This window comes from Bacillus proteolyticus (assembly GCF_001884065.1).
Taxonomy (GTDB): Bacteria; Bacillota; Bacilli; order Bacillales; family Bacillaceae_G; genus Bacillus_A; species Bacillus_A proteolyticus.
This window is the reverse complement of the sequence record NZ_MACH01000133.1, coordinates 1-41,110: the sequence shown is the minus strand read 5'-3', so window position 1 is coordinate 41,110 and position 41,110 is coordinate 1. Positions and strand designations below refer to the sequence as shown.

Here is a 41,110-nt window from a genome sequence, read left to right as displayed (position 1 = left end):
TTACCGAACTTATTGTTGTAGTCTTCCCAGACTTTCTTACCACTCAGTTCTGTTGTTTCTGTATTTTTGTAAATGTTTGTAATCGTTGTTCCTTCTACTTTTGTTTCGTAGCCATCAACTTTTACTTCATTTACTGTGTACGTGTACGCATTTCCTTGTTCATCGTACTTTGGTAGATCTTTAAAGCTGAAAGTCCAGTTGCCTTCTTTATCAGCTTTCACTTCTTCTGTTTTGAACTCTTTACCATTTTGAAGCAATTGAACTGTGATGCTTTCTGGACGTGTGTTGAACTTGTTGTTGTTGTCATTCCACATCTTCGTTCCTGAAACAGATATAGTTTTCACTTTATTTGGAATATCCAGTTCGACTCCATTTTCATCATCTGATTTTATTTCAAACTCTACTTTTTTCTGCGGATCGAAATCAATATAGTCTGGAGCTGAAACCTCTTGCACATAATATTTGCCTGGTGATAATTGAGGAGTTTCAACTATCCCTTTTTCATTTGTTTTATATTCGCCCCCAACTTGTTCACCAGACTCTTTATACAACTTAAACGAAACATTCGGGATTACTTTTTCTTTATTTCCTTCAATATGCTTAACAATTTTCAGCTTTCCTTTTGGAACCTTGTTACCAGTAGCACCACCACCAGCTGTCATATTTTCGACTGGATGAGTACCCGACTCAGTAACTGGTTCTTTGTTTAGAACTTGGTAATCAATCGTATAATCATTCTTAAAAAACTCTTGCTTCTTTCCGGCTTCCGTTATAGTAGATGTATAACCAATCGAAAAGGCGGCAAGACGTGCTTTATCCTTATTAAGCATAACTTTAAATGATCTGTCACCAGTAAAGGTAATCGTTCCGTAACCTTGCTTTTCAAACTCTTGTAGCGTTAAATATCGATTACCTAGATAATTATCTACACTTATATAGAAACTATCCTTATTAAGTGTTTGACCTTCCTGTAAATTATCAGTCACAACAATATCACGACTTAACTCTTCTTTATTTAAATTTATATTCAAGAACCAACGTACTTCATTGTCCTTACCTGAGTTCATATCACCAGTTTTATAAAAAAACGGTGGCTTTCCAGGATCTGTGCCACCACCACTACTTGGACCGGTAATTGTTACAGACTGCTTATCTACAGTTGTACCGAAATTAGTTTCAATCTCTTTCTTTTGATCCGTTCCTACATTAGTAGCTTCCACGAAAAAGTTTAAATACCCTTGAATATTTTCATATGTATCCACTTTATCATTAAATGTACATACCACAGTACCTGCTGTAACTTTACAAGTGCCATAGTCATTTAATGGAAACTCTCTATCTAATCCTTTTAATTCTGGAGGCAGTGTTAATGTTAGTGTGTCTCCAGGCTTCAGCCTAAGTCCATCTTTTTCACTGAAGTTTACAGTTACTTTAGTCCGTTCTGTGGTACTTAGATTTGTTTTACCAATCTGAAAACTATCCACAAGTCCTGCTGTATTTAACTCTTGTGCATTTGCTATTATAGGTAAAAGACTTTGACCTATAGTAAACATAAAAATCATTATAATCGAAAAAATCGAAGTTATTCTTTTTAAATACATACGTTACCCTCCCTATAAAATTCAATGTTTCTAGGTTCTGGTACAAACATACTATGAAAAAAGTTCTACTCTTCAATGCCATTAAACTATTTTACTTACATATACTTGATAGCTATTACTATCTTTTTCTATTTTTTCAACCTTTCTATTGCATAAAATAAGCTTTGCGGCCTATCCTTTCGAATAGTGTGCTAAAAATATTTTCTAGTCTTTTTTGTTTTTCTTTTTCCATTTGCACCAAATGTTACTATACCGTCTGGACGGTTATAATTCAACACTCCATACTATTGTTCTATTATTCTGTCAAAAAAAATCACCACTGGATTAAATAGACCAATGGTGATTTTTTTCATTCTATAGTTTATATATTCTATTTATAGGAAGCATTAATAAGAGCTTGAATCACTTTTTCTCTTAATTCAGAACTTAGTCTTCCGATCCCTAAATATTCCGAATACCATAATCCATCAGCTGCTAATCTAATAATTGTGGCACAAACAGAATCCATTTCATCATTTTCTATTTTAGTTTGCAATTGCTGAAATGATTGTTGTAATGGCTCAAGTAATTCAGGTTTTAGCATTAATGCAGCCATCATACTACTACACAACTCTTCTGTTCTTTTCTCATTCTTTAATCTTTCCTCTACAAAAGAACGAACCCACCTTCCTTTTTTCTCTAAGTCTTCCGCTACTTTATTGTGAATAGCACCTTGATACTCCTCCGTTCTTTTGAGTATCATACCCTCTATTAAAGCTTCTTTATTTGAAAAGTGATATAACAATCCACCTTTACTTATACCTGCCTCTTTTGCTACTGCTTCTAAAGTTAGTTTAGCAACCCCTTTATATTGCACAATTTGAGAAGCGGCAGCTAAAATTTTTTGCCGTGTTATGCCCGTGTTCATTCCTTTTTAAAACCCCTTTTCTACTAAATTTATATAAATACGAATCTTATTTTTAATATTGTTGAGTACTACTAAGTATTTCCTTTATACAACAAAGGCTTCATTACCTTTGAATTGTTAGTTGATTCTTCTATTAAAAATTTCCATATCATTCAATATGATAACATCAAACATACAACGTTGACTATACATCTATACTTTCATATTCATTCCTAATATATCCATTAATAAAATTTACCGATTTAGTCTTTCTTATTACTTTATAAGACGGCAGTAATTCTTTCAGCACTAAATTAAAAATGTTATTCCTCCTGTTGAACTGAGGAATAACATTTTACTTAACAAATTTGCTTCCAACTAGCATCCTTCACATCTTCACTAGTCGGCTTTCTAACTGATTTCACAAAACATTCCTCGCAAGCACCAAATGCAATGAAATTTTTCTGTGCTTTTCTTAGCGAAGCTTCATTTGCCCCGCCTTCAAAGTCAGGATCGTTAAATTGAACTTCATCATCTTCCCAATAACATATATTACAAATTTCATATGTACCTGGTGGCTCTTCTTCTAATGTTCTATATCCGCAACATGGACATGTATATTTCATTTTATCACTCCATTATTAACTTGTTTTTTCTCCCATATATTCCGACCCACAAAGAATGTAACAGCGCAAATCATAGTTATCCCTATGAAATACATCATTTCAAGAGTACGAACTTCTTCATATGCAGCTGGAACTCCTACTATTACAGACAAAAAGATAAAAACAATACTAAAAGCTAAAAGTAGATATAATAATAAAGATATAATATAGCTTAATTTAAATCGTAAAATGATACCTCTAAATAATAACTCTCCAAGAAGACATCCACCTAAAATAATAGGTACTCCGAAATACAATGTAAGGACTCCCATTTGCGAAGTAGATTGAATTACCTTTCCAAGTATGTTCGGCGAAGTCATCTCATCATTTTTTCCTATCCTATCATATAAATCAAGTGCCGTTGCTGAAATAAAGAAACTTAATATAGAAAATGAGTACGGAATTAAAAATTTGCTCACTCTCATTCACCTCACTTTTTTCTTTACCTATATTATTCATTATTTCCTATCATTTTCATATAAGAAAATGATAGGAAATAATGAAATATAGATGGAAGAATTTCTATATAAAAAAACCTAAACCATCCGCTCCCTATGTTCTTTAGGAGAGATGGTTTAGGTTTTTTATTAGAAAGTAGTACCTTCTTTTTTATAATATTCTTTTGAAATCTCTTCATAAAATGCTGCCGATGTTGCGTAGAAATAAGGCGCCAACCATAAGAAACCGATTCCTATAGTAAGAATACTTAAAATGAACCAGCCAATGAAGCTTAAGCATAGTAAAAAGTAATCCATTTTATGCCCATCCATCATACGGCGACTTTCAGTAATTGCTTGATTCGCTGTGTATTCTGGGTGATCATTCAAAATAAAGTACGTCATAGCATAAGAAAATGATTTAATAATTCCCGGAATAATAAGAAGTAATGTCCATAGAATCAAGTATACATACATTAGTAAATATGTTAAAAATGCCTTCATAAATTTACTTCCGTCGCTAAACCATCTAAATAAATGACCAATGCGAGCACTATTCCCACGGATTGCATTTAAAACAAGATAATAGGCACCTATTGTTAACGGACCGATAACAAGCATTGCAATAATACTTACTGTAAGCGAATCACTTGCTTCTTCCCAACCCCAAAACATCGAAAAAACACCTGTGACTAGAAGTTCCACAGCTCCAATAAGAATTCCAAGTAATAGTGTTGCACCTACCGCTAATCCCCATTTTCCTTTTAATGCATCAAGTGCTTCTCTTTTCAACTGACTTATCATATATAACCTCCTAATATTATTTCTATATTAGTATACCATTTATATCAAAAATTCCACAGATTTTCCTGAAATAGAAGTATACTACTTTTTTTGATATGTATTGATATATGTGCGCTGTAGCTGTACTAATATATGGATGAAGTCACTCATTTTCCTATAACAAAAAAGCTTACCTTTCATAATAGGCAAGCCTTTTCAAATTAATTCTCACTTATTCTCTTCTTATACCAATCCTGCATTCTCTCCGCATCTTCTACTCTCGTATGCTCTAGTTTATAATTCGATGATGCACTAGAAAACGTATACGTACATAAATCCGCCCGGCGCTGGAAATATGATTGTGTTTTTTCAATTGATTGGACGTGTCTTCTTCTTACAAGTCCTGTATGTTTCCCAATACTACGATGTATAATCGTAATTTGCTCTCCGTTTACACTGTAACCATTTGTTTTAAATGTTGCATATCCAAGTGTAAAGATGAGGATCGCGAGCGGAATTAACGCCCACATGATGAAATACTTTTCAAAGTATATACTTATTCCAGTAAGCGGGATTGCAAGCATGGCAAAGAAGATGAAACTATCAATAAGATAGCGGCGCAATGCTGCTTTTGGTAATGAAATAATATTTGCGTTCAATTCGTATGGTAATTGTAAATGGGCGAGTAACTGTTGCACGCGATCTTTTCGAATGATAGGATGCAGTGTAACTTTTTCCTCTTTTCCCTCACTTTGAATGACTTCTACTTGCACAGCACAATAACCGAATGGTTGGCGTAAAATACTTTCTTTTATCGTAATACCTTGAATACGATGTAACTTTAGTACGAGTTCTTTTTTCTCAAGTAATCCTTGCGAAATGCGGACTTCATCATTTCTTCGATTCACTGTGAAATCTCCATGTTTTAACGCATAACCAATTGTCGATATAATCCAAGAAATAACTAGTAAAATAGCTACCATGTAAATCCATCCATATATATCGTGGTCCATTACATATGACTCTACGCTATTTTTGATCCATTTCGGAATATACTCATCCACTTGGTTATAAACGAAAAATATTAAAGAGAATAATAATCCAAATTGACCAGATGTAATAGACGCTAATAAAATTTCTTTCCAAGTTAACTTGTATTCTGTCGCTTGTGTTTCCTCTGTCATGATTTCTTTTTCTACTGCATGTTCTGCAGATTCATCTAACGTTGCTTCTACTTTCACTTCTGGAGTCGGCTCATTTAGTAAGGAAATAAGCTCCTTTGCCTCATCTTCCGTAATACCAGCTAAGCTCACTTCTGCGTCGTCGTCTCCGCCAGCTGTTTCGATTTGAATTTTCTTTAAACCGAGCATTTGATATAGTACGTTAGAACTTGTATTAATTGTTTGGACACGCTCTTTATTTAAGTAGCTCTCCTTCTTCACAAAAAGCCCTTGTTTCACATGTAATACGTTATTTTCAACCCAGTATGTTGTGTAATACCATTTTTCAAACGCTGAAAAAACGGTGAGTAAACCGAATCCAGCGGGAATTAAATACCAAAATGGGAACTTTCCGTTTAAGCTAAACATGAAAATAATGAGTGGTATAAAATCTGTTATTTTTAATTCTAATAACATCGTAATGGGATGCTGCCTCTTATACATCCTCATCACTCACTTTCGCTAATTCTGCGATTCTCGTTTTTAACATTTCCGCTTCATACATCGTTAAGCCTGGAATGCTATGAGAAGTTGCTGCTGTTGAAATGTGTAATTCTGCTAGGCCATATTTTCTCATAATCGGACCTTGTTCAATCGTAACATGCTGCACACGAATCATCGGCACTAATACACGTTTTACAACGAATAGACCGTGCTGAATTTCAAGCTCTTCTTCGTTTAGTTGATAGCTGTAATAACGCTGACGTAGTTTCGGGAATAAGAAGTACTCAAATGGTGCTAGCGCAACCGTTAATCCGATTAACACGTACAAAATCCATGCCCACCAATCAAACTTTATCATGAGGAAAAGGTAAGCTAAAATGACGAGAATACCGATTCCTTCTTCAATTACAGCACGAACTTTCCACACCTTGACCATATCAGGGTGAATTTCATTTTTCAATGGATCCATGTAACCACTCCAAATCTATTAATCTAATATATGAATTCTCTCAAACTATATTTTACATAACTTTACATAAAATTGAAATTTTATTATTTATCCGCTTTTTTTTCAGGAATAAAATATCCGAACCAAAGTAACCACACGAAACCGATTAATACAAACCAACCTTTATCCGCTTGAAAAGCCTCAATCATACCTGGAATTTTATAAATCCCAATGAATCCAAGAAAACCGAGCCACCAGTTTTTTTGCATTTTCACCTTTATTCCTCCTTCATAACGTTTTTCACATTTTGAATCCAAATTTCTTTATACTTTAAATCGAATCCTATTAATATGTAATTACTCATATTATCAATAACGAGCGCTAACGTATGCGCGTTTTCTTCTGTTGCATGTTGTGACACAACACCAAGTCTCGCGCCTTGCTTCAATAAATCGTGGAATCCATTTAAGAAATCTTCTTGTATTTCAAATAAGCGTTTCTGATACTTTTCATTTCGCGTCGCAGTTACGATGAATTCATTTATAATGCGTAATATACCTTCTTGACCTCTATACTCCGACAACATATGTAAACCATCTGCAATTAACTTTTCTTCAAAGTTTTCTTTCGTATATTGGTCTTTATCGAAGTAACTCACGAAATGATATCCAGAAAAAATCTCTTCAAATAAAAAATCCACTAACGCTTCTTTAGACGGAAAATGATAATAAATAGCTGGCTTTGATATACCTACTTCTTTCGCAATCATGGAGAGACTCATCTTTTCAATACCATGCTCTGCCATTAGTTTAAATGATGCCTCTACAATGTGCTTCGATGTTTGTAAATTTTTTGTCATACTGTACCTCACTTGTTTTTACTTACCGGTCGGTAAGTGAATTGTAAAATGAAACGGAATGATTTGCAAGGAACTTCTTGATAAATCTAGAAAAGTATAAAGTAAAACAACATATAACAATAAGGAGGACATTTATATGGGACTTGGTGGTAAAGGCGGTAGCGGCGGAACTGGTGGCGGTGAAGCTGGACAAGCTGGTAAGAGCGTTAGTAGCGGCTACATATTACTCATTGTGCTCTTTATCATATTAATCGTAGCTGGAGTCAGCTATAGTGGACTTGGTCTTTAACTTTCACCAGTAATGTTCGCAAAATAGAAAGCACTGGCTATATTAACGGCCAGTGCTTTCTATTTTCAGCATTCTTCTACATCATGTGTGTTTCATTATTGATCATCCACAATAATATAAGCTGTTCTAATTGGCCCATGCACACCTACGACAAGGTTCATTTCAATATCTGCGCTATTTGACGGACCAGAAACGAAGTTCACACAAGCCGGCAGGTTTTCTCCCGCTTTACTTTGATCATGAATCAGTTTTGTAGCTTGGGTTAACCTTGGTACGATCGTACTTTTAGGAACGATTGCAATATATGACTCTGGAAGCAAACTAACATGCCTTCCTTTTAACCCGTCATTAAAAAGCACAACGGTTCCTGATTCCGCTAGAGTCATATCACTGAACGTAATGCCAAGGTCAGCAGCTTTCGCAAATTTTATGTCCTCTTCTTTATCATCTAATCCCCATGCACGAAAATGTGTTGTACCTTCATTTTTGAAAAATGGAGTAAGACCATACTCATTAAAGCGCTCATCATTCGCATACATAGCAGATTTGATATTCCAATCTTTTATAAAAGACCCCAATGTTTCAACAAGATTTTCCTTTGTTGTTCGCTTTACTTCTGTATGAATGACTTCACAGTGTTCTATTAACTGTAATACAAGTTCTTCTTGCGAAAGTCCGCTAAAAACATTCCACTGCGGGGCAAAAGACCATTTCGGCTTTTCCACTGTCTCTGGACGTTTCCTACCAAGCTTTTCTGATAATTGGAGTAAAAATTCCTCACGATTTTGGATGGCCATCATCGTTCTCCTTTACGTGTTTTTCAAACCACTCTCGAAACGGTTGTTTTTTCGGGACTGGAAAATCTCTCGCGTCCGTCCAATCTTTTAACGGCCCAATGCCGCGCTCGATTTTATCTCCTTTTGCGAGAGGTTTTAATGCATACGGAGCGCTCTTCGCAGCAAAAGAAAATAATCTAGGACTCTTCACCACTTTTTCAAAACCTTTCATAGCTACGTTCCAAGCTACAGGCGATTGTTTTTCTTCTACGATGCGGCTGCGATGTTTAATTAATAAGTCGTGTAACGGGATTTTCACTGGACACGCTTCTGTACAAGCTCCACAAAGGCTAGATGCATAAGGTAAATCCTTATATTCATCATATCCCCCTAAAAGCGGTGTCAACACAGCTCCAATCGGTCCTGGATAAATAGAGCCGTATGCATGTCCACCAATATGCCTGTATACAGGACACACATTAATACATGCCGCGCAACGAATGCACTGAAGGACACTTTGGAATTCTGTTCCTACAATATCGGAACGACCATTATCAACAATGACTAAATGGAATTCCTCAGGTCCATCTGTTCCGCCGGGCTCTGTTAACCCTGTAATATAACTTGTTAACTTTTGTCCTACAGAACTTCGGCATAGAAGTGTGACTAAAACATCAAGCTCTTCCCATGTCGGAACAATACGTTCCATCCCCATAACTGTAATCAACGTTTTTGGAAGTGTCGTAGTAAGTCTTGCATTTCCTTCGTTCGCTACGATAGAAATCGATCCAGACTCTGCAACAGCAAAGTTACATCCAGTCACCCCTATATCCGCTGCAAAAAAATCATCACGTAAATAATCTCTTACAAACCTCGCCATTTCCGTAGGATCAGATGTTCCAGTGTAATTTAACTTTGTTTTAAATATTTCACAAATGTGTTCTTTATCCTTGTGAAGACACGGGACAACAATATGCGAGGGAGGATCATGGTCATTCACTTGTAGAATAAATTCAGCAAGATCTGTTTCTAAAACTTCCGCCCCAGTTTCTTCAATCGCTTCATTTAAACTAATCTCTTCTGTTACCATCGATTTTGATTTCACAATTTTTTTCGCATTTTTCTTTTTTACAATCTCTTTTACATATTCCCTTGCGTCTTCTGCAGTCTTTGCGAAATAAACAAAACCACCGTTTTTCTCAATATTTTCACTTAGCTGATGTAAATAATAATCAAGGTTTTCTAATGTATGCTTTCGAATTTCTTCTCCTAAAGCTCGCCATTCCTCCCAGTTCCCAAGACTCTCAGTCGCTTTTAATTTCTTGACTCTAAGACCATCTTGCGCTTTCCTGACAGCCTGTCGCATAAATTTATCCCCAATGCCTGTTTCAGTACGCTTATGAAAGGGATCGTTCCCAATTTTCATTCCCATCTCTTTATCCCCCTCTTATTTTCGATCTTCATTTAATACTTGAGCAATATGTTTTACATCAATTGGATAACCATTACGTGTTAAACGTCCTTTTATATTCATTAAGCAGCTACAATCCATCCCAATTAATAAGTCCGCACCGGTTTCCATAATATGCTTTACTTTTTCCTCAACCATTTGCTCAGAGATTTCTGGCATTTTCACCGAGAATGTCCCTCCAAATCCGCAGCAATCATAATTATGCGGCAGTGAAACAACTTCCAATCCCTTTACACATTTTAATAATTTTTGCGGCGGTTCTTTAATCCCCATTAATCGGCTCATATGACAAGATGTATGAACTGTTGCTTTTTTATGAAGCACCGCACCTAAGTCTTCTTTCCCTAATACTTCAACGAGAAATTGTGTAAATTCATACGTTTTATTCGCAAGTTCAGTCGCTTTTTTCTTCCATTCAGCTTCACTTTCAGAAAACAAGCTAGAAAACTCGTGAACCATCATAGCGCAAGATCCCGACGGCGCCACAACATATTCTGAACTAGCAAAGGCTTCAATCATATGTTTTGCAGCTGTTTTTGTTTCTTTCACATACCCGCTATTATAAGCAGGTTGTCCGCAGCAAGTTTGAGTTTTCGGAAAATCGACTTCACACCCTAAATCTTCAAGAATTTCCACAACATCTCTCCCTACTTCTGGATAAAAAATATCTGCAACACAAGTGATAAAAATTGATACTTTCATATTTTGCACCCCTAAATACAGTAAAGTAAGCTCAAGTAACTTTATTTGTATATTATTGGTAAAAAAATAAAAAATATGAATAAAAATATAAAAAAAGTGATTGAGGACTATCTCAATCACTAAATGCCAAAGTCGGAACAAACAAAGCTCTTGCTTCTGCAAGTGTGTCAACGAGCGAACTTTGATACTGTCTCTTCTTTGAGATGTGTATGAGCCAATCCCGAAATATCGTATATTGATATATCTTAGTGTGAAGAAGGGATATGTGTCAGGGCGTGGAATATAGAAGTATCTATGCGATGAAGGGAGTTTTGCATCTTGAAGAAACAAATCGGCATGATTGTATCTGCATTCACTTGCGTATCCATCCTTTTAAGCGGTTGTGGAACAACAAAAACCAACGAAACCCCGAAAACAGAAACGGTACAAACGACAAAGGATGTAAGGGAATTGGTTTGGAACTCGTTATCGCAAGCAGAGAAAGATGAAGTAGATGGCAGTTGGAAAGATGCCAAAGTCAGCAAGGTAATAGCGGATGCAACCAAATATCAACTCGATGATGCGTCATTCAAAGGAAAAGAAGTAACACTCGTTACCATTCCGGCTAAACAGCGAGAGTTGTTAGGCGATATAAATAGACTCGTGGACGAACCATCAGGTAAGGTCATAGGAAGTTCGATGAGGAAGTAGGAACGAAGAGGGGTAAAGCCCCTCTTCGTTTTTGCATCAAAAGCAACACTATCTACGAAAACAGCCAAAATAATAAATAGAAAAGCCTCCTAAATTACACATTTAAGAGGCTTTCTTTTTTGATAAAACAAATTAATTTCTATTAAGCAATCGCATACGATAACAATTCATCGTCACTTCCCCAAGCCTTTGCAGTAATTGATAGTTCGCATACGCGCCGACCGGGGCACCGATTACTGGTACGAGCTGCAGCATCTTCGCTAAATCGATATAGTCTCGGTACTCTGTTTGGAACTTTTCCCAGTCCATATGATTTTCTTCTTCTGTATCCCACGTTTCAATTGCTTTCCATACTTCTTTTCGGTGGTCGTCACTTGAAAAAGCAAGTTGGAACACGTGAAGGATAAAGAGGCGTTCTTCTTTGTTACTCGTATCAAATCCATACAATGTTGCTGCATCGAATAAAAATTTTATTTTAATCGTAAGTAAAAGCGGGAAATCAGCAAGACCAAGAAGAATACCACCAGCTCCCGTACCTGCTCCTTCTGCTGCTGCTATTTTTTTGTACTCATCCATTTTTTTACGGACTTCATCATCACGTCTTTGCAGTGACCAGTTCGTCTCTTTTAATTTCGGCTTTATAAAATTTGATCCGGCACTAATCGTTTGCACCATCATCCGAATCGTTTCTGTTAATACTTTTTGTACTTTCGCCGGAATGAGCTGTTGTACTTTCGTCTGCACTTTTTTTGAGAACCGTGTCATCATAGAAGAATCTTTCATGAATGTAGCTTTCCACTGCTCCAATTCTTTTATAACCTTCTCTTCATACGTAATCATAGGTTCATTCCTTTCAGTTTAAACGCTCAATGCGCTTCGCACTGTATCGATAAACGAAACCAATACTAAATAATATGCTTACTACAGATAAAATGCCGGTCATAATGAAATCTTTCGTCGCAAGTGCAAATAAAATTGTAAATACAGCACTGCCGATAATAAGAATCGCATTTAATAAAGTAAGAAAATCTTCCTTCTTCTCGTCTTCCTCTACTGGATACAAATCAAGCCAAACTTTCATACGGTGATGTTTCCAAAGGGTTAAGAGCTGGTAACCGATTAAGTATAAGAAAACAAGGCTTACGATAAATCGTCCATATAAAAATGGAGTAAAGTAAAGAATAACTCCTCCAAGAGCGAGCAGGCGCACATATAAGCCAAAATAGTTACCAGATCTTAAAAATGTTCTCGTATATAAGTATAAATATGTACGCTTCTCACCGATCATCGAAAGAATAAAATCAAGCCATTTCCTACGTGATACTCTCTCTTTTAACTCCGGTACATCAACAAACATATTCGCAATGCGGTACAGCAGCATCATTTTTTTACCTTCTTCAGAAATTAAATACTCCCAGTTCAACGGCTTTCCCTTCACCTTTTGATGCATAACAGCAAGGTATAGCACCATTAAAAAGACAATTACACCAGTAAAAATGACTGAAGTACGTTCTACAAGGAAATACACAAATAATCCATTTAAGATAAAACGAATGAACCAATCTGTTTTTTGAACGCTTTGATCTGTTAAAAATGATTTTTCCCACGCAACGAATAAATTCCACGCTTTTACAATGACGAATGCGAGTACAATCCATATGTAAGCCGCTCCTGTTTGTTTCATTTGCTGGAAATATAACGGGGCAAGCGCAGCCGCTACGATTGCGATTATGTATAACTGAATCATAAACGTAAAGAGAAATGCCTTTGTAAAGTAAGGCTTTAACTTTTCTTCAACTGACAGCAAATACACGAGGTCCGCTTCTTTTAATAACGTTTGGATGGATCCAGCTGTTAATACGAGGCCAAGTAAGACTGCCATAACGAGCGCTGTCGGAAACGAAGATGTTAACGTTTGTAACCATTGCTGGTAATAATACGCTCCTGCGCCGATGATAAATATGAAAATAAATTTCAAATGATCATTAAATACGTATTTACTATATGTACGAACTTCTTTTAGAAAGTGCCGAAATCGTTCTTTCCATAATGCTGTGCTATTCATAATCTTCTTCCTTTGTTAATGCAATATAAATATCATCTAACGTTGCACCAGGCATGTTAAACCCGGATTGAAGTTCTGATAATGTTCCCATCGCTCTCACTTCACCTTGATGCAAAATAATGAATGAATCACAATAGCGCTCTGCTGTCGCTAAAATATGTGTACTCATTAAAATACCTGCACCACTCTTTTTCATTTGATCCATCATTTGAAGAAGCGATTGAATCGCTAACGGATCAAGCCCAACGAAAGGTTCGTCCACAATGTAAAGGGATGGCTCAACTAAAAATGCACTCATAATCATTACTTTTTGTTTCATCCCTTTTGAGAAATGAGATGGAAACCACTTTAAACGATTTTTCATACGAAATTCTTGTAATAGTTGTCCTACGCGTTCTTCATATTGTTTTTCATCTACACCGTACGCCATCGCTGTTAATTTCAAATGCTCTTCTAACGTTAACTCATCATATAATACTGGCGTTTCTGGAATGAAAGAGAAACTAGAACGGTACGCTGTCATATCATCACGAATTGTTTTCCCGTTAATTGTGACAGTTCCTTTTTTTGGTTCCATTAAACCGATGATATGTTTAATTGTCGTACTTTTACCAGCTCCATTTAAACCGATTAAGCCGACAAGCTCGCCTTTATTAACAGAGAACGAAACATTTTGCAGTACAGGTCGTTTCGTATATCCTCCTGTAACATTTTCTACACGCAATAACTCGCTCATACGACACCACTTTCTTCATTAGTATTCATTCTATATTCATCTTACCAAAAATGGCGCTGTACTACATAGTATCGATGCCTCCAAAAAAAATTTAAATTTATTAGCATATATTTTTACGAAAGCGGACATCATAATTAGTGAGGAAGGAACACATTGAAAAAGCAACCACCAATTGATGAGTATAACAACACAGTGAAGTCATCATGAAATGGGGTGTCCAAGTTGGACAATGAAATTTACACATAACCAGATAATTTGTTTCATTTTCGAAACGGGGTGTCTCCGAAAGAGCATATACTGTTTTAAAAAATAAACAATTTCATTTTAAAAAAAGATTGCAATTCATTTCACTTGAAAATGGGGTGTCTACGGCAGAAACTTTAGCCGATTTACCGTGCATTTCTTAAATAAATGAGGTGTCTGCGAACCGTAAATTATAAAAAATGCTTTTTCAATCCCTCTTCAGAAAACAGGAAGCTGAGTCAGCTTCCTGTTTTTCGTGTTTGTTCTACTATGTAATTATGGTAAAATACGGCTAAGGCTATTTGAAAGGATGAGATCGATGAATCATACAGCGGACAATTGTATTTTTTGTAAAATTATTGACGGGCAAATCCCTTGTTCAAAAGTATACGAAGATGAACATGTGCTTGCATTTTTAGATATTAGTCAAGTAACAAAAGGACATACCCTTGTTATTCCAAAAGTTCACAAACAAGACATTTTTGCGTTAACGCCAGAAATCGCATCACACATTTTTGCTGTCGTTCCAAAAATCGCAAATGCAATGAAAGCAGAATTTAATCCAGTTGGCTTCAACTTGCTTAACAATAACGGCGAGAAAGCTGGACAAACTGTATTCCACTTCCACCTTCATTTAATTCCACGCTACGGTGAAAACGATGGTTTCGGTGCTGTTTGGAAATCACACCAAAATGAATACACTATGGAAAATTTACAAAACATCGCAAGTACAATTGCAAATAGTGTGAAATAGTGCCACTATAATAAGAAGTAATACATAACAAGCCTATCCCTTTGGCATATATACCCTATGGCTTGTTTCTTCACAAAAAATGCCGAGGATATGATTTTTTGTGCATAGCACGTACAAGAGAGAAAAGTTCACTTTTCTTCCTCATGTCTTAAAGATATGCACAGTTTTATACATCATGAATACGAACGAAAAATAAGGAGGTTTCCTTTTATGTCAAAAGCTAAATCCTTTATTACAGGTGTAATTTGCGGCGGAGCAGTTGCTGGACTAGCCGTTCTTTTCTCAACTCCTTCTTCTGGTAAAGCTATGCGCGGTAAGCTGAAAGAAAAAGGAACTGATATTAAAAAGACATTAGCTGATATTACAGCTGATACGAAGTTGTTAAAGCGCCAAATCGTTGAAACTGCTTCAGAAGGTAAAGAAGTATTTCAAGAACTAAAAGACGATATGCAAGACACGCTTTCTAACTGGAAACAAGATATTTCTCAAAACAAACGACATATCGAAAAAGAAATTTTAGACATTCAAAAGTCAATTGAGAAACTACAAGAAGCCGTTCCCGAAAAAGCGTAAACATATTCCTGCTTAGTTTTTTGCATATAACAAATATTTTTTATACGAATTGACCTTGACACGGCATATCACATAGATATGCCGTGTTTTTATGCATTTACAATATCTGTTATCCCTTAACATGTAAAGACAACACATGTATTCTTGACTCATAAAACGCTTCCATAGTTATGCATGATTTGTATAGATTGTCATTTTTCCAAAAAATTTTCACAATTCTCACAAAAAGACTTTATTAATTTTTATTTTACTGGCATAATAGATAGTAATGAAAAAGAATGTTAAAGTGGGTGAGTAAATGAAAAGTGGAGAAAAAGATTACTCGGTAAAAGAAGCGATGATTTTCAGCCAACGCATTGCTCAATTATCGAAAGCGTTATGGAAATGCGTAGAGAAAGATTGGCAACAGTGGATTAAACCTTACGATTTAAACATTAACGAGCATCACATTTTATCAATCGCTTATCATTTAAAAGGGGCTTCTATTTCTGAGATTGCTAAGTTTGGAGTTATGCACGTATCAACGGCGTTTAACTTCTCTAAAAAGCTAGAAGAACGCGGCTATCTTGTATTCTCGAAAAAAGAAGATGATAAACGAAATACGTACATTGAAATTACAGACAAAGGGGAAGAATTACTACTTCGCTTAATGGAGGAGTATGATCCTGAAAATAATTCTGTGTTTAATGGGGCTCTTGCACTTCGTAATTTTTACGGTAAGTTCCCAGAAAATATCGAACTTATCGCAATCCTGCGTAATATTTACGGACAAGACTTCATCGATATTTTTGAGAAATCATTAGAGAATATTGAGGAGAACTTTACGGAGACTGATCAAAAATTAGTTAAAAAATAATCTTTTTATCTTTTCGCAATCATGCGTAAAAATTCATTCATAAGTGGCACAAATAAGCCTTGCTTTACTAGCGCTTCCGCAGTTTCGTTTACTTCGAGCTGATGTGGAAGCGCTTTTTCAAATTGATCTAACAGCGCATCGAACAATAGAAAGCCTTCTGCTTTCTCCTTTACGTATTGTTCGTTCAGCTTTTCACAAAGATTTAGTATACGTTCAATATCTTTTTTACGAGCTTTTTTCTTTATGATTAAAGAATAAAATGGACACTTTTCTTCATCAATCATTTTAAATAGTAGGTCTACGTAATATTCAGCTTGTTCTAGTCTTCTTACAACGTCCATTTTCTCCCTCGCTTCCTAACACAAAGTCTTCTATTTCTGAATTTTGTAACACGAACAAAATATCGTATGATACAATATATAAAGTATATGTATTTTAGCCAAAAGGAGGTCTCGCCTCATGACTCTTATAACCGTTGTTTTTGTCGCATTCGCACTTCTTGTTATATTTTACACGAATTTCATGACACATACACTGTGTGAGCGAAAACAAATATCTGCGAGCCGCCAGCCAGGTGTCTTTCGAGTTATTAATGTATGTATTACCATTCTATTAATTTCTAGTTATATAGAAATTATATTTCATGGAAAGTGAGGAAGGAAAGCCCCTTCCTCATTTTTTTCCTCTATAAGCAAATTATACCTACTATAACCAATAAAATAAACAGTACAAGTAATAAAATAAGTTGAGAATTCATCCCCCATCCCCTCCTCTTTTCTGTATATGCAACATGCGCCCAATATGGTACCCCTTCAAAATCTGACACAAACTGGTTAAAATTTCTTTATCAATAGGAAAACGAGTCGAAATATGATATATTAAATTTTGTACATATTGCTTATACTATGAAATAAACGACACGCATCTAAACTTTATCCTAAAGCCTCGCTAAGCCCTGTTAAGCGTGCTTTTACATATAAAAAAGCAAAGACATCAGTGAGACTTAATCGGGTTCTTATGAACGAAAATAACCTATCATAAGGCGTTTCTTCATTTGTATGGGATAAATTAAAAATACATAATAGTAGGAGTGTTTATTGAATGAAGAAAGCTATGCTTGCCTTAGCCGCAACAAGTGTAATCGCATTATCAGCATGTGGAACATCATCATCATCATCAGACAAAATTGTTACATCTAAAGCTGGTGACATCACTAAAGAAGAGTTCTACAATCAAATGAAGACACAAGCTGGTAAACAAGTACTAAATAACATGGTTATGGAAAAAGTACTTATCAAAAACTACAAAGTCGATGACAAAGAAGTAGACAAAAAGTACGATGAAATGAAAAAGCAAGTCGGTGACCAATTCGATACACTATTGAAACAACAAGGTCTTAAAGAAGAAACAGTTAAAAATGGTGTTCGCGCTTCATTAGCTCAAGAACAAGCGATTGAAAAATCAATTACTGATAAAGATTTAAAAGCAAAATATGAGGACTATAAGCAAGAAATTAAAGCAAGCCATATTCTTGTAAAAGATGAAGAGACTGCTAAAAAAGTGAAAGCAGAACTTGCACAAGGTAAATCTTTCGAAGAGTTAGCGAAACAATACTCTGAAGATCCAGGTTCAAAAGAAAAAGGTGGCGACTTAGGATTCTTCGGACCAGGTAAAATGGTAAAAGAATTCGATGAAGCAGCTCATAAGCTGAAAAAAGATGAAATAAGTGAACCTGTAAAAACACAATACGGTTACCATATCATTAAACTAACAGATACTCATGCTGACAAAACTTTCGATCAAGCAAAAGCTGACATCAAAAAAGAAGTAGTTCAAGAAAAAACACAAGACGCTCAATTTATGAACGATCTTATGATGAAAGAAATCAAAAAAGCTGACGTAAAAGTTGACGATAAAGATTTGAAAGATCTTTTCGAAGAGCCTAAAGCTGACGCTAAAAAAGACGAAAAGAAATAATGAAAAACTCGGGCTAAGCCCGAGTTTTTTTGTATGTTCTCTCTTCGTGATACGTTACATCCGGATTCGGTAAATGAAATTATACAATTGGTTCTTCAAATCGATCAACTATAGATCTATTTATATCAGCGATTTTTCAATTATATCGACTTACCGACAAAAACTGACAATGCTTGCAGTCCCCTCTTAAAGAAAAACAAAAAAACCTCGATTCGCGCATGCGGAACCAAGGTTTATCTTATTATCATTGATTAAATTAAAAAACTATGTTAAATTAGTACAGAAACGCATTCGTTAATAACATCAGAATGTATTTATCCGTATCTTAATTGTACACCAAAACACATCTTCAGTCAACCTCTATTTTTCACTTTTAAAGGAGCGCTTACGTATGAACAAAAAACTTGATCAAGAGCAAAAACGATTGGATAGCGTAATAGAAACTATTACGGAGCAAATTGATAAACTGGAAAGCGAAACCGGCAGACGCCGGGCAGAAGTAATCAACATTCGTAAACACTTCTGGGATGATGTTAAAGTTAACACTGATACTTTTGATGATTATCTTGAAACAGTTATCAACTTAAGACAACAAGCTCAGTCACTAGCCGTAACACAAATCACCCATAAGCACACCTTTAATCGACTTGCCGCACTACGACGTATGCATAAAGCACCTTACTTCGGACGAATCGATTTTAAAGAAGAAGGAGAATCTGATGCAGAGAAAATTTATATCGGCGTCGCTACCCTTACCGATGCAAGCGGAGAAAACTTTCTTATATACGATTGGCGCGCACCTATTTCGAGTGTCTACTACGATTATCCACCAGGACCGGCTGAATACAGTACACCAGGGGGCGTAATCCACGGTAATGTGGAAAAGAAATTGCAATACATTATTCAAAATGGCGAGATTGATTCTATGTTCGATACGAGCCTTACAATTGGCGATGAAATCCTGCAACAAGCGCTCGGAAAAGGTACAAACAAACATATGCAAAGTATCGTTGCTACTATTCAGCGCGAGCAAAATGAAATTATTCGTCACGATGAAGGGCGACTACTTATCGTTCAAGGAGCTGCTGGTAGTGGTAAAACGTCGGCTGCCTTGCAGCGAATTGCCTATTTACTATATAAATATCGCGAATGGTTAAAAGCAGATCAAATCATCCTCTTCTCCCCTAACTCCATGTTCAACAGCTACGTATCTAACGTATTGCCAGAACTCGGTGAAGAGAATATGCAGCAAGTGACATTCCAGGAATATTTAAACCATAGACTCAGTAAGTCATTTGACGTTGAAGATCCTTATGAACAACTAGAATATATGCTGACTGAAACGAATAGCCCTGCCTATAAAACTAGAAATGCGAGCATTCGCTTTAAAGCATCCACTCAATTTTTCGAAATGATTAGAACGTATAGACAGTCCCTTGAATCTTCAGGCATGTTATTTAGAGGAATGAAATTTAGAGGAAAACTGATTGCCTCTGCTAAAGAAATCGCAGAGCAATTTTATAATACTGATTCCTCCCTCCGCTTCCATAATAGAATCGAGAAATTAACGGAGTGGCTAAACAAACAAATAGATGCAATCGAAAAGGCAGAACTAAAAAAACCTTGGGTAGAAGAAGAAATTGAACTACTTAGTAAAGATGAATATCAAAAAGCTTATAAATACTTACAGAAAAAAGGAGAGTTTGAAGACAACTCCTTTAATGATTATGAGAAAGAAACGAAAGTACTCGGACGTATGATTGTCCGTAAAAAATTGAAGCCACTTCGTAAAGGCGTCCAAACATTGCGTTTCATCAATTTCACTGGAATATATAAACAACTCTTCACAGATGCATCATGGGTTACTGGAGAAAAACCGAAAGAATGGGACGACATTTGCTCGCTAACGGTGAACATGCTCGATGAAGGAAAGCTACATTACGAGGATGCGACTCCATTTTTACTTTTAAAAGAATTAATTGAAGGCTTCCAAACGAACAGATCAATTAAACACGTACTCGTAGACGAAGCGCAAGATTATTCTCCGTTTCAGTTCGAGTTTTTAAAACGTCTCTTCCCTGCAGCAAAAATGACTGTACTCGGAGACTTTAACCAAGCAATATTCGCTCACGCAAGTGAAACAGTGAATTTCAATACACTTACTAGCTTATATGGACCAGATGAAACAAACGGCATCAACTTAACTCGTAGCTATCGCTCAACAAAACCGATTATTGAATTTACACGATATCTCGTACCGGAAGGCAAGAACATTCACGCATTTGAACGTGACGGCGAGAAACCTACAGTGACTAAAGTTTCTGATTACAGCGAACTGCATAATTGTATTACTTCCAAAGTTGCTGAACTACAAGAACAACAGTACAATACGATCGCAATTATATGTAAATCTGCAGCTGAAAGCGCCGCTGCATATGAAGCACTTAGTAGCATTGACGATATTAAACTTGTGAAGAGCACCTCTGCTGAATATGAACAAGGTGTTGTTATCATCCCTGCTTATTTAGCAAAGGGTATCGAATTTGATGCTGTTATTATTTACGATGCTTCTAAAGATGTATACAGTGATGAGAGCGTTCGTAGATTGTTCTACACGGCTTGTACGCGCGCAATGCATGAGTTGCAACTTTATAGCGTTGGTGAGGTTAGTCCTTTTGTACTTGGGGCTGATTCGGAGAGTTTTGAACTTATAACAAAAACACCTTGATGATTCAAGGTGTTTCTTTTTTATGCAGGATTTACACCTTTAAAATAGAATATATCATTTTAGAAAAAGCTAAGGAGTGACAAGATGAACCATTATTTTATTGCTATTTATGACGGCGTGTTTCCTACCGAAAAATCACATACCATTTTACAATCTAATCCTACTTTTACCGACCTAAACATCCGCCCTCTCAAAATCTCATCACCAAGACCTTTCACATTATTAGTTGGCGAAGAACATGATGCACTCACAACTGGACTTACAGACAAATACCACTTATTAACGAAAGAGTTGCAAGCACTTGAGCAGCAAGAAAAGTACTACTATGTATACGATTATAAAATTAGAAAGACCATCGAGAATCCCATTCAAAAATGCTTTCCATTAGCACAAATCAATATAAGTGTTACGAAATTCCATGAGATGATTCAAAAAGTAAAAGACTTAAAACGACCTGTATTTGCAGGTTATAACATCACTTCTCATGACGCAGACATACTTACGATTGATGTACTTCTTTCCTCTCCTTTGTTGGATCCGAACACTTCTGAAAAAGATGCGGAAGAATACGCCTATTTACAACAACTAGCTGAAACAATCTCTCGTTCTGAATTATGCACTTCTATTAAAGCCAGTTCGCTTATTTAAACATAAAAAGAGGGTTATTTATCATAACCCTCTTCTACTATCTATTTACGTTTGTACTTGATCATGGTAATGATTTTTTTATATACAACTTATATAAGTATCAAGGTGTTTTTCTCATTCTAAACGAAATATCTTTACGTCGATATACACTCAGCACAATCCCCATTAAAAGCGCATGAAATACGGTTGGTGTTAATCCATAACTAATAAAAGGCAATGATATAGAAGCAATCGGCAATAAGCCTAATATCATTCCAACGTTATAAATGAACTGAACTACAAAAAGAGTCATGCCTCCAACTAAAAGCAATTTACCATACCGATCATTTATTTTATAAGATATGGCCACTAACCTTACTACGAAAAGAGAAAGGATCAAGATAAGAATTAACGCAAGCACATATCCATAATAGTAAGTCAAACTTGCAAATACAAAATCAGTATCCGCAGTAGGGATGAACTTTGTATCTCCATATGTTCCAAACCAACCAGCCGATGACATTACCTCTTTTAAACGTATATACATAAACCCTGCGCCACGTGCATCACGCTCTGGATTTATATATGCTAAAAAGGTAGGCCAGTGATAACTTTTCACTGAAGGCCAATAAGAGAATACCCCGAAAATAAATAAACAAATGGGCACAGCTGTAATAATTGTTGCCTTTTTCTTGCCTAACCTACTCCACCAAAGCATACCGAATACCATCACAATATAAATAAACATTGTTGAAAGAGCTGACCCAATTAAAAATAAATACAAAGAAAATAAATACAGAGCCACAAGATGTATTACTTTTATCCTACTATTATTGAAAAAAGAAGCCCAAGCTAGAAAGAAGAAAGGTACCGCCATTAAGCGACTAATTGCAACGGGACCAATTTTTATTAACGGTTCTCCAGCCACCCTAACGCTCGGAAAACAATTTAATATTAACAAGATAAGTACACCAATTGTATAAAACAGCCACCCTAATCTCTCTAATTTCCGGTAATCAAGTAGCATCATCACTACAACTGTTGCAATACCGAGAACAACAGATATCACCTTATTCATTAGTAAATCATTCATATACCCAAAAGCTATAACTGGCAAAAATCCTAGCCCCATCGCAGCCACTAATAACATAAGTAGGAACCAATCAACCTTTGGCTTATGCAGTTTGTTCAGTTCCCGGCCAAGTTTAATCGGACTCCCCATTTGCTCAACAGCCTTATCTTCAGCAATTTCCTCGCTTACCCCTTTATCCATCCACATATTCTTCGTCTGTTTTAAGTGAAAGTCTAGTTCAGTTGCCACCAAGTCCTTCGCTTCTTTTGATTTAATATGGTTCGTAACTTCTTTTAAAAAACGCTCCCCTTTTTTGTTCAATTTTTTCTCACTCCTGTACTAATCCTTTTAATATAATTCGTGCCTTCGTAGCATTCTTCTCTGCCTTTCGCAGCATCTTATTTCCTTTATCATTTAATTGATAATACTTAGCTCCTTCGTGATCCCAGCTAGATTGGATAAAGTGATTCTGCTCTAGACGATGTAATAAAGTGTATAAAAATCCTTCATTGCCTTCGAATTTTTGAATCCCTCTCCCCCGTAGTAACTGCATCAATTCATAACCTGTTTTTTCATTCATAAGAAGTTGCAACACTGCTAAAAGGATATCTTCTTCCTTTTCGGACGATTGATTGATTTTTTCACGCACCCGCTTTCGATGCTGATCAGAAAAACTCAAATGTTTAAAAGTTGTGTTCTCCATTGATTTTCGCAAGCCTTTTAATCGATCTTCCATTTGATTATTCCTCCAATCCTTTCTTCAATAGTTCCTTCGCTTTTTTCAGTCTCGTTTTTATCGTGTTTCCCTTCACTTCTATTACCGTAGCAATCTCTTTAATTGATAACTCTTCATAATAAAATAGATAAATCACTTCTCGATATTTTATCGGTAAATTCATTACTGCAGAAGCCAGCCTACTATCCTCTGCGTTTTGAATAACTGTTTGTTCCACACTTTCTTTTTGGCTCCCAATATACGTAAAGTCACCCTCTGTAACGATAACTTTTTTGTTATACCAACTTTTTAAATAGTCCTTACAATGGTTAACCGCAATTCTCCATAACCATGTTTTTAAATTAGAATTCCCTTTATATGTATGAAGAGATTTATAGCATTTCACAAATATATCTTGCGTTAAATCCTCCGCAACCTCTTTATTATTGACATATGAATACACAAGCTGCAGGACTTCTTGTCCATACTTGTTCATTATTTCGTCGATAAGGTCCTCCTTATCTTCTATTTCAAACGCTTCTATCGTTAATTCATCCACATCATTTCCTCCTTCCCATATATTAGACGACGCACGCCATGGAAAAGTTTTATAAATTCATAAAAAAATACGGATGGCAATGTCCGTACCGTTTTTTACCTTTATTTTAAATCTAATTTTCTTTACGAAGAGTAAACCTTTTATTCATTTGTATTAGCTCAACCAAAGAGCAAAATCCCTTTGCTCATTTTTGTTACGAAAAACTCTAACTCGTTACCTTAATAAAGGTTATGAGTATACCATTTAATAGACGTATCAATATTTGTAGTTGGAATATAATTATGTCCTATCAGTGTAAATAAAAACTGTTTTAACATTCATTTCTATAAACTTTCATAATTATCCGAACGAAAAACATATCGCATACATTCTTTAAAGTTAATTTTAATACCCTCAAATATAAAAAAGCGTTATCCTTTCGCAAGCTCAGTTTACTTTCACTCTTACTTTGATGGATGTGTAAGGTCTCCCCTACAAAGAACAATATAAAAGTAACATCCATAATTTTGCACTCACCCTATTTTACATTTACTCTGATTCTGTCATTTCATCCATATGAATCTGTTTTCCTGTGAATAGTTTGTAAAACAGATGTGTGCGAATATCTAACAATTTATGTAGCGCATACCGATATCCATCTCCCACCTAAAATTAGTGTTTCACATTTTTGAGGAAGGAGTCTTTTGTCAGAAAACAATAAAATCTTATTAATTTTTATAATTAGTAGAATTTTTATAGAAATAATCTTCTTAATCTATTAAAATTATATCGAATGATGTCAGATTATATCATATGATGTCAGATTGTAATAAGGGGAGAGAAAATTTTATGTTGAAAAAAATCATTCCAGTTGCTTTAGCATTAAGTACAATTACTTTTTCAAGTGTATTTGCTGCGCCTTCGGCTCAAACAAATACAGAACCAAACCGCTACATAGATGTACAAATGCTCGGTATTAACGATTTTCATGGGCAACTAGACACTGTAAAGAAAATTAACAATAAAGATGCAGGGGGAATCGAGTACTTAGCGGCTTATTTACGTGATCGTGAAAAACAAAATCCAAATACATTAAAGGTTCATGCGGGCGATATCGTTGGAGCAAGTCCTCCTGTTTCAGCATTATTACAAGACGAACCTACGATTGAATTTCTAAACGATTTAAAATTTGATGTTGGAACCATCGGAAATCATGAATTTGATGAAGGTGTTGAAGAAATGCACCGCCTTATTTATGGTGGATACCATGAAAAAACAGGGAATTTTAAAGGAGCAAAATTCCCATATGTTGCCGCAAATTTCTATAATAAATCCACCGGGCGTCTATTTTTACCACCATTTACTATAAAAAAGGTACAAGGAGTTCCTGTTGGCTTTATCGGAGTCGTAACAACAGATGTTCCTAACGTTGTTATGCCTACTATGCTAAAGAATGTAGAAATTACAGATGAAGTTGAAGCCATTAACAAATCCGTAAAGCAATTGAAAGAACTAGGCGTTAAATCTATCGTTGTTCTTGCGCATAACGGAGGTACAACAGATGAGAACGGCGTAACAAATGGTGACCTAGTCCGAATAGCAAATGAGACTGATCCAGAAGTCGATGTTATTTTTGGGGGGCATAGCCACACCTATGTAAATGGAACTGTTAATAATAAACTTGTCGTACAAGCAAATTCTTATGGAATGGCTTTTGCTGATGTTGATGTAAAGATTGATCGTAAGACAAAAGATATTGTCGAGAAAAAAGCAGAAATTGTTACAACTTACCATGAAGGCATAGAGCCTGATAAAAAAATAAAGAAGAAGATGGAGAAGTATCAAGCTAAAATCGCACCTCTTGTCAATGAGGTTATTGGTAAGTCTACCACTCCACTAGATCGCAAACTAAATACGGCTGGTGAATCTACTCTCGGCAATTTAGTTGCTGATGCCCAGCGTGCAACAATGCAATCCCAAATTGCTTTTATGAACCCTGGTGGTATTCGTAATGACTTAGATGCTGGTGATATTACATGGGGAGAAATATATGGCATTCAACCATTCGGAAATCAATTAATAAAGGTTAATTTAACGGGTCAAGACATACGTGATATTTTAAATCAACAATGGCAAAAAGACATCACAAGAATGCTTCAAATTTCAGGGATCCAATACACTTGGGATGCGAACGAGCCAAATGGAGAAAAAGTCACAAGTATTCGCTTAACAAATGGAGAAGAAATTATTCCTTCTAAAACTTACAGCGTTGTTGCGAATGCATTTCTAGCTTCAGGTGGCGATGGATTTGTGTCCTTTAAAAATGGGAAAGATGCTGAAACAGGACCAACTGATTTTGAAGCATTAGTAGATTATATAAAACAAGCAAAAGAACCAATTCAGCCTATTATTGATGGAAGAATCCAAAAAATAAATTAGCTTTCATTAATCTCAAAACACCTAACCTAGATTACCTGTTCGCTATACTTTTTAGTGTGCAGGTAATCTTATTTTTCTTGTTTGGGTTTGAAACAAAGTCCTACCGTGGTCAACGAATTTACCATCGATATGCAAAGCACCAAAAAAGTAAAGTCAACGTCAAATAATTTGAGCTGATTTGAATTATCTAGATATGTTTTCCATCTACAATACTGTATAACTCTCACCTGTTCAGAAAAACGGGTTTTTCTTTTAATAACTTTGCTTAGCGTACAAAATTCGCGTTTTGTTGGCGCTACTCCATCACCATCAAGCTATGAAAAGCAAATACCCCAAAACGAAAATATAAGCCGTTTTCTTTCAAAAATACATGGAATTTTTAGCCTGTGTTGTTATAAAATTCTTAAGTTGATGGGTATAGGTTAAGACTTCGAAATATCATGCTTTCACATCAAATAACAAACATGAAAAGGGCTTTCCATTTAATTCTTAGGAAATCTCTCTTTTACAAGATCTTCAATGTTTTTTGCTTCTTGGATTTCTTTTGCTGATAACCAATTTGTATATCTTGTTCCAGTCTTATTTTTTAAATAGATATCAAAGTTTTTCGTATATAGTTCTTCATTAAGGATTGTGGTTACTTTGATTAAATCCTCAATTAAAGGAGGGGTGTTTTCAAATATAGTATTGTCGGTATTAATAACTAAAGGCACTATATATTTTCGACTATCCTCATCATCCGAACTTGAATACATAATACCTCCAATTGCAAACCGATCGTTTTGCATTTCATGTAATCTTTCTTCTACTTTGGTGTGCGTTCTAATCCAATTTTCCCAGTACTTGTTTATTGCGTCTTTCATCGTGGATTTCATTGTTCGTAACAGTTCTTCTTTTGTTATCACTGTTTGCACATATTTAAAAGGTCCACCTAAAGATTTTCCTGTATAATCCTTAATTTCAAGTTCTGTTATATTTTTATTATTCTTCTGAATCAGTTGAAATAGAGCATATAAACGATCTAATTCTACGGAATCCAATTGGCTAAAGTCAATTTCGTTGCTCATTTTCAAAGTTAATAACAATTCATCAGTTGGTTTTCCTTCATCTGGCTCTCTATTATCTGTCATATATTGAAGAGCATTTTCATTTTCAATTTCCGTGTAGCCTAATTTTTTTATTTCTTCTAGAATTGGTTTGAATTTCTGATATGCCTCATATGTTTTTTTTCCATATTGGTATTCATCATCAACTATAGATGAATAGAGGAGACCTTGTACCTTTACTCGAAATTTGAGATTTTTGTTGCTCTTTCCTTGCACAGTATGGTAAGTGTTACCAAAATTATTCTCGTTTATCGAGCCCCATTCTGTTACATCAACATCGATACCATGTTTTTCTTTTATATATTTTTGTACCTCAGCTTCATTTTCTTGATTACAACCACTTAAAAATATGAAACATACTACTATCAATATTACATTTTTCATGCTTTTCATATAAGCACTCCCTACGTAAGAATTAATTCTTGAATGTGCAACACAGTTCAAAGCATTCTTTTCCTTAGTCATATACTTTAACTTTTATATAGTGTGAACCTTTATTATTTAAGTTCTTGACATTTCCACCTATACTGCTTGAAGCATTACTGTCTTGAAATATAGATAACTTATTTGTTTTAAGATCTTTCCCAATTCTATAAGTATATGATTCATTGGGCTCATCTTTAAATTGTACATTCATACCATGAAACCAATTTTACTATAACATCTGTTTTATTATTAAAATATTCCTTTTTTATTTTTTGTTTCCTAGTATAGATGTTCCTTCTACTTCAATGAGGGAGGATTTATGGAACGGCAATATACAATCTCAAATTATGCACCACATATAAGGGGTCCCGCCCAGCTAATATTTTAAAGCGCCACCAAACTCGACAGTTATATATGAGAATTAAGCTCATTTTTTCTTTTTGGGGTGAATCTGTTTTCTTAAGTTGATGGGCATGGGGTACCGCCAGCATGGTAGGAACATATAAAAATATAGTTATAGAAAAAGAGAGAGTGAATTCTTTTTGAGAGTAAGGATCCGCTTTTTTCTTGCTACTGATAATGAGACACTATATCTGACTTACATAAATATCCTATTTGTTCAAATTTGTCCTTGCTGATGGTACAATTAAAGTCATGGAGGGATATTATGTTAAATTTTTATGTAACACTGTTTCTTATATTCGGCACTGCAATATTCTTATTTTTTAAGTCTGGTTCACCAAAAATTAAGGCTAAAAACCTATCGTTGATAATGGTCTGTTTAGGGATAAATCTACTCACAAGTCCAATGGCTTTTTTTATAGGCGGGATGGCAACAGACCCTCCAGATAGTACTGCACTTGATTTTTGGGGAGGATTTCTCTTCATTCAGGGAATACCGCTTCTCATACTACTTGCAGCTTTTTTGAAGTTGGCACTAGCAAAGAAAACAAAACAAGTATAGAAGCATATAATGAATAGGTGGATTCCTTGTGAGAGTAGAGTAGGGATCCACTTTTTTCTTGCTATCAATAATGTTACGTTATGTTAACTTTATATGCATATCCTATTCATCCAAATGTACACAAACTAGGCCTTGCTAATGGTACAATTAGGATAACGGAGGAATATTATGGGATATCTTAATCAACTTTATGTAATACTGTATTTTATAATCGGCCTTGCAGTATTCTCATTCTTCAATTCTGATTCACCAAAAACTAAGGATAAAAATCTAACATTCATAATGGTCAGTTTAGGGGTAAATCTATGCACAATTCCAGTGGCTTTATTTATAGGTGTGATGGCAACAGACTCTCCATATAGTACTGAACTTGATTTTTGGGGAGGATTTCTCTTTATTCAGGGAATACCGCTCCTCCTACTACTTGTAGCTTTGATATGGTGGTTTATCCGCAAGGGCAAAGAAAAAATCGACACATAGAATTTTAAAATGACTTCCGCTAACGATAAGTATGTAAATGAGCTGCCGATATGGGCAGCTCATTGTATTTTGCTTAACATGTTTTTTTCAAAAATGATATCAGTTAAAAGAACAAAAAACTAAGACCGCAACTAAGAATCTTATCTCTTTCTATTCATTCTTCAATTACCATCCACCTTTAGGTACAATCGTAAAGTCAATGTTGTTTACTGGGTCTTGACCTACCTTTAGTTGGTAGTAGAAACCCCTCCCATCTTTTACCTCGTTTAAGTCTACTCCACTATCTATTAGCTTATTTACTTCTTCAATAGTGAGTTTTGGGTCTGCAATACGAATGATGATTTCCATTAGTTTTCGATACTGCTCATTAGCTGTCTTATCCTCAAATACCAGTTTTTCAGTTGTAATCCAATAGGAGTTTGACAGCCAATCACTTTTACCTATTTTGGAATAAATTTCAAATCATTTCCAGTCTGCTTTATAGATACGATCGTTTTCTTTATCACGATACTCTATATTTGAATCTTCGATCTCAATCATGCCATTTGAGTATTCTTTTAACTTATTTTCAAAGTCTAATCGATGTGTGAACCCGTCTTCAATAGTATCCTTAGTTAAAATATCTCGTCCGCAACTAGAGAGAATAAGTAGTAAAAAGATAGAGAATAAAATAGTGCAAAGCTTTTTCGTAGAATTTACCTCATTTGGTGTATTTTTAACATTTATATTTAAACATAACTTGATTTTAATATAAAGGGTGTATACAACTTTGTTTCAAATTCACAATAAAGATACAAAATAAAAAGTACCCCTAATGTAGTGGTACTTCTGTTGTTTTATAATTCCGTCAGCAATTCGAATTTTCTTTTTTGATCCGAAGATAGTTCATTTTCTACATAACTTTTTATAAGTAGATCAATTATTTCATGAGTATATTTGGCACTTTGACATCATTTACCGTATTCGTGTTTCCCCTACATTTTAGCTCCTTGGTTAAAAAGTCCTAATTGATTTTTGTTCCATAAAAGGGACATATAATGTAGTAACTGATCGCATAAATATAATCATAATATTTCCGCATTTTCATTGGATTTAATAATAATAAATTATAAAATGAAAAAGACTTCTATTATCCCTCATAATGAAAGGAGTTATTACAATCAAAAACAATAATAATCAACATCCGCCGGACAAAATCGAGAAGTGGTTGGTTTTTACTGGTTATGCAGCTTTTGTTTGGTCAGCTCTATTCGGGTTAATTCACATTTATTGGGCAGCAGGGGGTACTTTAGGATTTGAAGGCAGGACAATGGGCAAAGTGTTATTCATCATTAATCTAGTTGCAATTGCTCTATGTATAGTTGCTGCATTTACTGCACTTGCACTTGTTCAAGCATGGGGACGAAGATTTCCATCCTGGTTGTTGCTCACTGCAGCATGGGGAGCATGTGCAATTTTAGGTTTGCGGGGTGGCGTAGGGATAACTCAAAGCTTGTTGGACTCAGAATCCCTTTCTTTACTATTGGTAATTGTTGAACCGTTTTTCTTGTTAGGAGGAATCTTATATGGGCTTCTTGCTTTTCTTTATATTTACACCTCCAATAATAAGAAAAAAATAAAACAAGACGGGATAAATCTATAACAATATGGCTGGCTATGTCCATACCGTTTTGTTATACCTTTATTTCAAGCTTATTTCCCTTTAGGAAGAGTAAAACACAACACTTTAATCGATATTTTAGCGCATTCATAATAAAACAAAAACCACCTAAAGGTTCCCCTTCAGGTGGTTCTCTATTTTATGCTAACGCAGCTGCCTGCTCTTGTTGATCTACAGGAATTACAGCGTCTGTTAATGCTTTTTCTAGTTCAGCAGTATATTTCATTTGCTCTTCTTTGCTCCAGCCTAGTTTTGCAGCCATGTAGTTGATTACTGCTTCTTTCCACTCGTATACCCAGTGGATGTTAAAGAATACAGCACCTCTGCGGCGTACGAAGAAGTCAACTGGTTTCGCTGTCATTTCGTAATCCATTGCGTATACAAGAGGGATTAGAACGTCTAGCGGCATGTTGTATTCTTTCGCTTCATTTTTATGCTTTTTCGCTAAGTCGAACAGTACGTCTACGTTAGAGCCATAGAATTTCGCGAATTCTTCTGCTTGAGCTGTTGTTAAACCGTATTTCGTACCTTCGCCTGCTTTTTTCGCAACGAATGCTGAGAATCCATGTGAACCACTTACATGTCCACCAGAGATTGGCATATGTTTCGTGTCACTCTTCGGATATGCGCTATGTCCTTCTTTTTGTAATAGGTTCGTTACGTAGTCTACTACCATTTCAGCCATTTTGCGGTATCCTGTTAATTTACCACCTGCGATTGTAATTAAACCAGATTCAGAAGTCCAAATTTCATCTTTACGAGAAATTTCAGATGCATTCTTACCTTCTTCATAAATTAACGGACGTACACCAGCCCAACTTGATTCCACATCTTTTTCTGTAATTTTCACGCTTGGGAACATGTAGTTAATCGCATTAATGATATATGTGCGATCTTCTGTTGTCATGTGTGGTACAGCTGCGTCTTTATCATAGAACGTATCTGTTGTACCTACATACGTTTTTCCTCCGCGTGGAATCGCAAAGACCATACGTTTATCTGGTGTATCAAAGTAAATCGCTTGACCTAATGGGAAACGTTTTTGATCAATTACTAAGTGAACACCTTTTGATAATTGAAGTACTTTTCCTTTTTTCGAGTTATCTTTTTCACGAAGTGTATCTACCCAAGGACCAGCTGCGTTTACAATTTTCTTACCGTAAACTTCGTACACTTCTCCGTCTAGTAAATCGATTACACGTACACCGCATACTTTTCCATCTTTATATAAGAAACTGTCTACTTTTGCGTAGTTAACAGCTTTCGCACCATGCTCAATTGCTTCTTTCATTACTTCAATTGTAAGACGCGCATCGTCTGTACGATATTCTACGTAGTAACCGCCGCCTTTTAATCCTTCTTTTTTCACAAGAGGCTCTTTGTTTAATGTTTCTTCACGGTTAAACATTTTTCTGCGCTCGCTTCGTTTTACACCTGCTAAGAAGTCGTATACACGAAGACCAATTGATGTACTAAATGATCCGAACGTACCGCCTGTATGGAACGGAAGTAACATCCACTCTGGTGTTGTTACATGGGGACCGTTCTCATATACGATCGCACGCTCTTTCCCCACCTCTGCTACCATTTTCACTTCAAGTTGTTTTAAATAACGTAAACCGCCGTGTACAAGTTTCGTTGAACGACTTGATGTACCTGCTGCAAAGTCCTGCATTTCAAACACAATCGTTGATAAACCGCGTGTTGCCCCATCTAATGCAATACCAGAACCAGTAATACCTCCACCAATTACGATCACATCTAACTCTTGTTTATTTACTCCATTTAATACGTCTTTACGTTGTTTACTTGAAAATTTCATGGTAATTCCTCCCTTTGATAACGAAAAAAGAGACCACAAACTCCGCTATAGATTTCGCCTCTATAGCGCGTTGTGGTCTCTCCAAATCTCCTACCGAATTATTAACTTGTCACCATTATAACACTGTTTATGATTATTTGAAAGCTTTTGTTGCTTCAATTGCCTTTTTCCATCCAGCATATAGTTCTTCGCTTGTTTCCGCTTCCATCGTTGGTTCAAAGCGTTTGTCCATATGCCACTGTGCTTTAATTTCATCTTGGTTTTTCCAATATCCAACCGCAAGACCAGCTAAATATGCTGCACCTAAAGCTGTCGTTTCATTGATCACTGGACGCTCTACAGGAACGTCTAACATATCGCTTTGGAACTGCATTAAGAAGTTATTCTTAACTGCCCCGCCATCAACGCGTAATGTATTCAGTTCAATACCTGAATCTGCTTCCATTGCGCATAATACATCTTTCGTTTGGTAAGCTAAAGATTCTAGCGTTGCACGAATGAAGTGCTCTTTCGTCGTACCGCGTGTTACGCCAAACATAGCGCCGCGTACTTCGCTATCCCAGTACGGTGTTCCAAGTCCTACGAATGCTGGTACAACATATACGCCTTCAGTTGATTCAACGCGAGAAGCGTATTCTTCACTCTCACTTGCATCTTTAAACATGCGCATTCCGTCACGTAACCACTGAATTGCAGAACCTGCTACGAAAATACTTCCTTCTAGCGCGTAATTCACTTTACCATCTAAACCCCATGCAATTGTTGTTAATAGGCCATGCTCAGAAGCAACTGCTTTTTCGCCTGTGTTCATTAACATGAAGCAACCAGTTCCGTAAGTATTCTTCGCCATACCTTCACCGAAACAAGCCTGTCCGAATAATGCTGCTTGTTGGTCACCAGCTACACCTGCAATCGGTACATTTTGGCCAAAGAAGTGGTAATCAATTGTTTCTCCATATATTTCAGATGATTGACGTACTTCTGGAAGCATGCTCTTTGGTACTGTTAACATGTCTAGAAGCTCATCATCCCACTGTAAGTCGTGAATGTTAAACATTAATGTACGTGATGCATTTGAGTAGTCTGTTACGTGCGCTTTTCCGCCAGACAATTTCCATACAAGCCATGTATCAATTGTTCCGAATAATAACTCGCCGTTTTCCGCTTTTTCTCTTGCACCTTCAACGTTATCTAAAATCCATTTTACTTTCGTACCAGAGAAGTATGCATCAATTAAAAGACCTGTTTTTTCGCGAACCATCTCGCTATAACCTTTTTCTTTTAACTCATCACAAATTTCAACTGTTTGACGAGATTGCCATACGATTGCGTTATAAATTGGTTTTCCAGTCTCTTTATCCCATACAACCGCTGTTTCACGTTGGTTCGTAATACCGATACCAGCGATTTGTTCTGGTTTTACATCCGCTTCACTTAAGCAAGTTGCGATAACTGCTAAAATAGATCCCCAAATTTCTTGTGCATTATGCTCAACCCAGCCTGGCTTTGGAAAATGTTGTGTAAACTCTTTTTGAGCTGAATGAACGATTTTTCCTTCTTTATTGAAAAGAATTGCGCGTGAGCTTGTTGTTCCTTGGTCTAATGAAAGAATATATTTTTTCATATCGGTTTCCCCCTATGCTACTTTTCTACTATTTGTAGTAGTTCCGCTTTTTTTACTTGTCATATAAGAGATTGCTAGTACAATCACAGTTGCAATAATCACATAAATAAGTGCTGAATTTTGTTTTCCTTCAAATACAACTTGATGGAATAATCCTGCAAGTGATCCACCTAAAATTGGACCAACTACTGGAATCCATGCATACTTCCAGTTTGAACCGCCCTTTCCTGCAATCGGAAGGAAGAAGTGTGCAATACGCGGACCTAAATCACGAGCCGGGTTGATTGCGTATCCTGTTGTTCCACCTAATGATAAACCAATACTTACAATTAAGAAACCTACGATAAATGGATTTAAACCATCTGCAAATTTATTTGCTCCAATTGCTAATATACCAAATACTAAAACGAATGTTCCAATCATTTCACTTAAAAGGTTTGTAAATGTGTTCGGAATTGCTGGACCTGTTGCAAATACACCTAACTTTGTTCCTGGATCTTCTGTTTCTTTCCAGTGTGGTAAGTAATGTAAATATACAAGAACTGCCCCGATAATTGCCCCAATCATTTGTGCTGCGATATACATTGGTACGTCACTCCATGGGAACGCTCCCTTAAAAGCAAGTCCTATCGTTAAAGCCGGATTCAAATGTGCCCCACTAATTGATCCAACTGCATACGCTGCAACCGCTACCGCTAAGCCCCAGCCCATCGTAATTACAATCCAACCAGAATCTTTCGCAAACGACTTCTTTAAACTTACACCAGCGCAAACGCCGCCACCAAGTAAGATTAACAATGCAGTCCCTATTAACTCTCCTAAAAATGCTGACATAGTATCCCTCCGCAATCAATTTAAACGCTTTCAAAAGTGATAGAGGTAAAATGAATGGCCATTCGTTTTTTTTCAAAAGAAAAAGATCCACAGCTTACATGCCTCTATATAAAAATATATAGAAACAATAAAATGTGGATCTCTTCTTTTCTCCGTCACGTTTATTAACTTATCTATAATGTTAACCTTTCGTGAAAGCGGTGTCAACAGAATTTTTTCACATTTTCGTCACTTTTGCTGGTAATGTTTCCATAGTTCTTTCTTCGATGTCGTAATTGCTGTCGCACCAGCATTTAAAGCTCTTTCAACATCCTCCACAGTACGAATGAAACCACCCGCTAAAATCGGTACACCTGTACGCTCTTTCACTTCAGCGATCACATCCGTTAACGCACCAGGAAGCACCTCTATATAATCCGGCTTCGTCTTTTCTAGCAAATTACAGCTCTTTTCCATCGCGCTAGAATCAATTAAGAAGATACGTTGAATGGAGACGACACCCTTTTGCTTCGCCTTCATAATTACGCTCGCCTTTGTCGATAATAACCCGTACGGTTTATATTCTTGGCATAAAAACTCCGTCGCATGCCCATCACTCTGCAAGCCATGGATCAAATCAACATGTAAAAATACTTTTTTATTATGCTGCTTCGCAAGTGATATAACACTCTTCAATTGACCGACATGAATATCTAAAATAACAATATACTCATACGAACTATGTAATAGCTTTTCTAAATCTTTAATTTGCCTCACTGCCGGCAAAATCTTTTGCTCATGAAATTCCATTCTAAATGTCCCCTTCTTTATATCATCCTATCCTTTATAGTACACAATTTAAGTGAAAAGAACAGCTAGTGTAGGGGGATTTCTTTCCTCTATCTATATATTTTCTTCAACTTATCAGAAGCCGTGCCACCTATAACCATTAATATGAGGGGTAAAAAATTCATTACATATGGAGCATCCGCTACAAGTGTAATGCTCGCTCCAGCAAACTTATTTAACATCCATACAACGATTTTTGTAATAAACAAAAATACTCCCAGCATGAATAGACCATCAAAGAACACCTTCCATTTTGGATACGCTAATTGTTTACTATCTTCAATTACTTTCTGCGTCAACTCTTCATCACTCCTCAATAACTCATCAATTGTAATACCGAACAGATCACTTAAATGAATAATAATTTCAATGCTCGGATAGTTCTTTCCCGTCTCCCATTTCGAAACGGATTGCCTACTCACATGAATTTTTTCAGCCAAATCATTTTGCGACCAATTTCTTTTTTCTCTTTCTTCTTTTAAACGTTCACTGAAAATCATACTGTGTTTATCACCTCTCTATGCCTAGTATGGTCAAATAAATGATGAAGAGTAAAGCGAGTTATCGTTGCATAACCTGTGCAACTTGTGCGTTACAGCTTAAAATGGGGCTATGTAGTATGTAGATTTCATATACTTTTCTTGTATAATAATTTCCCGAACAATAATCGTATCTCTTAACATTGTCTCTTTCTGTCGGTAAGTCGATATATTGAACAAATCGTTGATATATTCCAAGAAATAAAAGAGTGGATAACAACATGCTATCCACTTTCCCGTAATTATAATAAAACTGAATCCTGATTACGTCCTTTTTAAAGTAGCAATATTAATATCTCCATTTTTAGTAGGGATTAAAAAAGAATGCCTATTCTATTCAACTAGAACGGCATTCCTCTTTATAAACAGTATTTAGAAATTATTATTTAAGGTATTTCCCCAAATCATCTAAGTTTCTTGTATGATTTAGAATGATTACGTACTCAACTTCAACTTCTGTTACTACCATTTCTAAAACTTGATGGATTTCAATATAATCATTTTCATATTCTTTTGCCGAAGCTACAATCTCTTCTAGAGTTCTTACAAACGTTTCAGCACTCCAGTCTTTTGTTGACAACGATACATAGGTTTGAAATTTTTCTGTATTCATGTTAGTTCTCACCCCTCCGAACAACGTTAAAATTGTATATTTAATAATTTTAATGTATAGTGCCCTCTAGAAAAAATCAATTTTTCATTTAGTAAGTCTTCAATTTTAAAATGACAGCTAATAAGCGAAACATATACTTTTTTCTTATACAAATATTTCATACAACAAAAAAGAAGAGAAATGGAATACATCCCTCTTCTTCAAACCTTTTCTATTAAAGCAAAACCGAATCCTTATCACTATCCTGATTACGTTTCTCTCGCTCTTCTTCTAAGCGCTTCATATAAACTTCGCCTTCTTTTTCGATAAACTCATTATCCATCTCTTGCTCTTTTTTTGAAGTATATAAAACCATGTAGCCACTTAGTACAATCCCAATGATCACAAGATAAATCCACCATGGTAAAGTTTCCAAATCACTTCATTCCTTTCCTTAGACAAGCCTTATTAGTTTCACTCTATGAGGAAAGAAGTGGATTTATGCTTAAAATTTCATTGTGGATTCTCCGCGAAGAATGCTTGTACATATTCCATAAACTCGATTGGCTCCTGACGAAACGGTGCGTGGTATCCTTTTTCAATAATATGAAACGTGCTATTTGTAAATAGCTGATGATACAGTTCACCATTTTCCCAAGAAACACTCTTATCGTGCCTACCCCAAATAATTAAAGTCGGCACCTTAATTTTATCCGCTTCCATCGCAATGCGGCGCTCTCTCATTTTCGTAAGCTGATCATAATGCTCTTTATCGTTGCGGCTATTTTTCACTGCATTTTTATTATAATCCGTAATCTCTGTTACAGTTTGTAAGTCTGTCGATAGTGGCGGCATTTCATAACTTTCTTTTTGCTGGAAAGATTCAATCCCTGTAGAATCCGCTAAAATGAGATGCGTCACTGCATCCGGATATAAATACGCTAAATTAAGGGACATCTCTCCTCCCATCGAATGACCGAGCACCGCAAACTGATCATATCCAAGTTTCTTCATTAACTTATAATATAAATTCACTTGCGCAGGAAACGAATACTGAAAATCGATCGGCTTAGAAGATCGTCCAAATCCTAAAATATCAACAGCGATAATCGTATGGTCTCGTGCGAGTTCCGGATAAATATCACTAAACCCATCTGAAGAACCGCCAAATCCGTGAAGCATAAGTAAGGGCGGTTTCCCCTCACCAAGTTGCTTAAAATAAATCGTCTGCCCATCGATTTGCGCCATCTTCTCTTTCGTATTGAACTTCATCATAACAGTATCTTTCACTTCTTCAACCTTCGCAATCGGTTTATCAACGAAGTTACATACTACTAATACAACAAGAACAATACCGCTAATCATATAAAACTTAAACCGTTTCAAAATTCCCGTCTCCTTTCTCACATTGCTATTTAAAGGTTTTACATTTTTTGGTTGTTTTATGTTCTCTTTTTAATTGTAACCATATTAGTTACAATTATATCAAAAAAATATTACTCATTCCCATTACTGATGGTTATTTTGTAACTATTATAGTTACACGTTTAAAGTAAGTCAATTATTTTCTTTACATGTATGATTTCAACTAGCTTTTTTCTTACATTCTACATCGTAAGCTACTCTAATTTTCCCCATAGAAAAATCCCCTCCATAGTAAGTAAACAGGTTAATGTGCTTTCTTTTCCCGTCTACTATAAGGGGATTTTTTAATGGTATAATATTAATTATAACTTCAGTTAAAGGTGGGGTTTTTGTTCATCCCCCACTGATTATTAGCCCACACCAATCGGGCGTTTATGGACAGTAAAACTCCCACAAATAGCGGGATAAATTTTTACAAATAAGGAGATAAGACTATGGCAAAAAACAACTTACTAAGAATGGACAATGTTGGCATCGTTGTAGAATCCCTTGATGACGCAATCTCTTTCTTCGAGGAGATTGGCTTGAACCTCGAAGGGCGAGCAACTGTCGAAGGTGAATGGTCTGGTCGCGTCACGGGACTCGGTTCTCAGTGCGTAGAGATTGCTGTGATGGTTACTCCAGATGGCCACAGTCGACTTGAACTTTCGCGATTTCTCACACCACCTACTATAGCAGATCACCGGACTGCTCCTGTAAACGCCCTCGGTTATCTACGCGTCATGTTCACCGTTGAAGACATTGACGAAATGGTATCCAGACTCACTAAGCATGGTGCTCAGCTCGTTGGCGAAGTGGTTCAGTACGAGGGCTCGTATAAGCTCTGTTATATTCGTGGAGTCGAAGGACTTCTAATCGGTTTAGCGGAACAACTCAATAACAAATAAGTAAATGACGTTTTATAAAAAGCCTTTACTGAAATATACATTGCTGAAGTAAAAATATTTGAAGAAAATTCTTATTCAATAAAAGGGCGCTATTGTTGAATAAAACTTAGATTTTTAAGCGACTTTATTATTATATTTTTAAACCCCGTTCTAACTTTAGAACGGGGTTATATTTGTTTGAGCTTTTAAAATTTCCGTAGTCTTTTTAGAATAAATTAGTTAAAAACAAAAGACTACATACTATACGCGAAAGAGTTTAAAACAGAGGATTATAAATCGAATAAAATAATCAGCTGTCTATAAAACTATTAGGGGTACCACCACATCGCTATCAAGCTAAGCTTATATAAGTTTAATTTCATGTGAGATTTTTTCTTTTTTCTAAAGATCTAGTGTAAGTTCTTTAAAGATGTGCATACCAAATAAACCCTATCAGGTTTCAATTTTTCGGATTACGCTACATGATTGTGAGACATAGAAAAGTTATATACGACGCCTAAAATATCAAAGACTGTTTTCTTCTCATACCTATGGGATTTTCGTCCGTTTTTCTGTAAAAGATTAAACAGCCGAGACAATATCTTTGTTAATGTTTGTGTCTCTTTTTGTAGAGATTGATAAATAAGTGGAAAATAATCTTTTATCATATAAATCGCTTTATATTCGCTTGATTCTCGTTTCTTCTTGATGAGGAGTAATCGGTGCATTTGAAACATGGTGGAGGAACAAAGAAGGATGCTAATTAATTGTCCGTATAAGTGACATTCTAGTCGTTCTAATTTGACAGAATTACAATGATGAATACGAAAAAATGATTTCCAAGTTTTAAAGATAAGTTCAACTTGCCATCGTAAGGAATAAAATAAGCACCACACTCGTCTATCGTATGTAGAATATCCTATCGTGCGGTTGAAGAGACGATAAGCAAGTAGAACCATAAATTTTATCATTTTGCTTTCCCGAACCTACATAAACATGTAAAAATTGACCACTAAGTCTTGTGCACGATATTTACTTTTTCGTTGAACAAATCCAACTTTTCTAGCTAACTGATCCAGAGCATGTTGTGGCATATGTTGCTGTAATTCTTGAGAAAACAATTGTAATTCATCAGAAATCGATAAATTCATACCAAAAACACCCCCCTTTCTGTATATTTCTCCAAAAAGAATAGCGTTTTTTTCGTTTTATGGATACAATTTTTTAGCTTGATGGCGATGGGGTGTCTTAAAATCTTAGCCTGATAGGTATGGGTCAGTACCCCACATCCATCAACTTAAGGATTTAGACTATTCTTGAAGGTGAAAGCACGTTACTATTCTCTTATGT

General features: G+C 35.8%; 45 protein-coding genes and 1 pseudogene. 14 read left to right on the top strand and 32 right to left on the bottom strand.

Annotation, left to right across the window (positions count from 1 at the left end; genetic code table 11):
- From BAQ49_RS23805 to BAQ49_RS23765, 9 genes are all read right to left on the bottom strand, one after another.
- Window positions 1–1,553: Cna B-type domain-containing protein (locus BAQ49_RS23805; protein ID WP_244159140.1), on the bottom strand; the 1,553-nt coding region annotated here is incomplete at its 3' end.
- A gap of 418 nt (window positions 1,554–1,971) precedes the next feature.
- Window positions 1,972–2,508 carry a TetR/AcrR family transcriptional regulator gene (locus BAQ49_RS23800; RefSeq protein ID WP_071747320.1) on the bottom strand — a complete coding sequence of 179 codons (537 nt, stop codon included), beginning with the start codon at window positions 2,506–2,508 and terminating at the stop codon, window positions 1,972–1,974.
- Window positions 2,509–2,846: 338 nt separating this feature from the next.
- Complete coding sequence (locus BAQ49_RS23795; RefSeq protein ID WP_071747319.1) at window positions 2,847–3,113, bottom strand: CPCC family cysteine-rich protein; 267 nt, start codon at window positions 3,111–3,113, stop codon at window positions 2,847–2,849.
- Window positions 3,110–3,571 carry a hypothetical protein gene (locus BAQ49_RS23790; RefSeq protein WP_071747318.1) on the bottom strand — a complete coding sequence of 154 codons (462 nt, stop codon included), beginning with the start codon at window positions 3,569–3,571 and terminating at the stop codon, window positions 3,110–3,112. Before BAQ49_RS23790 ends, BAQ49_RS23795 begins: the two co-directional genes overlap by 4 nt.
- 168 nt (window positions 3,572–3,739) lie before the next feature.
- Window positions 3,740–4,393, bottom strand: coding sequence for a DUF975 family protein (locus BAQ49_RS23785; RefSeq protein ID WP_071747317.1), 654 nt, complete (start codon window positions 4,391–4,393; stop codon window positions 3,740–3,742).
- A 200-nt stretch (window positions 4,394–4,593) separates the two neighbouring features.
- Window positions 4,594–6,036 carry a PH domain-containing protein gene (locus BAQ49_RS23780; protein ID WP_071747316.1) on the bottom strand — a complete coding sequence of 481 codons (1,443 nt, stop codon included), beginning with the start codon at window positions 6,034–6,036 and terminating at the stop codon, window positions 4,594–4,596.
- On the bottom strand, window positions 6,029–6,505 hold the full coding sequence (locus tag BAQ49_RS23775; protein ID WP_071747315.1) for a PH domain-containing protein: 477 nt from the start codon (window positions 6,503–6,505) through the stop codon (window positions 6,029–6,031). Before BAQ49_RS23775 ends, BAQ49_RS23780 begins: the two co-directional genes overlap by 8 nt.
- An 83-nt stretch (window positions 6,506–6,588) precedes the next feature.
- A complete protein-coding gene (locus BAQ49_RS33135) occupies window positions 6,589–6,759 on the bottom strand; it encodes a hypothetical protein (protein ID WP_071747314.1) in 171 nt (56 codons plus the stop codon).
- Between the two features lie 2 nt (window positions 6,760–6,761).
- A complete protein-coding gene (locus BAQ49_RS23765; RefSeq protein WP_071747313.1) occupies window positions 6,762–7,343 on the bottom strand; it encodes a TetR/AcrR family transcriptional regulator in 582 nt (193 codons plus the stop codon).
- A gap of 136 nt (window positions 7,344–7,479) precedes the next feature.
- Here BAQ49_RS23765 and BAQ49_RS31720 point away from each other — a divergent pair, with 136 nt between their 5' ends.
- On the top strand, window positions 7,480–7,632 hold the full coding sequence (locus tag BAQ49_RS31720; protein WP_084667551.1) for a sporulation protein YjcZ: 153 nt from the start codon (window positions 7,480–7,482) through the stop codon (window positions 7,630–7,632).
- A gap of 95 nt (window positions 7,633–7,727) precedes the next feature.
- Here the strand turns inward: BAQ49_RS31720 and BAQ49_RS23760 are convergent, their stop codons facing one another.
- Genes BAQ49_RS23760 through BAQ49_RS23750 form a run of 3 tightly spaced genes read right to left on the bottom strand, consistent with a single transcriptional unit; the run spans window position 7,728 to window position 10,581 of the window.
- The gene (locus BAQ49_RS23760; RefSeq protein WP_071747312.1) at window positions 7,728–8,429 is read right to left on the bottom strand and encodes a LutC/YkgG family protein; all 702 of its coding nucleotides are present in this window, start codon (window positions 8,427–8,429) and stop codon (window positions 7,728–7,730) included.
- Window positions 8,410–9,840, bottom strand: coding sequence for a LutB/LldF family L-lactate oxidation iron-sulfur protein (locus BAQ49_RS23755; protein WP_071747311.1), 1,431 nt, complete (start codon window positions 9,838–9,840; stop codon window positions 8,410–8,412). The genes BAQ49_RS23760 and BAQ49_RS23755 overlap by 20 nt, the downstream gene beginning before the upstream one ends.
- A gap of 15 nt (window positions 9,841–9,855) precedes the next feature.
- On the bottom strand, window positions 9,856–10,581 hold the full coding sequence (locus tag BAQ49_RS23750; RefSeq protein ID WP_071747310.1) for a (Fe-S)-binding protein: 726 nt from the start codon (window positions 10,579–10,581) through the stop codon (window positions 9,856–9,858).
- A 318-nt stretch (window positions 10,582–10,899) separates the two neighbouring features.
- Between BAQ49_RS23750 and BAQ49_RS23745 the strand changes: the two genes are divergently transcribed.
- Window positions 10,900–11,271, top strand: a complete 372-nt coding sequence (locus tag BAQ49_RS23745) for a hypothetical protein (RefSeq protein WP_071747309.1) — start codon at window positions 10,900–10,902, stop codon at window positions 11,269–11,271.
- A gap of 132 nt (window positions 11,272–11,403) precedes the next feature.
- Here BAQ49_RS23745 and ecsC read toward each other — a convergent pair whose 3' ends face one another.
- The 3 genes from ecsC to ecsA are packed head-to-tail and all read right to left on the bottom strand — an operon-like array spanning window position 11,404 to window position 14,072.
- Window positions 11,404–12,111, bottom strand: a complete 708-nt coding sequence (gene ecsC, locus BAQ49_RS23740; RefSeq protein WP_071747308.1) for an ecs operon protein EcsC — start codon at window positions 12,109–12,111, stop codon at window positions 11,404–11,406.
- Window positions 12,112–12,124: 13 nt separating this feature from the next.
- Entirely contained in the window at window positions 12,125–13,336 is a 1,212-nt protein-coding gene (locus BAQ49_RS23735) for an ABC transporter permease (RefSeq protein ID WP_071747307.1), read from the bottom strand.
- Window positions 13,329–14,072 (bottom strand): ABC transporter ATP-binding protein EcsA, encoded by a 744-nt coding sequence (ecsA, locus tag BAQ49_RS23730; RefSeq protein WP_001292616.1) that lies wholly within the window; start codon window positions 14,070–14,072, stop codon window positions 13,329–13,331. The genes BAQ49_RS23735 and ecsA overlap by 8 nt, the downstream gene beginning before the upstream one ends.
- 562 nt (window positions 14,073–14,634) lie before the next feature.
- Here ecsA and BAQ49_RS23725 point away from each other — a divergent pair.
- From BAQ49_RS23725 to BAQ49_RS23715, 3 genes are all read left to right on the top strand, one after another.
- The gene (locus BAQ49_RS23725) at window positions 14,635–15,069 is read left to right on the top strand and encodes an HIT family protein (RefSeq protein WP_001016832.1); all 435 of its coding nucleotides are present in this window, start codon (window positions 14,635–14,637) and stop codon (window positions 15,067–15,069) included.
- 210 nt (window positions 15,070–15,279) lie between these two features.
- Window positions 15,280–15,642 carry a YtxH domain-containing protein gene (locus BAQ49_RS23720; protein ID WP_000030296.1) on the top strand — a complete coding sequence of 121 codons (363 nt, stop codon included), beginning with the start codon at window positions 15,280–15,282 and terminating at the stop codon, window positions 15,640–15,642.
- 298 nt (window positions 15,643–15,940) lie between these two features.
- Window positions 15,941–16,498, top strand: coding sequence for an HTH-type transcriptional regulator Hpr (locus BAQ49_RS23715; RefSeq protein WP_000834921.1), 558 nt, complete (start codon window positions 15,941–15,943; stop codon window positions 16,496–16,498).
- Between the two features lie 5 nt (window positions 16,499–16,503).
- On the opposite strand, the gene BAQ49_RS23710 is transcribed toward BAQ49_RS23715, so the two are convergent.
- A complete protein-coding gene (locus tag BAQ49_RS23710) occupies window positions 16,504–16,839 on the bottom strand; it encodes a DUF1878 family protein (RefSeq protein WP_071747306.1) in 336 nt (111 codons plus the stop codon).
- A 118-nt stretch (window positions 16,840–16,957) separates the two neighbouring features.
- Here BAQ49_RS23710 and BAQ49_RS23705 point away from each other — a divergent pair, with 118 nt between their 5' ends.
- The 4 genes from BAQ49_RS23705 to BAQ49_RS23690 all read left to right on the top strand — a co-directional run bounded on the left by BAQ49_RS23705 (window position 16,958) and on the right by BAQ49_RS23690 (window position 21,851).
- Window positions 16,958–17,152, top strand: a complete 195-nt coding sequence (locus tag BAQ49_RS23705) for a hypothetical protein (RefSeq protein WP_000172692.1) — start codon at window positions 16,958–16,960, stop codon at window positions 17,150–17,152.
- 447 nt (window positions 17,153–17,599) lie between these two features.
- Window positions 17,600–18,475 (top strand): peptidylprolyl isomerase PrsA, encoded by an 876-nt coding sequence (gene prsA / locus BAQ49_RS23700; protein WP_071747305.1) that lies wholly within the window; start codon window positions 17,600–17,602, stop codon window positions 18,473–18,475.
- A gap of 391 nt (window positions 18,476–18,866) precedes the next feature.
- Window positions 18,867–21,203, top strand: a complete 2,337-nt coding sequence (helD, locus tag BAQ49_RS23695) for an RNA polymerase recycling motor HelD (RefSeq protein WP_071747304.1) — start codon at window positions 18,867–18,869, stop codon at window positions 21,201–21,203.
- Between the two features lie 84 nt (window positions 21,204–21,287).
- A complete protein-coding gene (locus BAQ49_RS23690; protein ID WP_071747303.1) occupies window positions 21,288–21,851 on the top strand; it encodes a hypothetical protein in 564 nt (187 codons plus the stop codon).
- Window positions 21,852–21,951: 100 nt separating this feature from the next.
- On the opposite strand, the gene BAQ49_RS23685 is transcribed toward BAQ49_RS23690, so the two are convergent.
- From BAQ49_RS23685 to BAQ49_RS23675, 3 genes are read right to left on the bottom strand one after another with little or no spacing between them, the layout of a single operon-like run.
- Window positions 21,952–23,223 carry an FtsW/RodA/SpoVE family cell cycle protein gene (locus BAQ49_RS23685; RefSeq protein ID WP_071747302.1) on the bottom strand — a complete coding sequence of 424 codons (1,272 nt, stop codon included), beginning with the start codon at window positions 23,221–23,223 and terminating at the stop codon, window positions 21,952–21,954.
- 7 nt (window positions 23,224–23,230) lie between these two features.
- Window positions 23,231–23,638 (bottom strand): PadR family transcriptional regulator, encoded by a 408-nt coding sequence (locus BAQ49_RS23680; RefSeq protein WP_071747301.1) that lies wholly within the window; start codon window positions 23,636–23,638, stop codon window positions 23,231–23,233.
- Between the two features lie 4 nt (window positions 23,639–23,642).
- Complete coding sequence (locus tag BAQ49_RS23675) at window positions 23,643–24,176, bottom strand: sigma-70 family RNA polymerase sigma factor (protein ID WP_071747300.1); 534 nt, start codon at window positions 24,174–24,176, stop codon at window positions 23,643–23,645.
- Window positions 24,177–25,004: 828 nt separating this feature from the next.
- On the opposite strand from BAQ49_RS23675, the gene BAQ49_RS23670 reads away from it, so the two are divergent.
- Window positions 25,005–26,594, top strand: coding sequence for a bifunctional metallophosphatase/5'-nucleotidase (locus BAQ49_RS23670; RefSeq protein WP_071747299.1), 1,590 nt, complete (start codon window positions 25,005–25,007; stop codon window positions 26,592–26,594).
- A gap of 482 nt (window positions 26,595–27,076) precedes the next feature.
- On the opposite strand, the gene BAQ49_RS23665 is transcribed toward BAQ49_RS23670, so the two are convergent.
- A complete protein-coding gene (locus BAQ49_RS23665) occupies window positions 27,077–28,093 on the bottom strand; it encodes a hypothetical protein (RefSeq protein ID WP_071747298.1) in 1,017 nt (338 codons plus the stop codon).
- A 64-nt stretch (window positions 28,094–28,157) separates the two neighbouring features.
- A pseudogene (locus tag BAQ49_RS23660) lies at window positions 28,158–28,343 on the bottom strand (hypothetical protein); the annotation flags it as partial.
- A 450-nt stretch (window positions 28,344–28,793) separates the two neighbouring features.
- On the opposite strand from BAQ49_RS23660, the gene BAQ49_RS23655 reads away from it, so the two are divergent.
- Complete coding sequence (locus tag BAQ49_RS23655) at window positions 28,794–29,090, top strand: hypothetical protein (protein ID WP_071747297.1); 297 nt, start codon at window positions 28,794–28,796, stop codon at window positions 29,088–29,090.
- A gap of 168 nt (window positions 29,091–29,258) precedes the next feature.
- Window positions 29,259–29,570 (top strand): hypothetical protein, encoded by a 312-nt coding sequence (locus BAQ49_RS23650; protein WP_071747296.1) that lies wholly within the window; start codon window positions 29,259–29,261, stop codon window positions 29,568–29,570.
- 165 nt (window positions 29,571–29,735) lie between these two features.
- Here the strand turns inward: BAQ49_RS23650 and BAQ49_RS33130 are convergent, their stop codons facing one another.
- The gene (locus BAQ49_RS33130) at window positions 29,736–29,918 is read right to left on the bottom strand and encodes a hypothetical protein (protein WP_000402609.1); all 183 of its coding nucleotides are present in this window, start codon (window positions 29,916–29,918) and stop codon (window positions 29,736–29,738) included.
- 793 nt (window positions 29,919–30,711) lie between these two features.
- Between BAQ49_RS33130 and BAQ49_RS23635 the strand changes: the two genes are divergently transcribed.
- On the top strand, window positions 30,712–31,212 hold the full coding sequence (locus tag BAQ49_RS23635) for a DUF3995 domain-containing protein (RefSeq protein ID WP_071747295.1): 501 nt from the start codon (window positions 30,712–30,714) through the stop codon (window positions 31,210–31,212).
- A gap of 157 nt (window positions 31,213–31,369) precedes the next feature.
- Here the strand turns inward: BAQ49_RS23635 and glpD are convergent, their stop codons facing one another.
- The 8 genes from glpD to BAQ49_RS23595 form a co-directional block, all read right to left on the bottom strand.
- Window positions 31,370–33,052 (bottom strand): aerobic glycerol-3-phosphate dehydrogenase, encoded by a 1,683-nt coding sequence (gene glpD / locus BAQ49_RS23630; protein ID WP_071747294.1) that lies wholly within the window; start codon window positions 33,050–33,052, stop codon window positions 31,370–31,372.
- A gap of 133 nt (window positions 33,053–33,185) precedes the next feature.
- A complete protein-coding gene (glpK, locus tag BAQ49_RS23625) occupies window positions 33,186–34,676 on the bottom strand; it encodes a glycerol kinase GlpK (RefSeq protein ID WP_071747293.1) in 1,491 nt (496 codons plus the stop codon).
- Window positions 34,677–34,688: 12 nt separating this feature from the next.
- Window positions 34,689–35,510, bottom strand: a complete 822-nt coding sequence (gene glpF / locus BAQ49_RS23620) for a glycerol uptake facilitator protein GlpF (protein ID WP_071747292.1) — start codon at window positions 35,508–35,510, stop codon at window positions 34,689–34,691.
- A 228-nt stretch (window positions 35,511–35,738) separates the two neighbouring features.
- The gene (gene glpP / locus BAQ49_RS23615) at window positions 35,739–36,299 is read right to left on the bottom strand and encodes a glycerol uptake operon antiterminator GlpP (RefSeq protein WP_071747291.1); all 561 of its coding nucleotides are present in this window, start codon (window positions 36,297–36,299) and stop codon (window positions 35,739–35,741) included.
- A gap of 89 nt (window positions 36,300–36,388) precedes the next feature.
- On the bottom strand, window positions 36,389–36,838 hold the full coding sequence (locus BAQ49_RS23610; protein ID WP_071747290.1) for a helix-turn-helix domain-containing protein: 450 nt from the start codon (window positions 36,836–36,838) through the stop codon (window positions 36,389–36,391).
- Window positions 36,839–37,259: 421 nt separating this feature from the next.
- Window positions 37,260–37,490, bottom strand: coding sequence for a hypothetical protein (locus tag BAQ49_RS23605; protein WP_071747289.1), 231 nt, complete (start codon window positions 37,488–37,490; stop codon window positions 37,260–37,262).
- Window positions 37,491–37,704: 214 nt separating this feature from the next.
- Window positions 37,705–37,905 carry a sporulation YhaL family protein gene (locus BAQ49_RS23600; protein ID WP_002170693.1) on the bottom strand — a complete coding sequence of 67 codons (201 nt, stop codon included), beginning with the start codon at window positions 37,903–37,905 and terminating at the stop codon, window positions 37,705–37,707.
- A gap of 77 nt (window positions 37,906–37,982) precedes the next feature.
- Window positions 37,983–38,855, bottom strand: coding sequence for an alpha/beta fold hydrolase (locus BAQ49_RS23595; protein ID WP_071747288.1), 873 nt, complete (start codon window positions 38,853–38,855; stop codon window positions 37,983–37,985).
- A gap of 473 nt (window positions 38,856–39,328) precedes the next feature.
- Here BAQ49_RS23595 and BAQ49_RS23590 point away from each other — a divergent pair, with 473 nt between their 5' ends.
- Window positions 39,329–39,781: a VOC family protein gene (locus tag BAQ49_RS23590; RefSeq protein ID WP_071747287.1), complete on the top strand. Its 453-nt coding sequence runs from the start codon at window positions 39,329–39,331 to the stop codon at window positions 39,779–39,781.
- 452 nt (window positions 39,782–40,233) lie between these two features.
- Here BAQ49_RS23590 and BAQ49_RS33765 read toward each other — a convergent pair whose 3' ends face one another.
- On the bottom strand, window positions 40,234–40,719 hold the full coding sequence (locus tag BAQ49_RS33765) for a transposase (protein ID WP_425266555.1): 486 nt from the start codon (window positions 40,717–40,719) through the stop codon (window positions 40,234–40,236).
- 27 nt (window positions 40,720–40,746) lie between these two features.
- Entirely contained in the window at window positions 40,747–40,911 is a 165-nt protein-coding gene (locus BAQ49_RS33760) for a hypothetical protein (protein WP_244159139.1), read from the bottom strand.
- Window positions 40,912–41,110: the final 199 nt, after the last annotated feature.

Coding starts and splice junctions, on each gene's coding strand:
- BAQ49_RS23800 (WP_071747320.1), bottom strand. CDS start 2,508: ATGAACACGGGCATAACACGGCAAAAAATTTTAGCTGCCGCTTCTCAA.
- BAQ49_RS23795 (WP_071747319.1), bottom strand. CDS start 3,113: ATGAAATATACATGTCCATGTTGCGGATATAGAACATTAGAAGAAGAG.
- BAQ49_RS23785 (WP_071747317.1), bottom strand. CDS start 4,393: ATGATAAGTCAGTTGAAAAGAGAAGCACTTGATGCATTAAAAGGAAAA.
- BAQ49_RS23780 (WP_071747316.1), bottom strand. CDS start 6,036: ATGTATAAGAGGCAGCATCCCATTACGATGTTATTAGAATTAAAAATA.
- BAQ49_RS23775 (WP_071747315.1), bottom strand. CDS start 6,505: ATGGATCCATTGAAAAATGAAATTCACCCTGATATGGTCAAGGTGTGG.
- BAQ49_RS23765 (WP_071747313.1), bottom strand. CDS start 7,343: ATGACAAAAAATTTACAAACATCGAAGCACATTGTAGAGGCATCATTT.
- BAQ49_RS31720 (WP_084667551.1), top strand. CDS start 7,480: ATGGGACTTGGTGGTAAAGGCGGTAGCGGCGGAACTGGTGGCGGTGAA.
- BAQ49_RS23760 (WP_071747312.1), bottom strand. CDS start 8,429: ATGGCCATCCAAAATCGTGAGGAATTTTTACTCCAATTATCAGAAAAG.
- BAQ49_RS23755 (WP_071747311.1), bottom strand. CDS start 9,840: ATGGGAATGAAAATTGGGAACGATCCCTTTCATAAGCGTACTGAAACA.
- BAQ49_RS23750 (WP_071747310.1), bottom strand. CDS start 10,581: ATGAAAGTATCAATTTTTATCACTTGTGTTGCAGATATTTTTTATCCA.
- ecsC (WP_071747308.1), bottom strand. CDS start 12,111: ATGATTACGTATGAAGAGAAGGTTATAAAAGAATTGGAGCAGTGGAAA.
- BAQ49_RS23735 (WP_071747307.1), bottom strand. CDS start 13,336: ATGAATAGCACAGCATTATGGAAAGAACGATTTCGGCACTTTCTAAAA.
- ecsA (WP_001292616.1), bottom strand. CDS start 14,072: ATGAGCGAGTTATTGCGTGTAGAAAATGTTACAGGAGGATATACGAAA.
- BAQ49_RS23725 (WP_001016832.1), top strand. CDS start 14,635: ATGAATCATACAGCGGACAATTGTATTTTTTGTAAAATTATTGACGGG.
- BAQ49_RS23720 (WP_000030296.1), top strand. CDS start 15,280: ATGTCAAAAGCTAAATCCTTTATTACAGGTGTAATTTGCGGCGGAGCA.
- BAQ49_RS23715 (WP_000834921.1), top strand. CDS start 15,941: ATGAAAAGTGGAGAAAAAGATTACTCGGTAAAAGAAGCGATGATTTTC.
- BAQ49_RS23710 (WP_071747306.1), bottom strand. CDS start 16,839: ATGGACGTTGTAAGAAGACTAGAACAAGCTGAATATTACGTAGACCTA.
- BAQ49_RS23705 (WP_000172692.1), top strand. CDS start 16,958: ATGACTCTTATAACCGTTGTTTTTGTCGCATTCGCACTTCTTGTTATA.
- prsA (WP_071747305.1), top strand. CDS start 17,600: ATGAAGAAAGCTATGCTTGCCTTAGCCGCAACAAGTGTAATCGCATTA.
- helD (WP_071747304.1), top strand. CDS start 18,867: ATGAACAAAAAACTTGATCAAGAGCAAAAACGATTGGATAGCGTAATA.
- BAQ49_RS23690 (WP_071747303.1), top strand. CDS start 21,288: ATGAACCATTATTTTATTGCTATTTATGACGGCGTGTTTCCTACCGAA.
- BAQ49_RS23680 (WP_071747301.1), bottom strand. CDS start 23,638: ATGGAAGATCGATTAAAAGGCTTGCGAAAATCAATGGAGAACACAACT.
- BAQ49_RS23670 (WP_071747299.1), top strand. CDS start 25,005: ATGTTGAAAAAAATCATTCCAGTTGCTTTAGCATTAAGTACAATTACT.
- BAQ49_RS23665 (WP_071747298.1), bottom strand. CDS start 28,093: ATGAAAAGCATGAAAAATGTAATATTGATAGTAGTATGTTTCATATTT.
- BAQ49_RS23655 (WP_071747297.1), top strand. CDS start 28,794: ATGTTAAATTTTTATGTAACACTGTTTCTTATATTCGGCACTGCAATA.
- BAQ49_RS23650 (WP_071747296.1), top strand. CDS start 29,259: ATGGGATATCTTAATCAACTTTATGTAATACTGTATTTTATAATCGGC.
- BAQ49_RS33130 (WP_000402609.1), bottom strand. CDS start 29,918: ATGGAAATCATCATTCGTATTGCAGACCCAAAACTCACTATTGAAGAA.
- BAQ49_RS23635 (WP_071747295.1), top strand. CDS start 30,712: ATGAAAGGAGTTATTACAATCAAAAACAATAATAATCAACATCCGCCG.
- glpD (WP_071747294.1), bottom strand. CDS start 33,052: ATGAAATTTTCAAGTAAACAACGTAAAGACGTATTAAATGGAGTAAAT.
- glpK (WP_071747293.1), bottom strand. CDS start 34,676: ATGAAAAAATATATTCTTTCATTAGACCAAGGAACAACAAGCTCACGC.
- glpF (WP_071747292.1), bottom strand. CDS start 35,510: ATGTCAGCATTTTTAGGAGAGTTAATAGGGACTGCATTGTTAATCTTA.
- glpP (WP_071747291.1), bottom strand. CDS start 36,299: ATGGAATTTCATGAGCAAAAGATTTTGCCGGCAGTGAGGCAAATTAAA.
- BAQ49_RS23610 (WP_071747290.1), bottom strand. CDS start 36,838: ATGATTTTCAGTGAACGTTTAAAAGAAGAAAGAGAAAAAAGAAATTGG.
- BAQ49_RS23605 (WP_071747289.1), bottom strand. CDS start 37,490: ATGAATACAGAAAAATTTCAAACCTATGTATCGTTGTCAACAAAAGAC.
- BAQ49_RS23590 (WP_071747287.1), top strand. CDS start 39,329: ATGGCAAAAAACAACTTACTAAGAATGGACAATGTTGGCATCGTTGTA.
- BAQ49_RS33765 (WP_425266555.1), bottom strand. CDS start 40,719: ATGGTTCTACTTGCTTATCGTCTCTTCAACCGCACGATAGGATATTCT.
- BAQ49_RS33760 (WP_244159139.1), bottom strand. CDS start 40,911: ATGAATTTATCGATTTCTGATGAATTACAATTGTTTTCTCAAGAATTA.